The organism is Nonomuraea sp. NPDC049378, from assembly GCF_055586745.1.
On sequence record NZ_JBVJHP010000005.1, the window covers coordinates 371,424 to 427,920 of the forward strand.

Genomic DNA, 56,497 nt, shown 5'->3' on the forward strand with positions numbered 1-56,497 from the left:
GGCCGCGCTGGCGCGCGATCATCAGGCGCTGCGCCTCCCCCCCCCCCCCCTCCACCCCCACCCCCCCCCCCCCCCCCCCCTCCCCCCCCCCCCCCCCCCCCCCCCCACTCCCCCCCCCCCCCCCCCCCCCCCGCGCTGGCGGCGGCGCTGGCCGGATGCACGGGTGGCGGGCAGATGAGCCGGGAGAGCGGCGGCTCGAGCGGATCCCTCCAGTGGTGGGACCAGTTCCGCCCGTTGACGAAGATGTTGCAGGACGATCTGTTCGGCCCCTACATGAAGGAACATCCCGGGGTCACGATCGAGCGGCGCCAGATGGACGTGCCCGACCTGGGGCAGGCGCTGCAGGTCGGGCGGCGCAGCAACCAGATGCCGGACGTGCACTCGCTGGCCGGCCTGGGAACCTCCGCCGCGGCGCTGGTCAGCGAGAGCTGGTTCCAGCCGATCGGCAAGCTCGCCGACTTCAAGGGGAGCCCGGTCGGCGAGTTCCTCTATGACGGCATGCACCGCTTCGACGGCGGGATCTACTCCTTCCCCATGTTCTCCGGCCGCTGGCACGAGGCGGTGCCGTGGTACAACACCGCGCTGCTCAAACAGGCCGGGGTCGACCCCGAGGAGGAGCCGGCCACCTGGGACGACCTGCGCGACGTCGCCCGGCGCCTCACCAAGGGCACCGGCGACGGCGTGTACGGGATCGTCGTGCCGAGCAAGGAGACCGAATACCTGCAGTTCCTGGTGAACCGGCTGGCCATGACCGCCGGCGCCCCCGGCGGCATCGACTGGACGACGGGCGCGTACGCCTACGACGCCCAGCAGTACGCCGACGCCATCGAGTTCCTGATCGCCCTGCAGACCGACAAGGTCGTGCATCCCGCGTCCCCGTCGATGGGCGCCCGCGACGCCCGCGCCCGCTGGGCGGCCGGTCAGGCGGGCGTGTACCTGTGGGGCGCCTGGTTCATCGGCGGCCTGCGCGTGGACGAGCCGGAGGCCGTGGAGCGCGGGGTCGGGACCTGGCACATCCCCTGCCCCGAGAAGAGCAGGAACTTCGTCTACAGCCCTCCGCAGTCCGGCACCTTCTGGGTGTCGAGCCAGTCGAAGCGGGCCAAGGACGCCGCCGACCTCATGCTGCAGATGACGACCAAGGAGTTCCAGGCCAGGCTGGCCGCCGCCATGGACCAGCCGCCCGCCCTCGCCGACGTGGTGGAGGAGGCGGAGGTGCATCCGGCCTACCGGCAGTGCGTGGCCAACTTCCAGGACGACGTGCGGATCGCCCCGGCGCCCGAGGTCGCCACCCCCGGCGTCTGGCAGGTGCTCGCCGAGATGCGCGACGTCCATCCGAACCTCGGCGACATCGTCCAGTCGGTGCTGACCGGGTCGACCACCGACGTGGCCGGAGAGCTGCGCCGCTACACCGACGCGATGAGCGCCGAGCGCGAGCGTGCCATCAAGGTCGTCCGCGAGGAGAAGGGCGTCGAGGTCGACACGAAGGCCTGGGTGTTCGCCAACTGGGACAGGAAGGCGGACTACGACCAGCAGGCCTACGCCGAGCGCTGAGCCGAGCCCGCCCGCGAACAGGAGCACGATGACAACGACAATCCGGCGGCGCGAGCGTCCGGCCGTGCCGGTCGCGCGGGACCGCGGCGGGCGCGGCCTGCTGCGCCGCCTGCGGCAGGACTGGTGGATCTACCTCTTCCTGCTCCCGACCCTGCTCGGCTACGGCGCCTACACCGTCTACCCGCTGCTGGCCTCGTGGTGGTTCGCCCTCCTCGACTGGCCCGGGTTCGCGACCGCCGGCACCTTCGTCGGCGTCGAGAACTTCGAGCGGCTCATCGGGGACGACCTCTTCTGGAACGCGTTCTGGAACTCGATCGTGTTCCTGGTGTTCGCCGTACCCCTGCGGGTGGGGCTGGCGCTGGCGCTGGCGCTCGTGCTGAACCGGAAGAAGACGCCGTTCAAGGGCTTCTTCCGCACGCTGTTCTTCCTGCCGGTCGTCACCACGGGAGCCATCGTCGGCGTCGTGTTCACCCTGCTGCTCGACGCGAGCGGCCCGGTGAGCCTGGCACTGGTCTGGTCGGGGCTGATCGACTCGCCGGCGAACTTCGCGGCCAGCGCCGGCACCTCCCTCTACGCCGGGATCGCCGTGTGGGTGTGGAAGTGGCTGGGAATCACGCTGATCTACTGGCTGGCCGCGCTGCAGACGATCCCGCAGGGGGTGCACGAGGCCGCGATGATCGACGGCGCCGGCGCCTGGGCGGAGTTCCGCCACGTGACGATGCCACTGCTCGTGCCGTTCCTCGTGATCATCACCCTGATCGACACGGTGGCCGCGTTCAACGTCTTCGACCTGATGCAGACCCTCACCGGCGGGGGCCCGTCCTTCTCATCCGAGGTGATCGAGATCTTCATCTTCCGTACGGCCTTCCAGGCCACCGTTCCCCAGCTGGGTTACGCGTCGGCGGCGGCGGTGCTGTTCGGGCTGCTGACCGTGGGCTTCGCGATCGCCCAGGCCGTCGGCATGCGCTGGGCCAGGGGAAGGACCGGCGCGTCATGACGGCGACCGCGCGGGCCGGCCTGACCTGGCGCGCCCGCCTGCTCCGCCGTCCCAGCCCGGGTCAGGTGGTGACGGTCGTCCTGCTCCTCGTGCTCGGCGGCCTGTGGATCTACCCGTTCGCCTGGCTCGTCTCGGCGTCGCTGAAGTCGTCGCCCGAGATCTTCGGCCGCGGGCTCGCCCTGCTGCCCGAGGAGCCGGTCTGGGAGAACTACGCCCGGGCCTGGAACGAGGTGGGCTTCGCCACGTACTTCGTCAACACACTCGTCATCACCGCGGGCACCGTGCTGCTCGTCGTCGTGCGCAGCGCGCTGGCGGGCTACGTGCTCGGACGTTACGACTTCGTCGGCAAGAAGCTGCTCATCGGGGTGTTCCTGGTCACCTTCTTCCTCCCCGAGGGGTACACGATCATCCCGATCACCCAGCTGACCGACCAGCTCGGCCTGCTCAACACGCACGCCGGCGTGATCCTCGGGCTGGGCGCGGGCGGGCAGATCGCCTCGACCCTGCTCTACGCGGGGTTCTTCCGGCGGATGCCGAAGGAGCTGGAGGAGACCGCGCGCCTGGACGGCGCCGGACATTTCACGATCTTCTTCCGCGTGATGCTCCCGCTCGCCTGGCCGATCACCGCCACGGTGGTCATCCTCACGTTCCTGTTCGCCTGGAACGTCTACCTCCTGCCGCTGGTGTTCACGCTCAGCGAGCCCGGCCTGCGGACGCTGGCCGTGGGCATGACCGTCTTCGTCGGAGAACGGGGCACCGACTGGTCGGGGATGGCCGCCGCGGCGGTCATCTCGCTGATCCCGGTGATCGCCGTCTTCGTCGTGCTCCAGCGCAAGTTCGTCGACAGCATCGCGGGAGCGGTGAAGCAATGACCGGAACGGAGATCCCTGACATGCCCGTCCCCGCCCGTGAGGCGCTCGTGACGATCGACACCCGCCACCCGGAGGGCCGGATCGACGACGACGTCTACGGCCACTTCCTGGAGTCCGCCTTCTTCGGCAACATCGAGGGCGGCGTGTTCGACGAGGGGTCGCCGCTGTCCGTCGGCGACCCCGGCCTGCTCCAGGGCGTGCGCGCCGACGTGCTGGAGCTCTGCCGCGAGCTGGCCCCAGGCCCCATCCGCTGGCCGGGCGGCAACTTCACCTCCGCCTACCACTGGGAGGACGGCATCGGCCCGCGCGACGCCCGGCCCCGCCGGCTGGAGCTGGCCTGGGGCGGGCTGGAGTCCAACCGCTTCGGCACCGACGAGTTCCTGGCCTGGTGCGAGGCCGTGGGCGCGGAGCCGTACCTCGTGCATTCCTGCCGGGACGTCGACGAGGCGGTGCGCTGGGTCGAGTACACCAACGCCGCCCAGGAGACCGCGCTCACCCGCCGGCGCGCCCGCAACGGGCGAGCCGAGCCGTGGAAGGTGAAGTACTGGGGCGTGGGGAACGAGGTCTACGGCCCGTGGCAGATGGGCCATCGCCCGGCCGAGGAGTACGCCGCCGCGGCCCGCGAGCACGCCAGGTTCATGCGCCTGGTCGACCCGGACCTCCGCCTGATCGGCGTCGGCATCCCCTGGCAGCAGGAACAGTGGACGCGCCCCCTGATGCGCCAGGCGGGCCACCTGCTCGACTACCTGTCCCTCCACCTGTACGGCGCCAGCACCCACCTGTGGACCGGAGACGACTACGACGACGTCGTCGCCCAGTCCCTCTACTTCGAGCGGGAGATCCAGTCCTACTCCCAGCTGGTCACGGCGCTCGCCGCGGAGGCCGGCCTGGACCGCCCGCCCGCGCTCGCCCTCGACGAGTGGAACATGCGCCACCTGGAGCCCGCGGCCTGGCCGGACCCGCTCCCCGGCGACGACGGCGGAATCGCCCCGCGCGAGCTCCCCGGCGTGACGCCCGCTGATCGGCCGGGCCCCGTACGGGTGAACCGGTGGAGCCCGCGTACGGTCGGCGACCTCGTCTTCTACGCCGGAGTGTTCCACGCCATCCACCGCACCGTGGGCCTGCCGGCGCCCGTGAGCATGGCCAACCCGGTGAACCTGGTCAACGCCAACGGCGTGATCGTCGCCCGTCCCGGAGGGGCCCTGCGCTCGGCCATCTACCACGTCTGGCACCTCTACCGGCACCACACCGGCCCGACCGTGCTGCCGTCGCGGGTGGACGGCCCGGCGCGCTCGGCGTCGGTCCGGCTCGGCGACAACCGCGGCCCGGACGGGCGGCTGCTCACCGCGCCCATGACCGTCCCCTACGTCGACGTGTCGGCCACCCGCGCCGACGACGGCTCCGTGCGGGTCGCGGTCGTCAACCGGCACCGCGACGAGAGCGTGCGCCTGCGGATCGTCCTCGACGGCGCCGCCGGCGACACTCCCGCGAGCGCGCGGGTCCGCACCCTCGGGGCCGGCGACCTGCACGCGGTCAACACCCTCGGGGCGCCGGACACGGTCGCGGTGCGCGATCTCGGGCAGGTCGAGGCGAGCGACGGCACGTGGGCCGTGGGCCCGCACTCGGTGACCGTGCTCGCCTTCTGAGCTGTCCGAACGACGGGCTCGCTCTGGCAGGCTGGGGGCATGCGGTTCCGGGTGCGCGAGTTCGAGCTGGCCCTGATGCACCGGATGCGTGACCTCAACGCCGGCCGGGTGGAGGACGCGCTCGCCGCCATGGGCGCGTCCGGGGCCGAGGTGCGGGCCGCGCACACCCACTGGACCCGGCTGGCCCACGCGGCCCGGGCTCCCAAGGGAGCGGCGGTGTTCCGGATGGCGCTGGGGCCGCCCCACCACGCGGGCCCGCGCGTGTTCGGCAGCCTGACCTGCGACGTGCACCGGTGGGCCCTGCCGTCGTGGCCGGGCCTGGAGTTCGAGGTGCTGACGGGGCCAGGGGGCGAGGTCTGGAACCAGTGGTTCGTCCGGCCCCGCGGCGGCGTGCGGCTGGCCTTCGCCGACCTCACCCCCTGGACGTGCGTCGTCGCCGACGTGGGCACGAGTTTCCCGGGGGCCACCTCGCTCGAGGGGCAGGCGCCGCACCACTGGTCGGTCGAGTTCGCCCACGCGGGCACGGTGTACCGTGCCCGCTTCGTCTACGGCCTCTACCAGCGTCTCGACCGGCCGGACGGCTGAGCGCCGCAGGCGCCACCGCCCGGCCGGCCGAGGGGGCGGCGCGCTAGGCCGCGACGCCGGACTCCTTGGCGGCGCGGTCGATGGCCGCCAGCTCCTCGTGGGTGAAGCCGAGGTTGTCGACGGCGGCCACGTTCGCCTCCAGCTGCTCGGGGCTGGACGCGCCCACGAGTACCGAGGTGATGCGCGGGTCGCGCAGCGCCCACGCGAGCGCGAGCTGGGCCACCGTCTGGCCACGGGCCTCGGCCAGTTCGGACAGCGACCGCACGAACGCCAGCACCTCCGGCGTCACCCGGTCGGCCGTGAGGAAACGCCCCTCGGCGGCGCGCGAGTCGGCGGGGATGCCGTCGAGGTAACGGTCGGTCAGCAGGCCCTGCGCCAGCGGCGAGTAGACCACGCAGCCGACGCCCTGCTCCTCGAGCACTCCCAGCAACGAGTCCTCGATGCCCCGGTTGAGCAGGGAGTAGGACGGCTGGTGCACCAGGAGCGGGGTGCCGAGCTGGCGCAGCAGGCGGGCGGCCTGGGCGGTGCGCTCGGGGGAGAAGTTGGAGACGCCGACGTAGAGCACGCGCCCGGTGCGGACCATGTGGTCGAGCGTGGCCACCTGCTCTTCGAGCGGGGTGTCGGGGTCGTCGCGGTGCAGGTAGTAGATGTCGACGAAGTCGAGGCCGAGCCGCTCCAGCGACCTGTCGAGGGTGGCGAGCAGGTGCTTGCGGGAGTTGCCCTTGCCGTACGGGCCGTCCCACATGGGGTTGCTGCCCTTGGTCGTGACCACGACCTCGTCGCGCATCGACCGGGGGAAGATCCGGCCGAACGTGGACTCGGCGGCTCCCAGCGGCGGGCCGTACCGGTCGGCGATGTCGAAGTGGGTGATGCCGAGGTCGAGCGCCTTGTGCAGGATCGTGCGCTGGCTGTCGAGCGGCTTGCCTCCGCCGAAGTTGTGCCACAGGCCGAGCGACACGGCGGGGAGCAGGAGACCGCTGCGGCCGCACCTTCTGTACGGCTGGCGTTCGTAGTCCAAGGGTGTCCTTCCGGGGTAACGCGGACCAATGAAACGTTTTACGTAGCCAAGTTAAGCACCTCTTCCCCCTCGTCCGCCGCCACGCGTGCCGCGCCCGCGCGTGGCGTGGCTCGGCGGGCAGTTTCTTTACTGTTCTGTACAAAATACGGTAGCCTGCCCTTCATGGGCAGGCCACGCGAGTTCAGTGATGAGGCCGCCGTCGACGCCGCGATGGAGCTGTTCTGGGAGAAGGGGTACGAAGCGACCAGCACCCAGGACCTGTGCTCTCGCACGGGGCTCGGCCGCGGCAGCCTTTACAACGCCTTCGGCACCAAGCACCGGCTCTACGAGACGGCGATCCGCCGCTACGCCGACACCAAGGGCGAGGCCCAGCTCGCGATGCTGGCCGAGCCCGGCTCCGTGCGTGAGCGGCTGAGAGACCTGATGCTGGGCGTCATCGACGCCGACATGGCCGACCCCGGCCGGCGCGGCTGCCTGGCGCTCAACGCCGCCACCGAGTCGAGCGGGCGCACCGAGGCCGTCGCCGGGCTCGTGCGCCGCCAGTTCACCGACCTGGAGCAGGCGATCCTGCGGCTGGTGGAGGTCGGGCAGAGCACGGGCGAGCTGGCGTCCGACCGGCCGCCGCTCCAGGTGGCGCGCGCGTTCCAGAGCGCCTACTACGGCCTGCGGGTGCTCGCCAAGGTCACCGGCGACCGGCAGGCGCTGCTCGACGTCGTCGAGGGGGCCGTCGCCGCCCTGTGAACCCCGCGGGATCCGCCGCGGGGTTCGTGCTGCCGTCATTTTGTACAGATCGGTAAAGAATGGAGTCTTCGTGACCAGGATCAATGCCGGCGTGCCCGCGCTGATGCTCTGCGTCTTCGGCATCACGACCGGCGAGTTCGTCATCGCCGGAATCCTGCCCGACCTCGCCGAGGACCTGACCGTGTCGATCCCGGCCGCCGGGCTGCTGGTGACGGCGTACGCGATCGGGATGATCGTCGGCGGCCCGGTGCTGACGGCGCTCAGCGCCCGCTTCCCGCGCAAGCCGCTCATCCTGGCCCTGCTCGCGATCGCCATCGCGGGAAACCTGGCCTCCGCGCTCGCGCCCGCCTATCCCGTGCTCCTCGCCGCGCGGGTCGTGACCGCGCTGGTGACGTCCACGTTCTTCGCCAACGCGATCGTCATCGCCGCGTCCACCGCGCCGCCGGACAGGCAGGCGTCCACCGTGTCCACGCTCGTCTTCGGGATGAACCTGTCGATGATCCTCGGCGCGCCCATCGGCACCCTCATCGGCGAGGCGCACGGCTGGCGGGCCACGTTCCTGGCCATCGCCGCGTGTTGCGCGGCCGGATGGTTGCTGGTGGCGCGGCTGGTGCCGGACGTCCGCGCTGCCGCGCCGGCCACCTCCGCGGTGGCCGAGCTGCGCGTGTTCCGCAGGCGCGACGTTCTCCTCGCCATCGCCGTCACCGCCGTGGGCAACGCCGGGCTGCTCATGGTCTTCACCTTCTTCGCGCCCCTGGTCACCACCGTCACCGGGTTCGCCGCCGGCGCGGTCGCCGTCCTGCTGCTGGTGTACGGCGTGGGCGCGGCGGCCGGCAACATCGCCGGGGGCCGCCTGTCCGACATGTCGCCGATGCGGGCGCAGATCGGGCTGCTGGCCCTGCTCGCCGGGGCGCTCGTGCTCATGTGGGCGGTCAGCGGCAGCACGGCCGTCACGGCGGTGATGGTGTTCGTGGTCGGCGCGCTCGGCTTCTCCGTCATCCCCGGGATGCAGGCGCGGGTGCTGGCCACCGCCGCCGCCGCGCCCACGCTGGCCATGGCGGTGAACGCCTCCGCCTACCAGCTCGCCGCGGCCTTCGCCGCCTGGCTCGGCGGCCGGGTCATCGACGCCGGGCTCGGGCTGCGCTCGCTCTACCTCGTGGCGGCGGCCGTCACGGTAGCGGGCATCGCGGTGAGCGGTTACGCCTGGCTCCGCGACCGCGGGCGAGTCGTACGCACCGGTTAGTTAACCGGCTCCCGGCTGGACGATCATCAGCACGACCACGACCGCCCACAGCACGTTGTAACCGCCGGTGAGCATGCTCAGCGTGCGCAGCGCCGCCGGCCCGCCGGGCTCGGCAAGCGCGGCCCGCTGGCGGGGGACGATCAGCAGGGCCAGCAGGCAGCCCGCCGCGAGGGTCAGCACCATGGAGGCGACCAGCCACGTTTCGCTCATCCTGCCCTGGACGACGGCCAGCACGATGCCGGCCGCGGGCACCAGGACGGCGGCGATGCCGTAGCCGCGGCTGACGCGGTGGAGCGCTGCGGCCACGGCCCTGCTGCGCTCGCCGCCCTCCGCCGCTCCTGCGACCGGCGCGTACCGCGGGAACAGGCTCGCCGCGACGGCCGACCCTCCGACGAACAAGAAGCCGGCCAGCACGTGCACCGACAGCAGCAGACCCTCCACCGATCCTCCAGACGCCGAACGACCTTCAGGCGCCTTGAAGCTTAGCACGCAAGCTTCAAGGCGCCTGAAGGTGGTGGGTCAGCCCGCGCCCAGGAAAGCCGCCCGCACCGCGTCGCCGACCTGGCGCTGGATCGGATCGGCCGCCGGGCCGAACAGCAGGTCGTCCACCCGCGCCACCACCTCCCGCGCCGCGTCGAGCAGCCGCGCCCCCTCGGCCGTGACCTCGATGGTCGAGGCCGACCCGGCCCGGGCGGTGCGGTCGCGCACCAGCCCGGCGGCGGCCAGCGCCTTGACCGCCGCGTGCACGCTCTGCACCGTGGTGCCCGACATCCGGGCCAGCTCGCTGAACGACACCCCGGGCATCCCGGCGATGTGGCCCAGCAGCCCCAGCCGGCCGACCGTGAGATCCAGCGGCGCCAGGGCGGCGCCCAGCTCGCTCTCGATGCGGCGGGCCAGCGTGAGCAGGACGATGGAGGTGCTGGTCACGGGCGGTCCGGGACGGTCGTTCTCGGCGGTCATCCCTTCAGTTTCCCGCAGCGCGGCACGGCCGCGTACCCCGGATCACGCCTTGTCCCGCGGCCAGGTGAGCTCCGGCCGCGCGGGACTGCCCTCGGGCTTCATGGCCGGCAGCCGGGCGGGATGGTGGTATTCGACCCGCACCTTGTAGAAGTCGGCGTCCGCGCGCGGCCGGCCGTCCTTGTCGAGCGCGGGCGTCACCTCCACCTCGGAGTAGGCGGTCAGCAGCGAGCCCGGGTCGAGGTAGTAGACCGCGTGGAAGCCGGTGCCCATCCCGCCGGTGTAGGAGTACGGATGGGTCTGCGGGTCCAGGCCCGACTTCTTGAACGACCACATGAGCGACTTGGCCGCCGTAGTACAGGTCGTCGGCGCGCTTGACCGGCGTGTAGTCCACGGCGAGCCGGAGATACTGCTTGCCCTTGACCTCGGCCAGCCGCAGCTCGCCCGGCCTGACGAACCCCTTGTAACCGGTCTGGAGCTCCTTGACCCACGTGTCGGCCTGCGCCTGCGTCATGCCGCCCGTGGAGATGCCGTCGGAGATGTAGCGATAGGCGCTCTGCAACCGGCAGAGGGAGTCGCCCGGGTCGGGGCCGTCCCACCGCTTGAGCTTGTAGCTGTAGCCGTACCCCGCCCCGTCGCGGCAGACCGTGATCGGGTCGTCCGCCTCGGCCGACCCCCACGCCATGCGGAACTTCTTGGTCCGGTAGTCGAACCCGCTCTCCCACACGTAGCCGGGCTCGCCCTGCCGGTATTCGGACTCCTCGGTGTACGACTCCTGCGTGAGGTGCCGGACCGGTTGCGTGGCCATCTTCGTGAAACCGGCGTAGAACAGCGCCGTGGGATCGACCGAGCTCACGTCCTCGGCGGTCAGGCGGCCCTTCTTCAGCACGTCGAGGCTGTCCGGGTCGCCCGCCGCGGCCCCGCCCTCGCCGGAGCTCTGCCACAACAACCATCCGCCCCCCAGGCCGAGCACCACGACCACCGCGAGCACCGCCGCGAGGGCGATCAGCCCTCCGCGTTTCCGCGGCGGGCGCGGGGGAGGGGGCATGGGCCCGGGCGGACCGCCATGGTACGGCGGTGGCATGGGTCCCGGAGGGCCGCCGCCGTGCGGCGGTCCCATGGGCCCGGGCGGGTTGCCGCCGTGCGGCGGCCTTACGGGTGGCCCGCCGGGGTGCGGTGGCAGCCCGGCGCGGTGAGGTGGCGGCCCGGCATGCCGAAATCGATCCTGAGGTCCTCCCGGCCACTGCGCCATCTGGTCTTTCCCGTCACGTCGTCACTACTGGCCGAGAACGCTAGCAACACCCCCTGACGCTTCGAAAATGCTGGAAGTCTCGCCGACGGCTTTACCTGATCTTTCGGTGCCCGCTGGTTGAGTGACCACCGCGACGTTGATCGACCCCCTTGGAGGATCCATGAAAGCGAAGCTCGCGCTGGCCGCCCTGACCGCGCTCGTGTCCGTGACCGCTCCCGCAGCGCCCGCGAGCGCCGACCCCGCCGACCCCGCGCCCGGCGGGCCGCAGCGGCCCCACGAGGCGGACGTCGAGGGGCCCCGCAACATCGACTCCCTGGCGGTGACGGCGACCGCCGGTCCGGGCCGCGGTGTGACGCTCGCCTGGGACCGGCGCAGCCGTGCCGGCACCGGGCAGGTGCCCGCGGGCGCCAGGCGGTTCGTGTTCCTGTTCGACCGGTCGGTGCGCTTCAACCCTGACGCCTTCCCCACCTGCGACCGCGCCCTGATCGAGGAGAAGGGCGCGACCGCCTGCCCGGACGGCTCCCAGGTGGGCACCGGACTGGCCGAGTACGCCACCGGGGAGCCGCGCGAGGTGCTCGCCTTCAACACCCGGATCGGCCGCTCGCCCGGCGTGCTGGTCGTGCTGCCCTCCACGGGCGTGGTGCTGGAGCAGACCCTGGAGCGTGTGTCGCGCCCGTACCGGAAGGACTACCGGTGGGCGCTGGACGAGATCCTGCCGCCGAACGACACCCCACCCCAGGAGCGCGCCGGCACCACCAGGTTCCGGTTGTCGTTCGGCGCCACCCGCGAGCACCACGGCCGCACCGTCGGCTTCGTGGAGACCACGGCCAGGCCCGGGTCGGCGCTGACCTTCGGGTTGTGGAGCGAGTTCGTCACGGGCCAGGTGCTGGTGCCGGCCGCGAAGGCGCGGCTCGGCCGCTGAGCGGCGGGCTCACGTGCCGGCCGGGACGTCGCGGCCGTCCGGTGAGCGGCGGGCTCTCCTCCAGGGCGCGTCGTTCGCCGAGGCCGGGGAGCCGGTCGTACGGATGCCGGCTCACCCGGTGCCGTCACCGTGGTCGAGCAGGCGGCGCTGCTCCTCCTCGATCACCTGCCGGGCCAGCGCCTGCTCCGAGATGTCCACCGCGTCGGCCGCCGACTCGGCCAGGTCGCTGCGCCGGGCGTAGGCGTCGAAGAGCCGCGACTTGCGGTGCAGGATGTCCAGCATGCGCTGGTCGACCGAGTCGACCGTGAGCAGCCGGTGCACCTGCACCTTGCGGACCTGCCCCATCCGGTGGGCGCGGCCGATCGCCTGGGTTTCCATGCTCGGCTTGACCTGCGGCTCGCACAGGATCACGACGGAGGCGGCCTGCAGGTTGAGCCCCACCCCGCCCGCCTGCACCTGGCTGAGCAGCACCGCGTGGCCCTTGGCCGCGGAGAACTCGTCGACCACCTGCTGCCGGCGCGCGGCGCCGACGTCGCCCGACAGCGGCCCGTGCGCGCGGCCGTTCAGCTCCGCCCGCACGCGGGCGAGCACCGCGCGGAAGTAGGAGAACACGACCACCTTGAGCCCGTTGGCCTCGGCGTCCTCGACGAGTTCGAGCAGGCGCTTCAGCTTGGCCGAGGTGGAGGGCTCGGCGTAGGCGGCGCGGCGCATGGCCATGAAGTTGCCGTCGGACACGGCCTGCCGGTAGGCCGCGAAGTCGGCGCCGCTGAACTCCACCCACTCGTCCGCGTCGACCCGGTCGGGCAACTCGGCCAGCACGTCCTGCTGGTTGCGCCTCAGGTAGACGGGCGCGACCGCCTTCCTGAACGCCTGCGCGCCCGCCACCATGTCGCTGTTGCGCAGGCCTGCGGCCAGCTCGGGCCGCAGGTAGGAGACCAGCACGCGGAACTCCTCCACGCGGTTCTCCATCGGCGTGCCGGTCAGGAAGAGCACCCGGTCGACGCGCCGGCACCATGAGGCGACCGTCTGGGACCGCTTGGCCTGCGGGTTCTTCACGTAGTGGGCCTCGTCCACGACGAGCAGGCCGGGCACGGCCTCCGTGCCGAGCCGGTGGAGGCTGTCGAGGGTGACCACGGCGACGCCGCCCTGCCGCTCCCACTCCTGCTGGGCCGCGAGCCTGTCGGGCCCGTGCAGCGGGTGGGCGCGCAGGGTGCTGCGCGACTCGATCTCCCGCACCCAGTTGATCAGGACGCTCGTGGGGCACGCCACCAGGAAATGTGTCGCCCCCTCCGCCCTGAGGTGCGCCATCACGGCGATGGCCTCGATCGACTTGCCCAGGCCCATCTCGTCGCCGATGATCACGCGTTCCTGGGCGAGGGCGAAACGGGCGCCGAACGCCTGGTAGCCGCGGAGCGACACCCGGCGGCAGGTGTCGTCGAGCGGCTGCCCGCCGACCTTGGCCGCCAGGTCGTCGGGCAGCGAGGTCTCGCCCGCCGGCAGGGGCTCCCCGGCGAGGTCGGTCAGCAGCCCGAAGTATTCGGGGGAGCGGGACTCGAAGTCCGCCCACGCCTCCGGGTCGGACGCGGGCGGGCGCAGCAGATCGGTGGTGACCTGGGCGAGCAGCAACGGTGTCTCCGCCGAGGCGTCGAGCAGGCCGGAGATCTCGGCCAGCGCGTCGCGTGCCCGCTGCCGCCGCTTGGGCAGCGTGAACCACATGCGCAGGCGGCTGCGCGCCGGCCTGGCCGCGGCCAGCAAAGGCCCCAGCCGCCCGTCCAGGTCGCGGGCGGCCGCGACGGCCCGGGGCAGGTCGGGGCCCACCCGCACCAGGCGGTGCAGGGCGATCACGAGGTCGGTGACCGGCTGGTCGTGGTGCTCGACGTCGATGCGGACGCTCGCGGCGTCGGCCGCCGCCCGCTCGATCTGCCGGGCGGCCGCGTGGATGTGGCCCGCCGTCCGCGCGCCGATCCCCGGAAGCAGCTGCAGCCGGTACGCCGAGGCGTCCAGCACCTGCCGCACGGTGGTGTAACCGGCCTTCTCCAGGGTGGCGACGCGCAGCCGGCCGTCGGTGACGTCTTTCAGCCGGGAGATCGGGACCGACTCCAGCTGCGTCCTGGCCGCGTCGAGGCGCACCTTGTCGAGGGCGGCCGCGGCCTGCCGGTGCACGACGGCGTGCTCGCCCAGCAGCGCGCGTGCGGCGGCGAGGAGACGGTCCGCTTCACGGAGTTCCACCGAACCTAGGATGCCGTCGCCGAGGTTGCGACCGTGTAACGGCCCGCCCGGGCGAGTCCTGGCACGGGCGGCCGATGCGATGCGCCACTATTGCAACTCTCTTGCAATAGGAAGAACTTCGCTTTAAGGTCGCGAGCATGAAGCGAAGATCGGCACTGTTCGGGGTGTTTGTCCTGGCGTTGACCGCGTGTTCGGCGCCCTCGCAGCCGTCCGCGGCTCCGGCCGCACAGAACACCGCCGTGCTGGGCCTGAGCTCGGAGCCCGACTCGCTCAACCCGGTTCTCGGCTACGCCCCGGACGGGGGCTCGCTGATCTTCGACGGGCTCGTACGGCGCACGCCCGACCTCAAGCTGCGACCGGCTCTGGCCGAGTCGTTGCCGGAGGTGGACGGGGAGAAGGTCGAGTTCACCCTGCGCCAGGGTGTCACGTTCCACGACGGCAGGCCTCTGACCAGCGCGGATGTCGTCTACACCTACGAGCAGGTGCTGGCATCCGGCAACAACTCGCCGATCAGGGGCGACTACGCCGCCATCGACAAGGTCGACGCGCCCGACGCCCGCACGGTCGTCTTCCACCTCAAGTACCCTTACGCGCCCATCCTGCAGCGGGCCACGCTCGGCATCGTTCCTGATAAATCGGACTTGTCGGGCAAGCCGGTAGGGACCGGACCGTACACATTCGTGTCCTGGACCAAGGGCGACAAGATCGCGCTCAAGGCCAACGAGCGTTACTGGGGCGACGTGCCGGCCGTCAAGAACCTGGTGCTCGCGTACACCACCGACGACAACGCGCGGGCGACCAGGATGGCGGCAGGCGAGTACACCGCGACCGAGCTGCCGCCCAAGGCGGTCGACCGGTTCAGGGACCAGCCGGGGATGACCGTCCACGAGGCGCCCAGCGCCGACTACCGGGGAGTCATGTTCCCGATGGACCGGCCGGTGACCGGCGACCTGGCCATCCGGAAGGCACTCAGCCTGGCCGTGGACCGCTCCGCGATGGTCTCGGCGATCCTGGCGGGCGCGGGCGCTCCCGCGTTCGGGCCGATCGCGCCCGGGACCGGGTGGCACGATTCCTCTGTCACCGGCTCCGCGCAACCCGACCGGGCCAAGGCCGTGGCGACGCTGGAGGAGGCCGGCTGGAAGGCGGGCGCGGACGGCATCAGAACCAAGGACGGCACGGCCGCCAGGTTCACGCTGATGTACCCGGCCGGCGACTCGCTGCGCAAGGAACTCGCCCTCGCCGTCGCCTCGGACGCCAAACAGGTGGGCATCGACGTCCGGCTCGCCGGGCTCGACTGGGACGCCATCGACCAGCGCATGTCCAAGGACGCGCTGATCATGGGGTACGGCACCCCGTACGACCCCGACTACACCAACTACGAGCTGTTCCACTCCTCCTACGCCGGCCAGGGCTACTTCAACCCGGGCCGCTACCAGAACCCCGCCATGGACCGGCTGCTCGACACCGGCCGCCGCACGTCCGACCAGGCCGCCCGCAAGAAGGCCTACCAGGAGGTGCAGCGGCTCATCCGCGACGACGCCGTCTGGCTGTACCTCGTCCATCTGAAGCACACCTACGTCGTCCGGGGCGACTGGAGCGGGCTGCAGGTCGGGGTCGAGGCGCACGAGCACTCCACCGGCGGCATGCTCGGGACGGTCGTGAACTGGAAGCCCGGCTCATGACCTGGGTGCGGATCGTCGCCTGGCGGCTCGCCTTCACCGTGCCGCTGCTGCTGGCCGTGACGTTCGGGATGTTCGCGCTGGCCAAGGCGTCCCCGTTCGACCCCGTACGGCAGTATCTGGGCGAGCGGGCCATGATCACCAGTCCGGAGGTCATGGCCGGGATCAGGGCCAACTGGGGGCTCGACGAACCCCTCATGGAGCAGTACGCCACCTGGCTCGGCAACCTGCTCAGCGGCGACCTCGGAGAGTCGCGGTCGCTGCGCCTGCCGGTCGCGCAGGTCATCGGCGAGCGGCTGGGCTGGACGCTGCTCGTCGTCGGATGCGCGCTCGTGGTGATGCTCGTCGCCGGGCTGGCCGTGGGAACGCTGGCCGCCTGGCGGCGCGACTCGTGGCTCGACCGCCTCGTCACCGGCACCGCCTACACCAACGAGGCGGCCCCCGTCTTCTGGGTGGGGCTGCTGGCGATCTGGGTGTTCTCCGTGACACTGGGCTGGCTGCCCGCGGGCGGGCTCACCGACGCCGCCTCCGCCACGGTGACGCTGCCCGACCTGCTGCGCCACATGGTGCTGCCGGTGGCCGTGCTGGCGTTCTCGCAGTCGTCGTGGCTCCTGCTGTTCGTGCGGGAGTCGGTCATCGGCGTCCTGCGCGAGGACTTCATCACGGGTGCGCGGGCGCGCGGGTTGCGCGGGCGCACGGTGCTACTGCGGCACGCGCTGCGCTCGGCGCTGCTGCCGTTCATCACGATCACGGGGGCCAGAGTGCCGGAGCTGGTGACGGGGGCGATCCTGGTGGAGGCGGTGTTCTCCTGGCCGGGAGTGGCCGGCACCACCATCAAGGCGGCGCTGTCGGTCGACTTCCCCCTGCTGGCCGCGCTCACCCTGCTGGCCACACTCGCGGTCGTGGGCGGCAACCTGCTGGCGGACCTGGCCTACACGGTGGCCGACCCCCGCGTGCGCGTGCTCGGGATGGGCTGATGGAGATCGCACGCGAACGCCAGGACGCGTCCGGCAGGCCGGCGCGCCGGCTCCGGATCGCCCTGGGCACGCTGGCCGTGCTGGTCCTCGCCGTGGTGCTGGTGCCGCTGATCGTCCAGCTCGACCAGCAGCTCGTCGACCTGCGGGCCGCCTCGCTGCCGCCCTCGCCAGGCCACCCGTTCGGCACCGACGAGGTCGGCAGGGACGTGCTGATCCGCTCGATCTACGGGCTGCGCGTGTCGATCCTGGTCGGCCTGGTCGCCGCCGTGGCGAGCGTGCTGATCGGCGGCCTGGTCGGGCTGGCCGCCGGCGCGGCGGGGGGAGTGGCCGACCGGCTGCTCATGCGGGTCGTCGACGGCTTCAACGCGCTGCCTCACCTGCTGTTCGGCATCTTCATCGTGGCCCTGTTCGCGCCGAGCGCGGTCGCCGTGGTGGTGTCGGTGGCGGTCACCCACTGGACCACGGCCGCCAGGATCGTACGATCCGAGGTGCTGTCGCTGCGCGGGCGGCCCTTCGTGGACGCCGCCATCTCAGGAGGCTCGGGACGGCTGCGCGTCATCCGCCGCCACTTCGTGCCCAACCTGGTATCCCACCTGCTGCTCGCCACCGTGCTGATGATCCCGCACGCCATCTGGCACGAGACCGCGCTCAGCTTCCTCGGCCTGGGGCTGCCGCCCCACCTGGCCTCGCTCGGCAACATGATCAACGATGGGCAGCGCTCGCTGCTCGCAGGGGACTGGTGGCCGAGCCTGTTCCCCGGCCTGTTCATCCTGCTGCCCACGCTGGCGGTCTCGGCGCTCGCCCAGCACCTGCGCGACCGGACCAACCCGCGCTGGAGATCGGAGCTGGTGTTGTGAGGTTGCGTGTCGACGGGTTGTCGATCCGTTTCCGGCTGCCCGGCGCGGTCGTGCAGGCGGTCACCGACGCCCGCTTCGAGCTGCGCGAGGGCCGCTGCCTGGCACTGGTCGGCGAGTCCGGCTGCGGCAAGTCCGTGATGGCGCATGCCCTGCTCGGCCTGCTGCCGGGCAACGCCGACGTCACGGGGCATGCCTGGCTCGGCCCGCTCGACCTGGTCGCCGCCCCGGAGAAGGTGCTGGCCGGGCAGGTACGCGGACGCATGATCGGCCTCGTCCCCCAGAGCCCCGCCGCCCACCTCACGCCCGTGCGCACCGCCCGCGCCCAGCTCGCCGAGGCGTTGCGCGAGCTCGGCCGTACGGAGACAGCCGACGAGGTCGCCGCGCGGGCCGGGCTGCGCCCGCAGGACCTCGACCGCTACCCGCACCAGCTCTCCGGCGGCATGGCGCAGCGCGTCGCCAACGCGCTCGCCCTCGCCGGCGACCCGCCCCTGATCGTCGCCGACGAGCCCACCACCGGCCTCGACCGGCCCCTCGTGGACGCGACCATGACCGAGCTGCGCCGCCTGTGCGACGAGGGCCGCGCGGTGCTCGTCATCACCCACGACCTGCGCGCGGCCGAGCGGGTGGCCGACGACATCGCCGTCATGTACGCCGGCCGCATCGTGGAGCTGTCCGAGGCGGGCCCGTTCTTCGCCGGGCCGCGCCACCCCTACGCGCGCGGGCTACTGGACGCGCTGCCCTCGCGCGGGTTCGTCCCGATCCAGGGGCAGCCGCCCGAGCTCACCCGCCTGCCGGAGGGCTGCGCCTTCCGGCCGCGCTGCTCCCAGGCGACACCCGTGTGCGAAGAACGCCCCGTCATGAGCGGAAAAGGAGTGGCCTGCCACCATGCTTGAGGCCAACGGCGTCACCGTCCTGTTCGGCCGGCATCGCGTGCTCGACGGCGTGACGCTGTCCGTGGCTCCCGGCGAGGTCCTCGGCCTGGCCGGGCCCAGCGGCTGCGGCAAGTCCACCCTGGCCCGCGTGCTCGCCCTCCTGCTGCGCCCCTCCGCGGGCACGGTCACCGTCGACGGGCACGCCGTGACGCGGTGGCGATATCGGGCACCGCACCGCACCTCGATCGGACTGGTCTTCCAGCAGCCGCGCCTGGCCGTGGACCCGCTCTTCACGCTGCTCGACGTGATCACCGAGCCGCTGCGCGCCGCCCGCCGGCCCCTCGAACGAGCCCTCCTCCTGGCGGAGGAGCTGGGGCTCACGGCCGAGCTGTTCGGCCGCCGGCCGCACGAGGTGTCGGACGGGCAGCTCCAGCGCGCCTGCGTCGCCCGGGCGCTGGCGCTCGAACCGCGCTACCTCATCTGCGACGAGATGACCACCATGCTCGACGCCTCCACCCAGGCCCACCTCGTCGCCAGGATCGAGGAGTACCGGAAGCGCACGGGGGCCGGGGTGCTGGCCATCAGCCACGACACCGAACTGCTCGACCGCTGGGCGGGCGGCAACGTACACGACTGGTCGTCCCGGCCCCAGCCCACCCGGCCGGCCTGACGGCCGGGCCGGATCACGCCGAGCCCCGCCCGGCCGGTGCGCCGGACACACCTGATCGACCGCCCGCCCCAGCGGCGTCACCCTGCTCGCACCGCCCGCCGCGGACGCCTTCGCGCCCGTTCGGTGGGACGAACGGGCTCCGCGCCGGCTCAGCACCCACGAGCCGCCCGGAGGGCGCGGGTCACAGCTCGAGGGCGCGGTCGAGGAGGGATTGCAGGGTGACCGCACCGGCCAGCCGCCCGTCGTCCACGACGGCCACCAGCGGGCTGCGCGTACGCGCCATCAGCGCCGCCAGCTCCAGCACCGTCGCCGTCATGTCGGCCACCGGCAGCTCGCGCGGCTGCTCCGGCAGGCACTCCCGGACGGTGCGGCCGCCGAGCTGCCGCAGGAAGAGGTCGGCGTGGGCCTCGTCGACCACCCGGGCCAGCGCCGGGTCGTCCCGGCAGTAGGCGGGCACCGCCAGGCGCAGCACCTGCGTGCCGGGCAGGATGCTGACCGGCATCCCGGCGTCGTCGACCAGGATGAGCCCGGGCAGATCGCGCTCGGCCAGCAGCCTGGCCGCCTCCAGCGCCGGCGTGTCCATGGTGACGGTGGGGAACTCGACCGTGAGATCGCGTGCGCGCATCATGACCTCCGCAGCTGGAGCCTGGTCCTCATGGCAGCTCCGCGAAGCGTTCGACCTGTTCGGTACGGCCGGAGACGAGGACCACGTCCCCGTAGGACAGCTCGGTCTCCGCGGTCGCGTAGGTGAACTCCTCGCCCGGGGGCTTGACCGCCACGATGGTGACCCCGTACTTGCGGCGCAGGTTGGACTGGCCGAGCGGGATGCCGACATATTCCTTGGGCGGCGTGGTCTTGGCCAGCGCGAAGTCGTCGTCCACCTGCATGTAGTCGAGCATCCGGCCGCTGACCAGGTGGGCGACCCGCTCGCCCATGTCGTGCTCGGGGAAGACGACGTGGTGGGCGCCGATGCGGCTGAGGATGCGGCCGTGCTGGGTGCTGATGGCCTTGGCCCAGATGTCGTTGATCTCCAGTTCGACCAGCAGCGACGTGGTCAGGATGCTGGCCTCGATGTCGCTGCCCACGGCCACCACCGCCTGGTAGAAGTCGGACACTCCGAGCTGGCGCAGCGCTTCGATGTCGGTGGCGTCCGCGGTCGCGATCTGGGTGATCCGCCCGGCCAGGCTCTGCGTGATCTTGGGCCGGCTGTCGATGGCCAGCACCTCGGTGCCGCGCCGGGTGAGCTCCAGCGCCAGGGACGTACCGAATCGCCCCAGCCCGATGACGACGACGGGGTCGCCTTTGTACTCAGCCAACGATGACTCGCTCCTCGGGTAGCTCGTAGTGGCGGGCGCGCCTGTTGAGTGCCAGGGCCGAGCCCAGGGTGAGGGGGCCGATCCGGCCGATGAACATCAGCACCGTCAGGAGCAGGTGCCCGGCCGTGCCGACTTCCGGGGTGATGCCGGTGGACAGGCCCGCCGTGCCGAACGCCGAGATCACCTCGAACAGCACCTGGTCCAGCCTGTGGGGGGTGAGCGCGAGCAGCGCGTACGTCGACACGGTCACGAGCGCGACGCCCATCACCGTGATCGTGACCACCTGGCGCTGCGTGGTCTCGGGAAGCCGCCGGTGACCGATGTTCACCCTGCTCTCCCCGCGGAGCTCGGCCCAGACGATGAACGCGAGCATCCCGATCGTGGTCACCTTGATGCCGCCCGCGGTGCCGGCGCTGCCCCCGCCGATGAACATCAGCAAGTCGGTGGCCAGCCAGCTCGACGGGTACATCTGACCGATGTCGACGACGTTGAACCCGGCCGAGCGCGGCATCACCGACGTGAAGAAGGCGGCCAGCAGCTTCCCGCCGTCGTCGAGCGGGCCGAACGTCCGGGGGTTGCGCCATTCGGTGGCCAGGAAGACGAGAGTGCCGAACACCAGCAACGTCACGGTCACCGCGACGGTGATCCTGGTCAGCACCGTCCATCTGCTCGGATGCCGCCATGACCGGGCCAGCTCGAACACCACGGGGAAGCCCAGCCCGCCGACGATGGCCGCGGTCGCGATGGTCAGGCAGATCCACGGGTCGGCGACGAACCGGATGAAGTTGTCCGGCCAGAGCACGAACCCGGAGCTGTTGAAGGCGGAGATCGCGTGGAAGGCGCCCAGGTAGGCGGCGCGGCCTAAGGACTCGCCGTAGCCGATGACGAAGCGGCCGGTGAGCAGGACGGCGGCGACGGCCTCGCAGGCCAGGCTGAACAGGAAGATCTTGCGCACCAGCTTGCGCACGTCGCTCATGCTCAGCGTCTTGGTCTCCGTCTGGGCGGCGATCCGCGCCCGCAGTCCCAGCCGGCCCGAGATGAACAGGGTGAACAGGGTGGCCAGCGTCATGATCCCGAGGCCGCCCGCCTGGGACAGCCCGGCGATCACCACTTCGCCGAACGCCGACCAGTGTGACGCGGTGTCGACGACGGCCAGCCCGGTGACGCAGACGGCAGAGGCGGCGGTGAACAGCGCGACCACGGTGTCCGTGGCCTCGCCCTCTTCGGTGGCGATCGGCAGCGAGAGCAGGGCGGTGCCGACGGCCACGGCCAGGCCGAACGCGGCGACCACGAGCTGGGCGGGATGCCGGAATCTGGCTGGAAAGGGCGGTGTCGCGCCCATCATCGATCGCCGCCCCGCATGTCACGCATCGTGCACGCCCCTAGGGAAACCTCAGCAGGCAGTCGAAGCCGACTTCCCTGCTCACAGCGCACTACGGTAACAGCCTTCCAGGGCGCCGGCGCACCAGAGTCGTCCGCCCGTGAACACCCCCCGCGTCACTTGAGTGGATCATGGCCCCAGTTCATCAGCGAGTAACGCCACCTGGACGCCGTGACGTCGCCGGAAGGGCGCTGCGCGAGGTGGCGGTGGACGTAGCCGACGACCTTGTTCATGTGGTCGTAGTCGTCGTCCGTCCAGTCGCCCTTCTTCTTCCGGAGGAGGTCGACGATCCTCCTGCCGGACTCGTGGCCGACCGACTCGCCGCCGCCGTCCTTCTGCCCCACCGCCTGGGACTCGTCGGTGGCCAGCCAGCGTTCGAGCTCGCCGGCGGTCATGTTCACGGACTTGCCGAACTCGGCCGCGACCTGCCGGCGGTCCTCGCTCACGAGCCTTCCTTGCGCAGCGCCGACGGCTTGTGCACGGCCTTCTTGCCGCTCTTCTCGCTGCGCACCACGTACTGGGGCTCCTCGGGAGAGGCCGCGACCGTGCGGCCGGCCTCCTTCTGCCTCTTGGTGAGCTTCTTCTCCACCTTGCCCTTGGCGGTGGAGCCGTGGCTGCGCCAGGTGACCTCGTCACCCTCGGCCGGTTCTTTCTTCTTTCCCATGCGCTCCGGCTACCCGGCGCCCACGCGGGTAGCCCCGGCGCACCCGTTCTTTACCCGGACGCGGGTCACGCTGCCCGGCCGGAGCCGGTCCCGTAGGTTGAGGCCATGCCAGACGACGCTCCCCTTCCGATGACCGTCGCGGAGACGATCGCCGCGGAACGCGCGGGCCGGCCACTGAAGTTCCTCTTCTTCTGGGGCCACCGGCCGGCCCGCGACGGCGGCCCAGGCCCGGGCTGCCTCAGCCAGTGGTGGCCGGTCACGTTCCACGAGGACGGGCACACCTACGCCTCGGCCGAGCACTACATGATGGCGCACAAGGCGTGGTTGTTCGGTGACGGGGAAAGCGCGGCCAAGATCCTCGCCGCCGGCCACCCGGGTGAGGCGAAAGCCCTCGGGCGCACCGTGCGCGGCTTCGACGAGGCGACATGGGGCGCCCACCGCTACGGCATCGTGGTGCGGGGGAGCATCGCCAAGTTCGGGCAGCACGCGGAGCTGGCCGCGTTCCTGCGGGGGACGTCGAACCGGGTGCTGGTGGAGGCGAGCCCGCTCGACCGGGTGTGGGGCATCGGACTGGCGGCCACCGACGAGCGCGCCGCCTCGCCCGCGACGTGGCCGGGCCTCAACCTGCTCGGCTTCGCTCTCATGGCCGCCCGCGACGCGCTCCGCCAAGCCACCACGCCATGACCGCGATCACCTCGCGCCGGACGCTCCCGCCGCCGAGGCGCGATCACCCCGTCGCGCCCTGGTCGTGACGCCGCGGCCACACCGTCGCTTCACCGCCGATCAACCGGAGGGAAAGCGGAGATAGCCGGGCGGCACGTGGTCGGCCAGCCACACCCCGTTGGCGCTGCGAAGGAACACGTGCCCGTCCCTGTGCATCGCCCCGGCCGCCACCACGAGCACCACGGGAACGCCCCGGCGGCCGCCCACCCGCGTAGCCGTCTCCCGATCGGGCGACAGGTGCACGTGGTGCCGGCTCATCGGCCGCAGCCCCTCCTCCTTGATCGGCGCCACGAACCGCCGCACGGTGCCGTGATAGAGCGTCTCGGGAGGCGCGACGGCGGGCAGATCGAGGTCGACCGGCACCGAGTGCCCCTGGTTGGCCCGGATGCGGCCGTCCGCCATCGTGTAGCGCCGCTTGTCGTTGGCGGCGACGACCTGGCCCAGCTCCGCCTCCGTGAACGGGAACCCGTGCGCGGCGGCGGCCCGCAGCAGCTCGTCGACCGGCGTCCATCCCTGGGCGTCGAGCGCCAGCCCGATGCGCTGCGGGTCGTGCCGCAGGTGCCGGGCCAGGTATTTCGAGATCCGTGTCTGGCGACGCTCGTCCACCACCCCATCGTCCCGCGCCCGTCAACCGCTTTGCCCCAGCCATTCAACGGGGCCATTCAACGGGGCCATTCAACGGGCCGTGCGACGGGCCATGGCGGGCGACGTCAGCTCTCGAGGCTGAGAGCCAGGCGCCGGGCCAGGCCGGTGTTCCTGCGCCGGCCCACCCGGTGCACCGCCAGCTCCAGCGCCTCGCGCTGCCCCACCAGCACGACCCACGCCTTGGCCCTGGTGACCAGCGTGTAGAGCAGCTTGCGCCGCAACATGACGCCTCCGGCCTCGGCCACGATCGGCGCGACCACGAACGGGTATTCGCTGCCCTGCGAGCGGTGCACGCTGATGGCGTAGGCATGGGTCAGATCGTCGAGCTCGTCGAACCCGTAGCGCACGCTCTCGCCGTCGTCGGTGCGGATCTCGATCATCCGCTCCTCCGGGATCACCGCGGTGACGGTCGCCGTCTCGCCGTTGAAGACGCCTTTGTCGTAGTTGTTGCGGATCGGCATGACCCGGTCGCCCACCCTGAACACCGTCGCCCCCGACCAGTGCTCGGCCTTGCCGTCGGCGGCGGGGTTGAGCTGGTCCTGGATCAGCCGCCCGAGCGCGGCGGCGCCCGTCTCGCCCCGGCGCATGGGGCACAACACCTGGACCTGGCCGGGCTCGACCTGCTGCTTGCGCGGGATCGCCACCATCGCCAGGTGGGCGACCCGCCGGGCGACCTGCTCGGGATCGTCGAGCTCCTCGAACCAGAACCCGCCCCCCACCGCGGGCGACCGGCCGGCGCGGATGCGGTGGGCGGCGTCGATGATGCCGCTGCCGCCCGCCTGCCGGAAGACGTGGGTGAGCTGGACCCGCGGGATCTCCGTGACGCGCAGCAGGTCGGCCAGCACGTCGCCGGGACCGATGCTCGGGAGCTGGTCGCTGTCGCCGATCAGCAGCAGGTGGCTGCCGGACGGCACGGCCGCGGTCAGCCGGGTCGCCAGGTGGAGGTCGAGCATGGACGCCTCGTCCACCACGATGAGGTCGGCCCGGGCCGGCCGCTCGTCGAACAGCGTCTCGGGGTCGGGATCGGGCTGCTGGGCGAGCATCCGGTGCACGGTCATGGCCGGCAGCCCGGTGAGCTCGGACAACCGCTTGGCCGCCTTGCCCGTGGGCGCGGTGAGCGTCACTGTGCCGCCCGCGGCCCTGACGGTGGTCGCGATGGCCTTCACCGTGTGGCTCTTGCCGCACCCCGGGCCGCCGGTGAGGAGGGAGAGCGTGCTGGTCAGCGCCATGTTGACGGCGGCGCGCTGGTCGTCGTGGAGCTCAGGGTCCTCCCGGAAGGCGCGCAGCGGCAGCGTGGAGCGGGCGCGCGCCAGCCGGGTGAGCTGCTCGGTCAGCGCCACCTCGCGGGCGTGGACGTGCTTGGCGTAGGCGACCGCCTGCCCGGGCCGGTCGGGGGCGGTCTCCACGACCAGCCGGCGCTCGCCCACGAGCGCGTCGACCATCGGCCGCACCAGCTCCTCATCCTGCTCGATCAGCTCCGCCGTCTCTCTGACCAGGGCGGCGACGGGGACGAAACAGTGGCCGTCGCGGTTGCCCGCCGCCTCGACGCGGTCGAGCAGGGCCGCCTTGACCCGCTGCGGGCTGCGCTCGGGCACCCCCGACTGCAGCGCGATCCTGTCGGCGACCCGGAAGGCGATGCCCCTGACCCGCCCGATGAGCGCGTACGGGTCGGTGGCCAGGACCTCGTCGGCGTCGGGACCGAACACCTGGTAGATCTTCGCGGCCAGCAGCGGGCTGACCCCCAGGCCCTGCAACGTCACCATGAGCGCGGCGATCGCCTTCTGCTCCTGCCACGCCTGGACGATCTGCCCCTGCCGCTGCGGCCCGATGTTGACGACCTCGGTGAGCCGCTCCGGCTCGGCGTCGATCACCTTGAGCGTGGCCTCGCCGAAGTGGTCGACGATCGCGTACGCCAGCCGCGGCCCGATGCCCCTGATCAGCCCCGATCCGAGATAGATGCGGATGGCGCGGACCGAGGAGGGCGTCACCCGCTCGCACGCGCTCACCGCGAACCGCCTGCCGTGGCGCGGATGCCTGCTCCAGTCGCCGGACAACCGCAGCGTCTCGCCCGGCTGCACCCCGCCCAGCGCCCGCCCGGTGGCCACGAAGCCGGGCACGCCGTCGGCGCTCATGCGCGCCACGGTGTATGCGTCCTCGCGGACGTAGACGAGCTGCTCGACCGACGCCTCCACAGCAGGGATCCAATCACCCGCCACCGACAGTCGTCCAAACGCCGGGCGTCGCGGACAGCGTCGGCGCGGGCCCGCGGGCCCGGTGGCGCTCCGTCAGGGATCCGTGTCCGCGAGGACGTCCAGGCACTCGCGGGCGAGCTGCAGCTCCTCGCGCACCTGGACCACCAGGACGGGCACGGCGGCGCCGGGCGCGCTGACCGGCCCGTCGTCGTGGCGGTTGCCGCGTACGGGCGGCAGCACCCCGAGCAGGCCGAGACGGCCGCAGACGGCTTCGCGCACCTCGGGCTGGTCCCAGCCGATCTCCCCGGTGAACACGAGGGCGTCGATCCGCCGGAGCGAGGTGGCCGCGGCGGCGATCTCCCTGCTCACCCGGTGGGCGAGCACGCGCAGCGCCAGCCCGGCCGCGTCGTCACCGTCACGCTCGGCCTTGACCAGGTCGCGCGTGTCACCGGACAGGCCGTCGGACAGGCCGAGCAGCCCCGACCGCCGTTCCAGCCCTTCGCCGAGCTCCGCCACCGACAGGTGGCCCTCCGACAGCAGCCACACCAGCATCCCCGGGTCCACGCTGCCCGAGCGCTTGCTCATGGGCAGCCCGTCGAGAGGAGTGAACCCCATCGAGGTGTCCAGGCTGCGCCCGCCCGACACCGCGCACACGGAGCAGCCGCCGCCCAGGTGCGCCAGCACCAGGTCCAGCTCCTCGAGCGGTCGGCCGAGCAGGTCGGCCACCCGTCCCGCGGCCCAGGCGTACGACAGGCCGTGGAAGCCGTACCGGCGCAGGCCGTGCCGCCCGCGCCATTCGGACGGCAGCGGATAGACCGCCGCCGCGTCCGGCAGGCCGGCGTGGAAGGCGGTGTCGGGGCAGAGCACGTGTGGCACGGCCGGCAGCTGCTCGCGGGCCGCGTCCAGCAGGGCCAGCGCGGGCGGCAGGTGCAGCGGCGCCAGGCCCGTGACGCCGCGCAACGCGGCGACCGTCTCGTCGTCGGCGACCGCCGGGGCGCGGACGACGTCGCCGCCGTGCACCAGCCGGTGCGCCACGGCCCGGATGTCGCGGTCGAAGTGGCCGCCGAGGAACGCCGACAGCGCCTCCCGCGCGGCGCCCGGGTCGGCGGCGCGCTCGGCGTGCGCGCTGTCGAGCACGCTGCCGCCCTGGACGAGATCGAGGCGCAGGCTCGACGAGCCGGCGTTCACGGTCAGGATCGCCGCGGAGTCCGTCGTCTGTTCGTCCATGGCCCGCCCCATGACCGCCGCGCTACCCGGCAGTGGTCCCGCAAAACTGGGCAAATCAAGGCTCCGTCTGGATTTGGCGTCCTCAGGATTGCTCGGTGAGGGCGTCGGGTAGTCGTGCGCCATGGACATCACCCTGAAGGTGAACGGCACACCCCACGCGGTCGACGTCGACCCGCGGATGTCGCTGCTCGATCTGCTGCGCGAGCGGCTGGGGCTGATCGGCGCCAAGAAGGGCTGCGACCACGGGCAGTGCGGCGCGTGCACGGTCCTCATCGACGGGCGGCGGGCCAACGCGTGCCTCGCGCTGGCGGTCGCCGTGGACGGCTGCGAGGTCGTCACCGTCGAAGGACTGGCCGAGGGGGACGACCTGCATCCGCTGCAGGCGGCCTTCATGGAACACGACGCGTTCCAGTGCGGCTACTGCACGCCGGGCCAGCTCTGCTCGGCCGTGGCCATGCTGGGCGAGCCGGGGCCGAGCGCCGTCACCGGCGATGTCGCGCTCGATCCAGAGCTGACGCCCGAGGAGATCAGGGAACGGATGAGCGGCAACCTGTGCAGGTGCGGCGCCTACGTCAACATCGTCAAGGCGATCGCCGAGGCCGCCCCGTGAAGCGCTTCGAGTACGCCCGCCCCGGCAGCCCGTCCGACGCCGTGCGCCGGTTCCGGCCCGGCACCATGTACCTCGGCGGCGGCACCAACCTGGTCGACCTCATGCGGCTCGGCGTGGCCGAGCCCGACCAGCTGGTGGACGTCAGCCGGCTGCCTCTCGACGTGATCGAGCCGGTCGGCGACCGGCTCCGCGTGGGCGCGGCCGTGCGCAACACCGATCTCGCCGCCGACCCGCTCGTGCGCACCCGCTACCCGATGCTCGCGCGGGCGGTGCTGGCCGGGGCGTCCGGGCAGGTGCGCAACATGGCGACCGTGGCCGGCAACCTGCTGCAACGCACCCGCTGCGCCTACTTCCAGGACGTGAGCAGGCCGTGCAACAAGCGCCGGCCGGGCTCCGGCTGCCCGGCCATCGAAGGCGACCACGGCAACCTGGCCGTGCTCGGCGCCTCCGGCGCGTGCGTGGCCACCCACCCGTCGGACATGGCGGTCGCGCTGGCCGCGCTGGACGCCGAGGTGCACGTCACCGGACCGGGAGGCGACCGGATCATTCCCATGCCCGGGCTGCACCGCCTGCCGGGCGACGAGCCGGAACGCGACACGGTGCTGGAACCCGGCGACCTGATCACGGCCGTGGAGCTGCCCGCGCCGCCGCCGGGAGCCTCCGCGTACCGGAAGGTGCGCGAGCGGGCGTCGTTCGCGTTCGCGCTCGTGTCCATCGCCGCCTCGCTCGACGTCGGCTCCGACGGCGTCGTGAGCGACTGCCGCATCGCGCTCGGCAGCGTGGCCCACGTCCCGTGGCGTGCCACGCGCGCCGAGCGGCTGCTGATCGGCGGGCCCGCCACCGGCGCGGCGTTCCTGGAGGCCGCGGAGGCCGAGCTCGAGCAGGCCCGCCCGCTGCCGCGCAACGCCTACAAGCTGCCGCTGGCCAGAAACCTGATCGTCGCGACCCTCGAGGAGCTGGCACCGTGAACCGCGTCGAGGGCCGCGTCAAGGTCACCGGGCTGGCCACGTACGCGGCCGAATACCCGGTCGAAGCCGTCGCCTACGCCTACCCCGTGCAGTCGCTGGTCGCCAAGGGCCGCATCGTCCGCGTCCACGACGCCGGGGCCCGCGAGATGCCCGGCGTGCTGGCCGTGCTGTCCTGCGAGGACCCGCCCCCGCTGGCCGAGGACGCCGACGCCGAGCTGGCGCTCTTCCAGAGCCGCGACGTCGCCTACCGCGGCCAGATCGTCGCCGCCGTCGTCGCCGACACCTACGAGAACGCCCGAGCCGCCGCCGCGGCCGTGCGCGTCGAGTACGACCCGGACGACCACGACGTCGCCCTGCGCACCGATCATCCCGGCTTCTACCGGCCGGACGTCGTCAACCCCGACTACCCGTCCGACACCGTGAAGGGCGACGTCGAGGCGGGCCTCGCCGGCGCGGCCGCGAGCGTGGACGTGACCTACTCGACGCCTGTCCTGCACAACAACCCGATGGAGCCGCACGCCGCGGTGGCCGTGTGGGACCCCGAGGGCAGGCTGCTGGTCTACGACAGCACGCAGGGCGCCTCCCCCGACCGCGACACCATCGCGCAGACGTTCGGCCTGCCGCGGGAGGACGTGCGCGTGGTGTCCAGGCACGTCGGCGGCGGCTTCGGGGCGAAGGGCTCCACCAGGCCGCACGCCGTGCTCGCCGCCCTGGCGGCCAGGGCCGCGGGCCGCCCGGTCAAGATCGCGCTGACCCGGCAGCAGATGTTCGACGTCACCGGCTACCGCACGCCGACGATCCAGCGGCTGCGGCTCGGCGCGGACGCCGGCGGCCGGCTCACGGCGGTGGAGCACGTGGCGTACGAGCAGAGCTCGACGCTGGTGGAGTTCGCCGAGCAGACCGCGACCCCGGCCCGCGTCATGTACGCCACGCCCGCGCTGCGCACCGCGCACCGGCTGGTCCGGCTGGACGTGGCCACCCCGTCGTGGATGCGCGCGCCGGGGGAGTGCCCCGGCATGTACGCGCTCGAGTCCGCCATGGACGAGCTCGCCTGCGCCCTCGGCATGGACCCCGTCGAGCTGCGCGTCGTCAACGACGCCGACGCCGAGCCGGAGGGCGGGCTGCCGTTCAGCTCCCGCAACCTCGTCATGTGCCTGCGCGAGGGCGCCCGCCGCTTCGGCTGGCGGCACCGCGACCCCGAGCCCGGCGTCAGGCGCGAGGGGGAGTGGCTGGTCGGCACCGGCGTGGCCGCCTCCACCTATCCGTCCAGGCGCCGCCCGGCCAGCGCGTTCGTCTTCGTGCGCGACGGTGACTACGTCGTCCAGGTGGCCGCCGCCGACATCGGCACCGGCGCCCGTACCACGCTGGCCGGGATCGCCGCGGACACGCTCGGCGTCCCAACCGATCAGGTGCACGTCGAGCTCGGCGACAGCGACCTGCCGGAGGCGCCCGTCGCCGGCGGCTCCATGGGCACGGCCTCGTGGGGGTCGGCCGTCGTACGGGCCTGCGAGGAGCTCATGAACGGCGACGGCAAGGAGGGCCGGGCCGACACCACCGGCGAGGTCGGGAACGACGCGCAGCTGGCCAGGCACGCCTTCGGCGCGCAGTTCGCCGAGGTCAGGGTCAGCTCCGTGACCGGCGAGATCCGCGTGCCGCGCCTGCTCGGCGTCTTCGCCGCCGGGCGCATCGTGGAGCCCAAGCTGGCCAGGTCGCAGTTCGTCGGCGGGATGACCATGGGCCTCGGGATGGCGCTGATGGAGGAGACGCTCACCGACGAGGAGTTCGGCGGGTTCCTGCGCAGGGACCTGGCGCAGTATCACGTGCCCGCCTGCGCGGACGTGCCGCACGTCGAGGCGGTCTGGCTGGACGAGCAGGACGGCGAGCTCAACCCGATGGGCAGCAAGGGCATCGGCGAGATCGGCATCGTCGGCACGGCCGCGGCCATCGGCAACGCCGTGCACCACGCGACCGGCCATCGCGTGCGCGACCTGCCCATTACGCCGGTCAAGGTTCTGTCAAGGTTTTAGCCGCCGCGCCGGAGGAAGGAGAGGGGCCGCGCGTCACGGGTGGGAGGGTGCGGTGAAAGAGGAGTCGCACGGGGAGCGGGCGGATCGGAACTTCGTCGAGCTCCTGCAGGGAGCCCGAGTGGCGGTGACCGGGGTGCAGGTGCTGTTCGCGTTCCTGCTGACGGTGCCGTTCTCACCCGGGTTCACCCGGATCGACCGGGCCGACCAGTGGCTCTACTACGCGGCGCTGGTCAGCGCCGCCCTCGCGTCCATCTGGTACATCGCGCCGACCGCGCAGCACCGCGTGCTGTTCCGGCAGGGGCGCAAGGAGACGCTGGTACGCCGTTCCAACCGTTACGGCCTGGCCGGCGCGCTCGCCCTGGCCGTGTCCATGACCACGGCCACGATGTTCGTGATCGACCACCTGTTCGATGCCGTGCTGGCGGGGGCCACCGCGGGCGTGCTGGCCCTGCTGGCGTTGTGGACCTGGTTCGGCCAGCCGGCGCTGACCAGGTCGGATCAGTCGCCGGGCGGCGCCGTCGAGCCGTCGTCGGGCGGCGCCGACGACCCCCGGGCATAGGACGCCCTGGCCACCATGTAGGCCGCCACCGCCACGGTGATCACCTGGGAGATCCCGGCCAGCAGCAGCGGGCCGGCGGTCGCCCACGTGGGCCGGTGCAGCCACATGGCGAACAGCACCAGCAGCACGCCCAGCACCTGCGGTTTCGTGCCGGCGTGCATACGATCCAGCGTGGTGCGGAACCGTACGAGGCCGATGCCGGCCGCCAGCGCCAGCACCGACCCCAGCAGCAGGAAGGCCGCCGCCGCCACGTCGAGCGCGCTCACCGCGACCTCCCCGAGAAGAAGCGGGCCAGCGACACCGAGCCGACGAACCCCAGCAGCGACAGCACCAGCAGGATCGGCAGGTCCGAGTAGTCGTCCATGACCACCGCGAACGCCCCCGCGCCGCACATCGCCATGGCCGTCAGCACGTCCAGGGCCACGGCCCGGTCGAGCATCGAGGGCCCGCGCCACAGCCGGAAGAGCGTGGCGGCCGCCCCGCAGCCGAGCAGGCCGATCGCCACCAGGTACACCGCCTTCACCGCAGCTCCTCCCTGTCGGCCCGGGTGCCGAAGGCCTCCACGATGCGCCTCTCCAGCGCGGTGATGTCCGCCCGCACGGCCTCGGTGACCTCGCCCGGGAGCCCCAGCACGTGCACCGCCACCTCGTGTTCCTCGGGGTAGAGCTCCGCCACCAGGCTGCCGGGCACGGAGGTGATCGCGACCATGGTCAGGACGACCATGGACTCCGACGAGGTGCGCAGCCGCACGCGGACGACCTGCGTCGGCGGCGGGCCCGGGTGGACCACCCAGTACACGACCCGCAGGGTCGAGACCACCCCCTCCGCGGCGAACCAGAGCAGGAACCGCACCAGGCCGGCCGGGTTCACCCTGATGCCGGGGTCCACGGCGGGCAGCGGCAGCAGCCAGGTCACCACGACTCCGGCGGCCAGCCCGCCCAGCAGGTTGCCGGCGCTGACGTCCCCCCACAACGCCGTCCACACGAGCGTCAGCCAGGCGACCAGCGGCAGCGGCACCCGCCTGCCGAACACCCGCGGCGCCAGCACGTTCAGGTTCACCGTTGCCTCCCCAGGACCGCCGAGATGTACGGCTCGCGCGCCATCAGTTCGCTCGCCGCCCGCTCGGCCAGCGCCGACAGCGGCCCGGCGAGCACCGTGAACGACAGGCCGAGCGCCACCAGTGCCGTCACCGACGCGGTCAGGGCCGCCGGCAGCGACGTCGTGGTCACCGTCGGGTCCTCGCCGGTGTCCTCCTCGCTCTCCACCACCGTGCCCACCCGCTCGGCGCGCGAAGCGCTCCAGAACGCCCTGTTCCAGGCCTTGGCGAGGGCGTACAGCGTGAGCAGGCTCGTGACGAGGCTCGCGGCCACCAGCATGCCCGCCTGCCAGCCGCCGGCCGCCAGCCCGGCCTGCACCAGCAGCAGCTTGCCCAGGAAGCCCGACATGGGCGGGATGCCCGACAGGTTCATGGCCGGCACGAAGAACAGCACCGCGATCAGCGGCGTGGCCTTCATCAGGCCGCCGAGCCTGATCACCGACGTCGTGCCGAAACGCCGCTCGATCATCCCCGTCACCAGGAACAGGCTCGTCTGCACGGTGATGTGGTGCACCACGTAGAAGATCGCGCCGGACAGCCCGGCCCGCGTGGACAACCCCACGCCGAACACCATGTAGCCGATGTGGCTGACCAGCGTGAACGAGAGCATGCGCTTGAGGTCGGTCTGCGCGACCGCGCCCAGCACGCCCACCAGCATGGTGGCCAGCGCCAGCCACATCAGCAGCGTCGACACCGGGCCGCCGGGGAACAGCAGCGCCTCCAGCCTGATGATCGAGTAGACGCCGACCTTGGTGAGCAGGCCGGCGAACACGGCCGTGGCCGGAGTCGGCGCGGTCGGGTAGGAGTCGGGCAGCCACGCCGACATGGGGAAGATCGCCGCCTTGATCGCGAACGCCAGCAGCAGCGTCAGCTCCACCAGCAGCTTCACCTGCTCGGGCAGCGGCGGGAACCGCTCGGCGAGCTGCGCCAGCGCCAGCGTCCCCGTCGCCCCGTAGGTGATCGCCAGCGCCACCAGGAACAACATGGACGAGGCCAGGGCCATCAGCGTGTACGTCGCGCCGGCCCGGATCCTGGCCTCGGTGCCGCCGAACGTGAGCAGCACGTACGAGCCGCTCAGCAGCAGCTCGAACGCCACGAACAGGTTGAACAGGTCGCCGGACAGGAACGCGTCCGCCACCCCGGCAACCATCACGAGGAAGGCCGGATGGAAGATCGCCATGGGAGCGTCGTGCTCCTGCTCGTCGTAGGCGTTGGCGACCGAGTACACCATCACGCAGAACGTCACCGCCGACGAGATCACCAGCACCAGGGTCGAGAGCCGGTCGGCGACCAGGCAGATGCCGATCGGCGACGGCCACCCGCCCAGCTCGGTGACCAGCGGGCCGCGCGACTCGGCCGCCACCAGCAGCACCACGGACACGGCGAGCGACAGGCCGAGGGTGACGAGGCTGATGACCGACTGCAGCCGTCGCAGCCGGCCGCCGATGGCCAGTTTCACCCCGGCGGCCAGCAGCGGCAGCAGCACCGGCACGCAGATGAGGCTCTCCACGGGCAGGGACGGCACCACGCTCAGCCCCCTTCCGCGTCGAAGCGGCGGTCCATCAGTCGTCCCCCTCCAGGTCGGGGTCCTGCGCGAGGGCCTGGCGCTCGCGCTCCTCCCTGATGGCCGCCCGCATCTGCCTGCGCGCCTCGCGCTGCCGCACCCGCAACCTCCTGCGCAGTTCCTTCACCTCGGCCGCCTGGGCCGCCCGCCGGCGGACGTGCTCGTCACGCAACTCCTCGATGCGGGCGAGGTTGTCCTCCGCCCGCGCCTCCTCCCGCAGCCCGGCCTCCTCGAAGCGCCGGTGCAGATCCTCCTCCGACAGTCCCTGCTCCCGTCCCAGGCGCATCCACTCCTCGAGCTCCTCGTACACCCGGGCCAGGCGCTGCTCCAGGTCGGCCTCCTGCAGCCGCTCCCGTTCGGCCTGCTCGGCCTGCAGGTTCGCCAGCTCGGCCCGCTGGCGCACGACCAGCCGGCGGTAGTCGTCCACCCTGCGGCGCACCGCGTCGCCCAGCTCGCCCCGCCGAGAGCGCAGCCGTACGCGCCGGTCCTCGGTGTCGTCCTGCACCTCGTCGGACCCCGTCAGCTGCCACGTCCTGTGCACCATGGCCAGCAGGAACGCCGTCACGCCCATGGTGATCACGATGGCGGTGAGCACCATCGCCTGCGGCAGCGGATCGGCCATCCTGGCGGGCGGCGTGAACCCCAGGATGGGCGGCCCGCCGGCGCTGCTCCCCGCCGTGACGATCAGCAGGTTCACGCCGTTGCCGAGGACGATGACGCCGGCGAGCGCGCGTACCAGGCTCCGCTCCAGCAGCAGCGTCACGCCCGTCGTGATCATCACGAGGCAGGCCAGGAACGGCGCCAGGGAGACGGTCACGCGCCCTCCTCGGCGTCGATCTGCCGGTCCAGCTCGGCGCCCAGGCCGCGCAGCACGTCCTGCACCATGCCGATCACCGACAGGTATATGCCGAGGTCGAACAGCAGCCCGGTGGACAGGTGCACGTGCCCGACGAGCGGCACGCTCACGTCCGTGGCCAGCATGTCCAGCGCCGCCGAGCCGAACAGCAGCCCGATCAGCGCCGTGCCCGCCGACAGCGTCAGCCCGGCGCCCATCAGCACGCCCGCGTGCACCGGCACCGCCACGGCCAGCTCGTTCCGCCCGCCGGCCAGGTAGCGCACGGCGATCGCCAGCCCGGCCACGATGCCGCCGGCGAACCCGCCGCCGACCCCGCTGTGCCCGACGAACAGCAGGAACACCGAGAGCAGCAGCACCGTGTGGAACGTCAGCCTGGCCACCACGTCGAACGCCAGCACCCGCTGCCCGCGCGGAAGCGTGGAGGCCAGCCAGTGCGGCTCCGCCGGCGGATGCTCCGCCTCCACCGGCTCGATCCGGTACGACCTGCGCCGCAGGAACACCAGGCTCGTCAGGCCCAGGGTCAGCACGACGAGCACCGTGCTCTCGCCCAGGGTGTCCCAGGCGCGGATGTCGACGATCAGCGCGGTGACGACGTTGCGCGCGCCCGCCTCGCCGGCCGCCATCGCCATGTGCGCGCCGACCGGCACGACGTCGCGCGCGCTGCTCGCCAGCATGCCCGCGCCGGAGAGGACCACCCCCACGGCCAGCCCGAGCCCGATCCTGACCGGGAACGGCAGCCGCCCCCTGCCCGGGTCGATCGGCAGCCGCCGCAGCACCAGGGCGAAGACCACCAGGAGCAGCGTCTCGGCCAGGAACTGGGTGAGCGCCAGGTCGGGCGAGCCGTGCACGAGGAACAGCAGCGCGGTCCCGTACCCCAGCATGCCGACGACGACGGCCAGGAAGATGGAGGCGCGGGCGAGCAGCGCCAGCACGGCCGTCGCCGCGACCAGCGCGGTGATGACGGGCTGCTCCGTCCGCTGCCAGGCGACGACCGGCACGTCCAGGCGCGGCGCGCCTCCGTAGGCGAGGGAGAACACGCCGACGCCGACCGTGGCCAGCATGGTGAGCATCAGGTAGTCGGGCACCGAGCCGCGCTGCACGAAGCCGGTCAGCTGGATGGCGAAGCGGTCGAGCCCGCGCAGGATGATCCAGAAGACCTGGCTGGAGTCCAGCGCGGGCAGCACCGCCCTCGCCCTGGCCACCGGCTCCCTGGCCGCGAACAGCAGCACGCCGGCCGCCAGCGCCGCGGCCGACAGCAGCAGCGGCAGGCCGAACCCGCTCCACACCACCAGGTGGGTCTCGTGCCCGGGATCGCGGAAGGCCTCCGTGTAGGCCGACATCGCGCTCGCGTACCAGGAGGCCGCCGGCGCCAGCGCCAGCCCCAGCACCGACAGCAGCGCGGTGGGGACGAACATGGCCGCGGGCACGCGGTGCACCGGCCGCGCCGGCACGCCCGGCTTGGCGGCGAACGCCCCCCACAGGAAGCGCAGCGTGTACGCCGCCGTCAGCGCCGACCCGGCCACCACGCCCGCCAGCGCGAACGGCGCGTCCAGCAGCGCCTCCAGCGCCGCCTCCTTGGCGGCGAACCCGGCCAGCGGCGGCAGGCCCGCCATCGACGCCCCCGCGAGCACCGCCGCCGCGCACACCCAGGGCATCGCCCGGCCCACCCCGCTGAGCTCGCCCGTCTCGCGGCTGCCCGCCGCGTGGTCGACGATGCCCACCACGAGGAACAGGGCCGCCTTGAACAGCGCGTGCGCCACCAGCATGGCGACCCCGGCCAGCGCGGTCGCCCGCGTTCCCGCGCCGAAGAGCGCCACGAGGAAGCCCAGCTGGCTGACCGTGCCGTAGGCCAGCAGCCGCTTGAGATCCGTCTCGCGCAGCGCCCGCCAGCCACCGAGCACCATCGTGACCAGCCCGAGCGGCACGGCCACCGCCCGCCACAGCGCCACGTCGCCGAACGCCGGGCCGAGCCTGGCCACCAGGTACACGCCCGCCTTCACCATGGCCGCCGCGTGCAGGTACGCCGACACGGGCGTGGGCGCGGCCATCGCGGCGGGCAGCCACGTGCTGAACGGGAAGATCGCCGACTTGGCCAGCGCCCCCGTCAGCACCAGCACCAGCGCGACCGGCCCGGCCGCCGGGGGATCGGCCGCGATCGACGACACCCGGTACGTGCCCGCGGCCTGACCGATCAGCACGAACCCCGCCAGCATGCACAGCCCGCCGAACGTGGTGATCGTCAGCGCCTTCATCGCCGCCTGCCTGCTCGCCCGGCTCACCGGGTCGTAGCCGATCAGCAGGTACGAGAAGACGGTGGTCAGCTCCCAGAACACGTACAGCAGGAGCAGGTTGTCGGCCGTCACCAGCCCCAGCATCGACCCGGCGAAGGCCACCATCACGCCGCCGTAGCGGCCGAGCCCGTCGTCGTCCGCCGGCAGGTACGCGGCGCTGTAACCCAGCACCAGCACGCCGACGCCCGTCACCAGCGCCATCATCACCACGGCCAGCGGGTCGGCGCGGAAGTCCAGCTCCAGCTGCATCACCGGCGACCACGTGGTGGCCTCCCGCGCGGGCAGCCCCCGCACCGCGACCCAGAGCGTGTAGACGAAGGCGGCGGCCGGCGGCACGGCCAGCACGGTGAAGGAGGCGCGTCCCATGCGGGCGGCCAGCCAGGGGGCGCAGATCGCCGCCACCGCGTGGAGGACCAGCAGCAGCTCCATGGGCTCCTCGGGCGGGAAATTCCGGTTACGTCCGCCCAATCTCTCCCGCCGTGCCCCCGCCGCCGCGCAGGCACGGCCGGGGTTGACCCGAACCTCACCACTCCCACACCCGGGGGTGGGACGGCGCCGTCAACGCCGCGGCGCCTCCGAGCACCGGGACGCCGTACGCCTGCCGGCGACAGAAGCCGTCAGCGCGTTCAGCCGGCGTCGTCGACGCGCCGGCGCACCTCGTCGGCCAGCTGGCCGAGTGACCGGTCGAGCAGCTCGCGCACCTCGTCGGCATGGGCCCCCGAGCCGGGCTCGTCGAGCAGCGAGATGTGCACGGTCACCTCGCTCGTGCCGCTCGCCGCGTCGGAGACCTGCAGCCAGCCGGCGTAGCCGGGATGGTCGCGCCCGCCCCACTCCACGCGCAGCTGCTCGTCCGAGGCCCGGAACAACCCTTCGTGCGGGCCTGGGCCGGGCACCAGGTCGCCGCCCGCCTCCACGGTGCCGGGGCCGCTGCCGGTCACCGTCAGGCCCTGCGGCAGCCACCTGTCCATGATCTCCACGTCGGACGCGACGCCGTACACGATCATGCTGTCGGCCGGCATGCCGCGCGTCGCCTCGAACTCCGCCATGACACCCCCCGGCACACTCCCCGGTCAATGCTCCCGCCGTACCCGTGTGATGTGCGGGCAAACAGCCGCCGGTCCGCCGGGTCCTGCCGCTACCTTTGCTGTCGGCTCGAGTCGTGCGGGTGTGTCGCGGGGAGGGGAGCGGGGCGATGGCGGAGTTGCCACGGGTGCCGCCGGAGATGTTCCGGTTCACCACCACCGAGCGGGCCGACCTGCACACCGCCGTCCTCTGCGCCTTCGGTGAGGCCGCCGAACGGCTCGAGACGGCGCTGACCTCGGAAGAGGTGCACGAGCGGCTGCGATCGGTCGGATGGTACGCCCCGGTCGCCGACCACGACCTGTCCGGCACGCTCAAGCAGCTGGCCGGCTGGGGGCTGCTCGACGTGATCTTCAACCACGCCGGCGGTTTCGCCACCGCCGAGGAGTACGAGCGCAGGAACCTGCACTATGCGCTGACCAGGCGCGGGGAGGCGGCGCTCGCCGGGCTGCGGCACGCGATGGCGACGCTGGGCTCGGCAGGCGCGTTGCAGACCGCGGTGCTCGACGCCATCGCCGAGCGGCTGGGGGAGCTGGACATCCTGCTGCGCGACCCCGATCCGGGGCACAACCGGCGCATCTTCACCGGCCTGCGGGAGCTGGAGGGGCATCTCGACGGGCTGCGCGCCGGCACCAGGCGGTTCAACGGCGACCTGCAGCGGCTGCTGCGCCTCGAAGGCGCCGATCTCGCCACGTTCCACGAGGTCAAGTCCGCCATGGTGACCTATCTGCAGGAGTTCGCCACCCACCTGGAGCAGCGTGGCGATGCCGTCGCCGCCGCCCTGGAGAAGGTCGAGGAGCACGGAGTCGGCGTGCTGCACGCACGGGCGCTCGACGGCGCCGACCTGCCGAGGACGCCCGGCGCCGACCACGCCACCCCGTGGCTGGCGGAGCGGGCGGCCAGGTGGGACGGGCTGCGGTCGTGGTTCGCCCACCACGACGGCGCCGCCGACAGCAGCGCCGACCGCGGGGCCGACCGCAGCGCCGACTGCGGGGCCGGGGAGCGGGTCGTGCCGCGGGTGCGGCAGCTGCACGACGTGGCCAGGCAGGCGATCGTGGCGCTGTTGCAGGTGCTCGACCGGATCACCGACTCCCGCCGCCGCTCCTCCAGCGCCGCCGCCGACTTCCGCACGCTGGCCCGCTGGTTCGCCACCGCGCCCGCCGAGCACGACGCGCACCGGCTGTGGGACGCGGCGTTCGGGCTCGGCTCCGCCCGGCACGCGCACCTCGGGCACCCCGACGCCGAGCTGATCCCCTCGGGGGTCCCCTGGGCGGAGGCCGAGCCCGTGGAGGTGTCGGCGCTGCTGCGCTCGCGCGGCCGCACCGAGCGGATGGGCCGCACGGGCAGGGTCCGCGACGTGGCCGAGCTGCGGGCCGGGCGCCGGTCGCGGGCCGAGAAGGAGCGCGCCGAGCTGGAGGCCGCATGGGCGGCGCTGGCCACCACAGGCTCGATGCGGCTGTCGCAGCTGGGGGAGCTGGACCACGAGGCGTTCGGGCGGCTGCTCGACCTGCTCGGCCGGGCCCTCGCCGAACGCCCCGACGCGACCGGCCTCCGGCGGGCCGTCACCTCCGACGGGCGCGTCGAGATCGTGCTCAGGACGCCCGGCGACGGAGCCGTCGCGGTGCTGCGCACCTCCGAAGGGTGGTTCCGCGGTCCCGACTACCTCATCGACGTACGCGCGCCCGGCGACACCCGCGCCGCCGCGCCCGCCGGTGAGCACCGGGTGGGCGCATGAGCACCCTCGCCAACCAGCTCGTCAGGGCCGAGAAGGAGGAGATCGCGCGGGCGATCAGGACCCTCCTCGGCCGGCCGCTGGTGTCCCGGCAGAGCGACCCCGCCGCCTTCGACCTGATCAGGAAACGCCGCCAGCCGCTCATCCAGTGGTTCGACTACTTCTGCGGCTGGCGGCTGGTCGTGGAGCCGCGCCAGGGCTACGCCCGCCTGGTCAAGGTCAGGACCGAGCCGAGCGCCACCCGGCCCGCCCGCCGCCGCCGCGCCACCAGGGCGCCCTTCGACCGCCGCCGCTACACCCTGTTCTGCCTGTGCGCGGCCGAGCTGCTCACCTCGCCGGTCACCACGATCGGCATGCTCGCCCAGCGGGTCGTGCAGGCGGCCGCCGTCGAGGTGGACGTGCCCGTGTTCGACCCGGTCAAGGCGGCCGAGCGGGCCGCCCTCGTCGACGCCCTCAAGCTGCTCGAACACCTCGGCGCGATCGCCGTCATGGACGGCGCGACCGACTCCTACCTGGACGACGAGGACGCCAAGGTGCTCTACCGGGTCGACACCACCCGCGTGATCAGGTTGCTCGCCGCGCCTGTGCCGCCGTCGAGGATCGCTGCCGGGGAGACGCGCCCCGGCACGCTCGCCGAGCTCACTGCGGCGCTCGTCGCCGAGTCCCGCTACGGCGCCGACGAGCCGACCGAGACCCAGCGCACCCTCAGGGCCCGCCACTCGCTCATCCGCCGGCTGCTCGACGAGCCCGTCGTCTACCGCGCCGACCTGACCTCCGCCGAGTCCGGCTACGCCGCCTCGCTCACCGGCCGCCGGATCCTGCGCCGCGCCGCCGAGGAGGCCGGCTTCGTGCTCGAAGAGCGCGCCGAGGGCTTCCTGCTCATCGACCCCGACGGCACCGCCACCGACACCCGGTTCCCCGACGACGGCAGCCACGCCAAGGTGGCCGCCCTGCTGCTGCTCGACCTGCTCGTCTCGGCCGGGCCCATCACCGCCCGGCGGCTCCACGCCGAGGCGGGCGGGCTGCTGCGCCGCTTCCCGCAGTGGGCGAAGGCGTACCAGTCCGACGGCGGCGGGGTGCGGCTGGCCGCCGACGCCCTTGAGGTGCTCACGATGTTCGGGCTGGCCCGCCGCACGGGTGACCGGGTGGCCGCGCTGCCCGCCGCGGCCCGCTACCGGGTCGACCGCGGCACGGCCGTCCAGGAGGATGCATGACAGTCACCGAGCTCACGCCCTCGCGCACCGCGCAGGCCGGGGAGGACCGCTGGGTTCCCGTACGCGCGGGGATCCTCAACGTGTGGCGCTACCACGACGAGGTCTTCGAGTTCCACCGGGGGCGGCTGCTGCTGCGCGGGCCCAACGGCAGCGGCAAGTCCAAGGTCCTCGAGCTGCTGCTGCCGTACCTGCTCGACGCCAGCCTCAAGCCGAGCAGGCTGTCGACGTTCGGCGGCACAGAACGCACCATGCACTGGAACCTCATGGGCGACGGCGCCGCCGGCGCCACCCGGGTCGGCTACGTGTGGATCGAGTTCCGGCACTCCGGCGGACGCTGGTTCACCTGCGGCGCCCGGCTGCAGGCCACCGTCCACACCAAGAACGTCACCGCCGCCTACTTCACGACCGAGTCCCGCGTCGGCGCCCCCGACGGCATCCGGCTCAGCGGCGAGAGCGGCCAGCCGCTGACCAAGGCCCAGCTCGCCGAGGAGCTCGGCGCCTCGGGCACGGTGCACGAGTCCGCCGACGCCTACCGCGCCGTCGTGCGCCGCACCCTCTACCGAGGGCTCAACGAGCAGCGCTACGACTCGTTGCTCACCGCGCTGCGCCAGCTCCGCACCCCCAAGCTGTCCGAACGCCTCGACCCCGGACTGCTGTCGGAGCTGCTGTCCAGCGCGCTGCCGCCGCTCGGCGAGGGCGAGATCCACGAGATCGCGGAGGGCTTCGAGCGGCTCGACCGGCAGCGCGAGGAGCTGCGGCTGCTCGACCGCGACGTGGAGGAGGCCGGCCGGCTGGCCGCCAGGCAGCGCGGGTACGCCCAGCGCGTCCTGCGGGCCGCCGCCGCGGCCGTGACGTCCGCCGGCCGGACACTGGACGCGCTGGCGGCCGAGGTCCGGGCCAAGCGGGAGGCGCTCGAGGAGGCCGAGGGCGAGCTGGACGCCGCCACCGTGCGGCTGGCGGAGGAGGAGTCGCAGGAGCTGGCGCTGGCCGCCCAGATCGAGGGGCTCAAGGAGAGCGAGGCGTACCAGGCCGGTGGCGAGCTGCACCGGCTGCGTACGGAGGCGCAGGCCGCGCACGAGACGGCGGCCCGGCTGCGTGACCAGGCCGGTGCGGCGGCCCGCGCCTCCTCCGCCAAGGAGGAGCTGGCCGCCCTGGCCCGGGACGGCGCCCGCACGGCCGCCGCGCTGGCCGGCCGCGCCAGGGGCGAGGCCCGCAGGGCGGCCGAACGCGCCGGCCTGCTCGGCGTCCACGAGGAGAGCGCACGCGCCGCCGCCCACGACGCCCGCGCGGAGCTCGAGGAGGGGCCTGACGGCGAGGCGGCCGGCGCTCCGCCGGGCGGGCCGGACGGCGAGGAGGACGTGCGCAGGGCGCGGGAGCTGCTGCGCGCCGCCGTGTCCAGCAGGGCCGCCCAGATCAGGGAGGTCAGGGCGGGTGCCGCGGAACACCACGAGGCGATCGATCGCCGCTCCACCGCCGAGCAGGAACGCGACGGCGCCAGGGATGACCTCGCCGCCGCGAGGGCCGCCCACGAGCAGGCCGAGCGCCTGCGCGACGAGCGGGCCCGTGACCTGGCCACGGCCCTGGCCGAGTGGGCCGGCGGCTGCACCCAGCTCAAGCTCGACCCCGGCGAGGCGGCCGACCTGGCCGACCGGTTCGAGCAGGCGGACGAGCTGGTCGGCGCCGCCCGCACCGCGGCGGCCGTCCGCCACGCCGCCCGCGAGCAGCACCTGACGGGACTGCGCGACCGGCTGGTCGCCGAGCGCGCCGATCTGACCAAGGAGCGCGAGCGCCTCAACGACCAGACCGTCCTGTCGCCCTCCGCCCCGCCCACCCGTACCGCGAGCCGGCAGGGCCGCCCCGGCGCGCCGCTGTGGCGGGCCGTGGCGTTCAGGTCGGGGCTCGACCCGGTCGCCCAGGCGGGCGTGGAGGCCGCGCTCGAAGCGGCCGGGCTGCTCGACCTGTGGCTGCTGCCCGACGGCGGGTTCGACGCGGGCGAGCACGACGCCTTCGCCGTGGCCTCGCTGGCCAGGCCCGCGCCCGGCTACAGCCTCGCCCACGTGCTGTTCACGGAGGCGGACTCGCCGGTGCCCGCCGACACCGTGCTGTCCGGCATCGCGTTCGCGCCCAGCGCGATCGGCGTCGACCATCCGGCGGTCATCGGCGCCGACGGCACCTGGCGGCTCGGCCTCGCGGCGGGCCGCTGGGTCAAGCCCGAGCCCTCCTACATCGGCGCCACCGCCCGCGAGCGGGCCAGGCGCCGCCGCGTCGCCGAGCTGGACGACCGGCTCGGCGAGCTCGCGGGCACGATCGCCGAGTGCGACCACCTGCTCGCCGTAGTCGAGGGCGACCGCGACACGCTCGCCGCCGAGTTGCGGCGCAGGCCCGACAGGACACCGTACGCCGAGGCGGTCCAGGAGCTCGACGGCGCGGTACGAGGCGTCGCGTTGCTCGAGGACCGGCTCCACGCCTGCGAGCAGCGCCTGCACGAGCGCGAGCGGGACGTCGCCGCGTCGCTGCGGCGGCTCACCGAGCTGGCCGCGAGCCACGCGCTGCCCACGGGCGCGCCCGCGCTCGGCAACCTGGAGGAGGCCCTGCGCGCCGCGGAGATCACCGGCACCGTCTGGCACGACCGGCGCGCCGCCGCCCGCACCGCCAGGGAGCGCGCCGGGCACGCGCGCGAGACCGCCCGCGAGTACCAGGCCCTGGCCGTGGCGGCCGTCGAACGCGCCGAGCAGGCCGCGGCCACCGCCGTCGTCCTGGCGGAGAAGCTGACCGCCGTCGAGTCCGCCGTCGGCGCCGAGCACCATCAGATGCTCGACCAACTCCAGGAGACCCAGGCCGCCTACCAGGCCTGCCGCCGGCTCATCAAGTCGGTCAACGAGAGCCTGGCCAGGCTCAACGCCAGGCTCGGCCGGCTCAGGGGAGAGCTCGGCACGGCGGAGGAGAAGCACGCCGAGGCGGGGCGGACGCGCGACGAGGCGTGCGAACGGTTCCGGCGGCTGGCGGCCGGGCACCTGCCGGCGGACGCGCGAGTGACGGCCGAGCCGCCCGCGGGCGCCGGGGCCAGGGCGGTGCTGGAGTCGGCCAGGGCCGTCGCCGAGCAGCTGGCGGCCGTGCCGTACGAGCAGAAGCACGTCAGGGAGGCCGAGACACGGCTGCAGGACGCCTTCCACCACGCCAGGGAGGTCCTCGCCGGCCGGGCCGGCCTGGAGCTGGCGCCCGACGACGACGTGCAGATGCTGACCGCGACCGTCGGCGGGGTGCGGGCGGGTGCCGCGGCTCTCAGCGCGGCCCTGCGCAAGGAGCGCGACGGGCGGCGCTCCGACATCACCGAGGCGGAGCGCGACCTGTTCGACCGGACGCTGGCCGGCGACACGCGCCGGCACCTGGCCGACCGCATCAGGCAGGCGGGTGCGCTGGTCGAGGGCATGAACCAGCGACTCGAACGGGTCCGCACCGCCTCGCGGGTGGCCGTGCGGCTGGTGTGGCAGGTCGATCCCGCCCAGTCACCCGGCACCCGCGCCGCCCGCGACCTGCTGCTGCGCGATCCCGCCGGGTTGAGCGAGGCCGACAAGGAGGCCCTCTACGTCTTCTTCAGGGACCGCGTGGAGGAGGCGCGGGCCGACAACTCGTCGGCGAGCTGGGAGGACCAGCTCATGAAGGTGCTCGACTACACCTCCTGGCACCGTTTCGTGGTCAGGCTCGAGCGGGGCGACGGGCAGGGCTGGCAGGATCTGACCAGGAAACTGCACGGGGCGCTGTCCGGCGGGGAGAAGGCCATCGCCCTGCACCTGCCGCTGTTCGCCGCCGTGGCCGCGCACTACCAGACCGATCCGGGGTGCCCGCGCTTCATCCTGCTCGACGAGGTGTTCGTGGGGGTCGACAGGACCAACCGGGGACAGGTGTTCGACCTGCTGGTCGACCTGGGGCTGGACCTGGTGCTCACGTCCGACCACGAGTGGTGCGAATATCGGGAACTGGACGGGATCGCGATCCACCAGCTCATCACGGGAGACGGCGACGACGCGGTGACCACGGCCCGGTTCGTCTGGAACGGCTACCGTACGCTGCCCGCCGAATGACCGTCCTCGCACCAGCGAGGTCCGGGCCGGACACGGATTCGCAACAATGTGTGCCGTCACGGATTCCCATCCGTGCGGAAACAGCTTACCGTAGTGTGGGAGCGCTCCCAAAACCGAGAGATGTGATGCGCATGCCCCTCCGCCACGGGTCCCCGCCCGCGATGCCGATCCGGACGGCGGAGCACCTGCTGCCCTCGGTGGCGGCCGGCGTCGGAGAGGCGCGCGCCCTGGTCCGCGCGGACCTGGCCGCATGGGGCCACGACGACCTGATCGACGACTGCCTCGTCATCGTCAGCGAACTCGTCACCAACGCCGTCCTGTACGGCGGGTCGGCGTACGCGCTCCGGCTGGAGGACCGCGGCGGCCGCGTCTACGGTGAGGTGTTCGACCCCGGCGACGGCGTGCCGCGCCCGCGCTCGCCGGGGCCCGACGCGCCGTCAGGCCGGGGCCTGCGGATCGTCGCGGCGATCGCCGACGACTGGGGGGTGCGGGCGGCCGACGGCGGCAAGATCGTGTGGTTCTCGGTCACTGACCCGCGCCGGCGCGCCTGACCTCTCTTCAGGTGCCGCCGTCAGCGGCGGAACATCTTCGCGCCGGACCTCGCGGCCATTGACGCGCTCCCGGCTGTCGCGGGGAGCCCGCCCTCCCATCCAGGTGGGTGCCCGGGCATAGCGCTTCCGGCACCCGGTTGCCGGCTTCGCCGGCGCATCTTCGAGAAAAGCGGGACGAGGTTCGCTAGAACTTCGAGCATTTGAACTGCGCCGTCGAAAGATCCTCGGGATCGGTGCCCTTGTTGGAATGCCAGTAGACTTTGAAGTACGTATTGCACTTATGTGGCCACGTGAATTTGGTGAGCTCTCCCACCTTGACATACCTCGGCTTGGAGTATTTGTACGTGTAATTCGACTTTCCCGTGCGGATGCCGAAGATTCCCGCACCGTCCTGTCCGGACGGCGGATAGTATTTGGCCTTCAGCCGGTCGCCGTCGCGCGTGCCACACAAGGTTCCCACGACGTTCGTGGTGCACCACCACTTGAGCGACGCTTCCGCCTGCGCAGGCAGAGCGATCAGCGGCAGCGCCACGATACCTGCCGCAAGGGCGGCCGCGAGCCTTACGTGAACCATCAGGTGCTCCTCGCTCTCTCCGTGTCCGTAGGAGGCTACGCAGGTGCGGCGGTCGAGGTCATCGGCTCGTGATGCACAGTTCTTAGCGTGCAATCGACACTTTCCGGCGCTCGCGGGTGCGGCACTCCGGGTGCGGTCGGTCGAGCCGGTGGGCGAGATCGCATGGCACCGTACGCGGGGGCTCAGATCCAGCCGCGCCGGGTCGCCTCCATCGCCACCTGGAAGCGGGTTCGCGCGCCCAGCCGCCGCATCAGCTTCGTGATGTGCCGCTGCACCGTGCGCTCGCTCCATCCCAGCGCCCGGCTGGCCGCGCGGTCCGTCGCGCCCGACGCCAGGAGCGTGAGCAGCCGTTCCTCGTCGCCGGACAGCTCCCCGTCCCCCGCCGTCATCCGGACGGGCACGCTGCGCTCCCACAGCGCCTCGAACAACGCCCCCAGAGCGTCCAGCAACGGTGACGGGTGGATCAGGTACGACGCCGTGACCGCGTCGTCGCCGGCCCGCAGCAGCGGGATGATGGCGAGCCGGTCGTCGGAGATGGCCAGCTTCATCGGCAGGCCGGCGGCGATCCTGGCCTGTTCCCCGTGCCGCATTCCGGCCGTCACGTCCTCCAGCCAGCCGGGGAGATCCAGCACGCTGGTGTCGTAGATGACGCGATACTTCACGCCACGTCGCAGCAGGTTGAGCTCGATCGGGTTCGACTCCCTGTGCTGCTGCCGAGCGGCGTACGGCGGCCGGTCGAACCCGCGCACCTGCGCCCGCGTGTCCTGCTGCATCTGCACCCACCGGTGGTTGACCTCGTCGCGACCCGAGATCACCTCGATCAGCTCGCCGGGGTGGGCGAAGCGGGTACCGGCACGGTAGACGTCCACCAGCGACCTGATGTGCGCGCGCACGCCGTCCAGCTCGCGTTCGCGCTCGCGCAGGATGGCCTCCAGGCTGCTGTCGGGCGAGACCGCGACGTAGCGGGTGGGCCGGCCGTCCGAGCGGGTGGCGAGCCCGAGCCCCACCAGCGACTGCAGAACGCGCCGCGCGGCCGTGGCGGGCAGATGGCAGTCTCCGACGATCTCGGTCACCGTCGCCTGCGTCCGGCGGACCAGGGCGTCGTACACCTCCTCGTCCTGAGGGCTGAGTCCGATGGCCTCGAGCACGCCGCTCCTCCTCCGGTTGACTGTCGGAATTACGTCATATGACGGAAACTCGCCGCAAATCGATCTTGTCAGGAAATATCGCTACATGTCAGCGTTCCAGGTGCACCATCGGCCCCCGTGGCCACAGCACCGAAGGAGCGTCATGCCGCCATCCCCCCGCCGATCCGCCAGACGACGCCTGCTCACCGCCTTGTTACCGGCCGTCCTGCTCGGCACCCTGGCGGCGGGCCCGGCCGCGGCGGAGATCCGTACCGCGGAGCCGGAGGCCGTGCCGAAGATCGACCAGAAGCTGACCGCGCAGCTGAAGAGCGACGGTGCCCGCGTCGAAGCGGCCGTCGTCCTGCGTGCCCCGCACACCCCCGCGGCGGCGCCGGCGTCCCGCGCCCAGGCGCGGGACACGCTGGCGAGGAGCGCCGAGGCCACCCAGGATCCCGTGGTCCGGCTGGTCACCTCACGCGGCGACCAGGTCGTCAACACCTTCTGGCTGAAGAACATGGTCCTCGTACGGGCCACGCAAGGCACCCTGAACGCCCTGGCGGAGCTCGAGACGGTCGAGCGCATCATCCCCAACTTCACGCTGTCCGCACCCGAGCCCGAGCAGGGCGCCACCCCCAAGGCGGCCGGCGCCACCACATGGGGCATCGCCAAGATCGGCGCCGACCGGGCGAGCGACGAGCGCGGGCTCTCCGGCAAGGGCGTGCGCGTCGCCGTGCTCGACACCGGCATCGACATCACCCACCCCGACCTCCAGGGCAAGCTCGCCACCACCGACCCCTCGGACCCGAAGCACCCGGGCGGCTGGATCGAGTTCGGCCCCGACGGCACGCCGGTGGCCTCGCAGCCGCACGACAGCAGCTTCCACGGCACGCACGTGGCGGGCACGATCGCGGGCGGGAACGCCTCGGGCACCCGGATCGGCGTCGCGCCCGGCGTCACGCTGATGGGCGCCCTGGTCATCCCCGGCGGCCAGGGCACCTTCGCGCAGGTGATCGCCGGCATGCAGTGGGCGGTCGCGCCGTTCACGGCCGACGGCGCCAAGGCAGGCGAGCCGGCCGACATCGTCAGCATGTCGCTGGGCGGCCAGGGCTATGCCGACGAGATGATCCAGCCGGCCAGGAACATCGCCTACGCCGGCGCGTTCCCCTCATTCGCCATCGGCAACGACTGCTCGCCGGGCCAGTCGAGCAGCCCGGGCAACGTCTACGAGTCCGTGGCCGTGGGCGCGACCGACGTCAACGACGACGTGCCCGACTTCTCCTGCGGCGGCGTGGTCAGGAAGACCGACTGGTTCGCCGCGCCTCCGGAGTGGCCGGACTCGTACGTCGTGCCCGACCTGTCCGCGCCGGGCGTCGACGTGCTGTCGTCCATGCCCGGCGGAGAATACAGGGCGCTCAACGGCACCTCGATGGCCACCCCGCACGTGTCCGGCACCGTCGCCCTGATGATGGAGGCGCGTCCCAGCCTGACCGCGGACGCCGCGCTGGAGATCCTGACCGGCACGTCCGTCTCCGACGACCGTTACGGCCCGCGCCCGAACCCCCGCGTCGGCGCCGGCCGGATCGACGCCTACGCCGCCGTGGCGGAGGCCGCGCTCGAAAGCGGCGTGCGCGGCGTCGTCACCGACGAGCGCACCCGCGCGCCGCTGGCCGGGGTGAAGGTGGCCAGGGCGGACGGACGCAACGTCCAGACCGGCGAGGACGGGAGCTTCGAGCTGCGGCTGCCCGAGGGCAGGCACGAGCTGACGCTGTCCAGGTTCGGCTACGAGACCAGCACCGAGACCGTACGCGTCCCGGCCGGCCGGCTCACCGGCGAGCGTTTCGAGCTGGAGCGGACGCGCTGGGGGACGCTCTCCGGCCGGGTGGTGTACGGGCCGACCGGCTCGACGGTGCCCGGCGCCACGGTGACGGTGCTCGGCGTGCCCGACGACCTGTCGGCGACGACCGACAGGAACGGCCGCTACACCCTCAAGGACGTCCCCTTCGGCGACGGCTACCGCGTCTCGGCGAACGCCGCCGGCATCTCGCGGTCGGAGCCCGTGGAGGCGAGCGTCGGCAGGGGCAGGAACACCGCCGACCTGACCCTCCCGCGGCGGCCCGGCACAGAGCGCGTGTCGCTCGGCCCCGACGGCCGCCAGGGCAACCACGAGGCGTGGTGGCCGGAGGTGAGCGGCGACGGGACCGTCGTGGTGTTCGCCAGCTTCGCCTCCAACCTCGTCACCGACGAGGACACCAACGGCGAGCTGGACATCTTCGCCACCGACCTGCGGACCCGGACGACCGAGCGGGTCTCGGTGCCGACCGGCGGCGGCCTGGGCGACTCGTTCTCGCTCTCGCCGACGGTCAACCGCGACGGGAGGTACGTCGGCTTCAACAGCGGGGCGGCCAACCTGGTGCCCGGCGACACGAACGGCCAGACCGACACCTTCGTGCACGACCGGCAGGAGGGGACGACGGAGCGGATCTCCGTGTCGTCCGACGGCGTCCAGGGTGACGGGATCTCCGGCGCGCCCGCGTTCTCGGCGGACGGCCGGCTCGCGGTCTTCGTCAGCGACGCGACCAACCTCGTGCCCGGCGACACCAACGGCCGCGCCGACGTGTTCCTGCGCGACCTGCAGGCGGGCACCACCGAGCGGATCTCCGTCGCCCAGGACGGCTCACAGGCGGCCGACCAGTCCCGCGAGCCGTCCATCAGCGCCGACGGCCGGTTCGTGGCGTTCCAGAGCGACGCGGACGGCCTCGTGCCGGGCGATGGCAACGGCAGGACGGACGCCTTCGTCCTCGACCGCGTGACCGGCGCGCTCAAGCTGGTCGTGGCCCCGCACCCGGAGACCGACACCAGGTCCCCGGTGCTCAGCGCCGGCGGCAACGCGCTGGCCTTCACCAACGGTGTCGGACTCGGCCAGATCTACGTCCAGGACCTGGCGACCGGCACGTCCCGGCTGGTGTCGGCCAACAAGGACGGGGGCGAGGCCTCCAACATGTCGTTCGCGCCGTCACTGAGCGCCGACGGGCGCCTGGTCGCCTTCTACAGCCTCGCCGACGACATCGTCGAAGGTGACACGAACAGGTCGAACGACGTGTTCGTGCGTGACGTCGAGGCGGGCACCAGCAGGAAGGTCTCCGTGGCGCCCAGGGGAGCCGAGGGCGACGGCGGGTCCGACCTGCCGTCGATCAGCGACGACGGCAGGTTCGTGACCTTCGAGAGCTCCGCGGCCAACCTCGTCGAGGGCGACACCAACCACCGCTCCGACGTGTTCGTGCACGACCTGGCCCCCGGCCCCGAGCCGCTGTTCGCGCTGAGCGACCTGGAGATCACCCCGGAGAACTCCCGGTCCGGGCGCGTACGGGTGCGGGCCCGGGTGAAGAACGTGGGCGAGCGGGCCGGCGAGTACGCGGCCGTGCTGCACGTGAACGGCCAGGAGGACCAGCGGCGGACCGTCTCGCTGCGGCCCGACCGGAGCGAACGGGTCTCGTTCGACGTGCGGCGCGGCGAGCACGGCACGTACACCGTCGAGCTCGGGCCGCTGTCGGGGCGGTTCACGGTCAGGCGCTGAGACCGGCGAGCCGCTCCTGCCCGCGCGGGGGAGGAGCGGCTCGCCCCTCCGGACGTCCCCGCGCCCTCCCGGGACCGGCCGGTCAACCAGGGGCCGACCGGTCAAGGGGCTGGAGCGAGCTCGCCGGAGCCCCGGACGATCAGGCGGGTGGGCACCACCTGCCTGCGGGCCTTGGAGCGGTCGCCGTCCAGGCGCGACAACACCAGCTCCGCCGCCGCGGCCCCCATCCCGGCCGGATCCTGGGCCACCACCGTCAGCGGCGGGTCGAGGACCTCGGCCAGCGGCAGGTCGTCGAACCCGACGAGCGCGACGTCGGTGCGCCGCGCCCGGGCCAGCGCCACCACCGCGCCCATCGAGGCGAGGTTGTTGGCCGCGAACAACGCCGTCGGCGGGTCGCCCAGCGTCAGCAACCGCAGGGTGGCCTGGGCCGCGGCATCCTGGTCGTGCCCGGTCTCCACCAGGGAGCGGTCGAACGGCAGCCCCGCCCGCTCGAGCGCGTCGCGGTAGCCCTGGAAACGTTCGCGGCGGGTGTAGAGGGAGGCGGGCAGGTCGCCCACGAAGCCGATGCGGCGGTGGCCGTACGCGATCAGATGGGCGACGCCGGCCCGCGAGCCCTCCCGGTTGGCGCTGACCACGCTGTCGGCGGTCAGGCCCACCGCCGGGCGGTCGAGGAAGACGATGGGCAGCCCGGCCAGCCGCTCGCCGCGCAGCCGGCGGTGCTCGCTGGTGGCCGAGGGGACGATCATGAGGGCACTCACCCTGCGGGCCAGGAACGTCGCGATCAGCGACTGCTCCAGGGCGGCCGTCTCGCTCGACGAGCCGACGATGAGCGTCAGCCCGCGGGCCCGGACGGCGCTCTCGACGCCGCCCGCGACCGTGCCGAAGAAGGGGTTGCCCATCTCGGGAATGACCAGGCCGATCGCGGCGTCACGCGCGCCCACCCGCATGTTGCGGGCCATCAGGTTGGGCTGGTAGCCCAGCTTCCTGACGGCCGCCATGACGCGCTCACGCGTCTCGACGGCGACCGGGCCGTCGTCGTTGAGCACCCGCGAGACGGTCTTGGCGGTGACGCCGACCTCGCGCGCCACATCTGTCATCGTCGGACGCCGCATCCCGCCCATGCTAGTGGCCCGTCTCAGCGGCAGGCGGAGTACGGGGACGCATCACGACAGCCCGATCGCCTCCGCCGCGTCCTTGTCGGTCACCACGGACCTGCCCTCCGACATCTGGATGGCGCCCGTCATGATGGCGACCACCTCGGCCATGCTGTGGTCGCCCGGAACGATCTCGGCGACCCTGCGGCCCAGGCGCTGGATGTGGACGCGGTCGGCGATCTCGAACACGTGCGGCATGTTGTGGCTGATCAGCACCACCGGCGTGCCGCGGTCTCGTACCTGCCTGATCAGGTCGAGCACCTGGCCGGACTCCTTGACCCCGAGCGCCGCCGTGGGCTCGTCCATCACCACGACGTTCGTGGCCCAGGCCACCGCCCTCGCCACGGCCACGCCCTGCCGCTGCCCGCCCGACAGCGACTCGACCGGCTGGGTGAGCGAGCGCAGCCCGATCTTGAGCTCGGCCATGTGCCTGGCCGACTCCTCGCGCATACGCTTCTTGTCGAGCATCCGGAAGACGCGGCCGAGGATGCCCGGTTTCCGCAGTTCCCTGCCCAGGAACATGTTCGTCGCGATGTCCAGGGAGGCCGCGACCGCGAGGTCCTGGTAGACGGTCTCGATGCCGTGCCTGCGGGCGTCGAGCGGGTCGCGGAAGCGCACCGGCTTCCCGTCGAGCCGGATCTCGCCGGAATCCGGCTGCAGCGCGCCCGTCAGCGCCTTGATCAGGCTCGTCTTGCCGGCGCCGTTGTCGCCGATGACCGCGAGCACCTCGCCGGGCATCAGGTCGAAGTCGGCGCCGTCGAGCGCGGTCAGGTGGCCGTACTTCTTGACCAGGCCGCGCGCCTGGAGCACGGGTGTGGTCATCGGGTCCTCCTGCGGGAGAGCTGGTCGACGGCGACGGCGAGGATCACCAGGATGCCCGTGATGAGCGTCTGATAGATCGACGGTACGCCCATCAGCTGCAGGCCGTTCCTGAACACCCCGACGATGAGGGCCCCGACCAGGGTGCCCAGCACCATGCCCCGGCCGCCGAACAGGCTGGTGCCGCCGAGCACGACCGCCGTGATGCTGTCGAGGTTGTCGGTCTGGCCGGCCTGCGGGTCGCCCACGCCGGTACGCGAGACGAGCAGCAGGGCCGCGATGCCGTACACGAAACCGGCCAGCGTGTAGACGCCCACGGTCAGCCGCCGCGTCCTGATGCCGGTCAGCCGGGCCACCTCGGGGTTGTTGCCCAGCGCGTACACGTGCCGGCCCCACGCGGTCGAGCCCAGCAGGTACGCGAACAGCAGGAACAGCAGGATCGTCAGCAGCGAGCCGTAGGTCACGTTCGTCTGGCCGACCTGGAACGTCTGCCCGAGGAACGTCAGCAGCGGCGGCAGGTCCGTGACGGTCTGCTCGCCGGAGTAGATGTGGGTGAGCGCGAACGCCACGTTCAGCATGCCGAGCGTCACGATGAACGGCGGCAGCGAGATCCGCGTCACCAGCAGCCCGTTGACCAGCCCGAACCCGGCGCAGACCACGAGCCCGGCGGCGACCGCGAGCAGCGCGGGCAGGCCGCTGTCCACCGCCAGCTTCGTCATCACGATGCCGCCGAACGCCATGATCGCGCCGTTGGCCAGGTCGATGCCCGCGGTGAGGATGATCAGGGTCTGCCCGATGGCCAGCGTGCCGACCACCATGACCTGCTGGATGATCAGCGAGAAGTTCGTCCCGGAGAAGAACTGGTCGGTGTTCAGGCCGAAGTACAGGCAGGCCAGCAGGAGCGCGGCGAGCGGGCCCGCGACGGGGGTGCTGATCAGGCGGCGCGGCAGCGACGCTTCCATCACGGCCACGATCAGCCCCAGCAGTTCGCCAGGCCGAAGGCGGTGTCCTCGGCCTCGACGCCGTCGGCCGCCTTGTCGGTGATCAGGGTGACGCCGGTGTCGGTGTAGCCGGAGGGCTTCTGCCCGCCCTTCGCGTACGAGGCCACCGCCTTGACGCCGTCCTCGGCCATCTTGAGCGGGTACTGCTGGCTGGTCGCGGCGATCTGCCCGGACTGCACGGCCTTGACGCCGGTGCAGCCGCCGTCCACCGAGACGATCAGCACCTCCTTCTCGCGGCCCTTGGCCTTCAACGCCGTGTACGCGCCCAGCGCGGCGGGCTCGTTGATGGTGTAGACGAGGTTGATGTCGGGGGCCTTCTGCAGGCAGTTCTCCATCGCGGTCTGGCCCTTGGCCTGGTCGCCCCTGGTGTCCTGGGAGCAGACGACCGACGGGTCGCCCTCCTGGATGCCGAACCCCTTCAGGAAGCCGTCGTGCCGCAGCTTGCCGACCGTGATGCCGGGGGCGAGGTCAAGAGTGGCGATCTTGGCGGGTTCGCCGGCCATCGCGGCCTTGGCGTACTGGCCGATCAGCTCGCCCGCCTTGAGGTTGTCGGTGGCGAACAGCGCGTCGGTGGCCTCCTGCGGCTCCGTGGGGGTGTCGAGGGCGATGACGAGCACGCCCGCGTCGCGCGCCTTCTTGATCGCCGGAACGATGGCCTTGGTGTCGCTCGGGGTGATGAGGATGCCCTTCACGCCGGCGGCGACCATGTTCTCGATGGCGGTGATCTGGGCGGCGTTGTCGCCGTCGAACTTCCCCGCCGCGCTCATGAGCTCCATGCCGCCGGCCTGGGCCGCCTTCTGCGCGCCCTCCTTCATCTTGACGAAGAACGGGTTGGTCTCGGTCTTGGTGATCAGTCCTACCTTGGGGGCGGCGGAGTCGCTTCCCCCGCCGCTGCCGCCGCAGCCGGTGACGAGAAGCGCGGTGACGAGGAGGCCGGCCGATAGCTTTGCATTCATGGCGCTGTCCTATCAGGGGGGATCCGATGTCATCGTTGACATATGTCAACGTTGACATCTTCCGTGCTGCGATGATGGACTCCGATCCTGGAAACGTCAATGCCCTGCTGCCGTAACGAATCGGCAACATGCCAGAGAGGCAGGTCCGATGATCGCCGTCCTGGGCGAGTGTGTCGCCGACAGCTTCGCCACGCGCCACCCGGCCGCGCCCGGCGGGCCCGCCCCTACCTTGACCGCCGACCCTTCACGACCCGCCGGAGACCCGCCCGCCCCGGCCGGCGGCGCCTCGCGACCCGGCGGGCGGTCGGGCGGGCGGTCGGGCTGGGCCGGCCGGCCGGCCGGTGGTGGGCCGTCAAGGGAGAGCGGCCGGCCGGCCGGTGGTGAGGTGCTCCCGGGCGAGGAGGCGGAAGGGCTGGCGCTGCGGGTGCTCCCGGGTGGAGGGCCGGCGAACACGGCGGTGGCGCTGGCCAGGCTCGGCACTCCGACCCGCTTCCTGGGCCGCCTCTCGCGTGACGTGTTCGGCGAGATGTTCCGCGACCGCTTCACCGCCTCCGGCGTGGACCTGTCGGCGTGCGTCGAAGCCGAGGAGCCGAGCACGCTCTCCGTCGCCGCCCTCGACCCGCACGGGCGGGCGGCCTTCACGTTCTACACCGACGGCGCGGCGGACTGGCAGTGGCGGCCGCACGACCTGGACGCGCGCCGCGCGGGCCCCTTCAGGTGCCTGCACACGGGCTCGATGGCGCTGGTCGGGAAGCCGGGACGGGACGCGGTCGAGGAGTTCGCGAGCTCCGCCGCCGAGCATGCGACGATCTCGATCGACCCGAACGCGCGTCCCAGCTTCGCCACCAGAGACGACTATCAGGTCACCCGCTGGTGCGGGTGGACCGACATCCTCAAGCTCAGCGACGACGACCTGGACTTCCTGCTGCCCGGCACGTCGATGGAGCGCGCCTGCGACACCTGGCACGCCGCCGGCGCCCGCCTGATCGTCGTCACCAGGGGCGCGGCGGGCGCGCTGGTGTCCGTGGACGGCGAGCGGGCCGGCGTGCGGGCGCCGGAGGTGGACGTGGTGGACACGGTCGGCGCCGGCGACGCCTTCACCGCCGGCCTGCTGCACGCCCTGGACGCCCAGGGCCACCTGGGCGGGCGCCTCGACGATCTGGACCTCGCGACGGCGGTGGCGGCGGCCGGCTTCGCCACCCGGGTGGCGGCCCTGACGTGCTCAGTGGCAGGCGCCAATCCACCCTGGTCCCACCACCTCACCACCGCCGCCCCGCGATGACGTCGAAGCGGCCGACCCGGCTGGGCCCTGGGACGTCCGCTTCGGCATGATCCGGCCACCTCCGGCCTGGGTCATGTGGCGCGCAGGCCGGCGAAGAGGTCTTCCTCGCGGGCGGGGGCGTCGACCTTGCACAGCTTGCGCTCGAAGGCCTCCTGGGAGAACGC

General features: G+C 72.7%; 51 protein-coding genes (1 of these 51 running past the window's edge). 24 read left to right on the forward strand and 27 right to left on the reverse strand.

Annotation, left to right across the window (positions count from 1 at the left end):
- The first annotated feature begins 174 nt into the window (after positions 1-174).
- Genes ACZ6SA_RS13815 through ACZ6SA_RS13835 form a run of 5 tightly spaced genes read left to right on the forward strand, consistent with a single transcriptional unit; the run spans position 175 to position 5,651 of the window.
- Positions 175-1,551 carry an ABC transporter substrate-binding protein gene (locus tag ACZ6SA_RS13815; protein WP_465828134.1) on the forward strand — a complete coding sequence of 459 codons (1,377 nt, stop codon included), beginning with the start codon at positions 175-177 and terminating at the stop codon, positions 1,549-1,551.
- Positions 1,552-1,579: 28 nt separating this feature from the next.
- Positions 1,580-2,548: a carbohydrate ABC transporter permease gene (locus tag ACZ6SA_RS13820; RefSeq protein WP_465828136.1), complete on the forward strand. Its 969-nt coding sequence runs from the start codon at positions 1,580-1,582 to the stop codon at positions 2,546-2,548.
- Entirely contained in the window at positions 2,545-3,420 is an 876-nt protein-coding gene (locus ACZ6SA_RS13825; protein ID WP_347647419.1) for a carbohydrate ABC transporter permease, read from the forward strand. Before ACZ6SA_RS13820 ends, ACZ6SA_RS13825 begins: the two co-directional genes overlap by 4 nt.
- Positions 3,417-5,066 carry an alpha-L-arabinofuranosidase C-terminal domain-containing protein gene (locus tag ACZ6SA_RS13830; protein ID WP_465828137.1) on the forward strand — a complete coding sequence of 550 codons (1,650 nt, stop codon included), beginning with the start codon at positions 3,417-3,419 and terminating at the stop codon, positions 5,064-5,066. Before ACZ6SA_RS13825 ends, ACZ6SA_RS13830 begins: the two co-directional genes overlap by 4 nt.
- Before the next feature lie 39 nt (positions 5,067-5,105).
- Positions 5,106-5,651 carry a hypothetical protein gene (locus ACZ6SA_RS13835; protein WP_347647421.1) on the forward strand — a complete coding sequence of 182 codons (546 nt, stop codon included), beginning with the start codon at positions 5,106-5,108 and terminating at the stop codon, positions 5,649-5,651.
- 43 nt (positions 5,652-5,694) lie between these two features.
- On the opposite strand, the gene ACZ6SA_RS13840 is transcribed toward ACZ6SA_RS13835, so the two are convergent.
- Positions 5,695-6,669: an aldo/keto reductase gene (locus ACZ6SA_RS13840; RefSeq protein WP_347647422.1), complete on the reverse strand. Its 975-nt coding sequence runs from the start codon at positions 6,667-6,669 to the stop codon at positions 5,695-5,697.
- Positions 6,670-6,831: 162 nt separating this feature from the next.
- Here ACZ6SA_RS13840 and ACZ6SA_RS13845 point away from each other — a divergent pair, with 162 nt between their 5' ends.
- Both ACZ6SA_RS13845 and ACZ6SA_RS13850 read left to right on the forward strand, forming a co-directional pair.
- Complete coding sequence (locus ACZ6SA_RS13845) at positions 6,832-7,410, forward strand: TetR/AcrR family transcriptional regulator (protein ID WP_465828140.1); 579 nt, start codon at positions 6,832-6,834, stop codon at positions 7,408-7,410.
- 70 nt (positions 7,411-7,480) lie between these two features.
- The gene (locus ACZ6SA_RS13850) at positions 7,481-8,653 is read left to right on the forward strand and encodes an MFS transporter (protein WP_465828141.1); all 1,173 of its coding nucleotides are present in this window, start codon (positions 7,481-7,483) and stop codon (positions 8,651-8,653) included.
- Here the strand turns inward: ACZ6SA_RS13850 and ACZ6SA_RS13855 are convergent, their stop codons facing one another.
- The 3 genes from ACZ6SA_RS13855 to ACZ6SA_RS13865 all read right to left on the reverse strand — a co-directional run bounded on the left by ACZ6SA_RS13855 (position 8,654) and on the right by ACZ6SA_RS13865 (position 10,658).
- The gene (locus ACZ6SA_RS13855; RefSeq protein ID WP_347647425.1) at positions 8,654-9,094 is read right to left on the reverse strand and encodes a hypothetical protein; all 441 of its coding nucleotides are present in this window, start codon (positions 9,092-9,094) and stop codon (positions 8,654-8,656) included.
- Positions 9,095-9,172: 78 nt separating this feature from the next.
- A complete protein-coding gene (locus ACZ6SA_RS13860) occupies positions 9,173-9,613 on the reverse strand; it encodes a MarR family winged helix-turn-helix transcriptional regulator (RefSeq protein ID WP_347647426.1) in 441 nt (146 codons plus the stop codon).
- Between the two features lie 4 nt (positions 9,614-9,617).
- Positions 9,618-10,658, reverse strand: a complete 1,041-nt coding sequence (locus tag ACZ6SA_RS13865) for a hypothetical protein (protein WP_465828142.1) — start codon at positions 10,656-10,658, stop codon at positions 9,618-9,620.
- A 364-nt stretch (positions 10,659-11,022) separates the two neighbouring features.
- Between ACZ6SA_RS13865 and ACZ6SA_RS13870 the strand changes: the two genes are divergently transcribed.
- Complete coding sequence (locus ACZ6SA_RS13870) at positions 11,023-11,784, forward strand: hypothetical protein (RefSeq protein WP_465828144.1); 762 nt, start codon at positions 11,023-11,025, stop codon at positions 11,782-11,784.
- Positions 11,785-11,895: 111 nt separating this feature from the next.
- Here ACZ6SA_RS13870 and ACZ6SA_RS13875 read toward each other — a convergent pair whose 3' ends face one another.
- Positions 11,896-14,013 (reverse strand): DEAD/DEAH box helicase, encoded by a 2,118-nt coding sequence (locus ACZ6SA_RS13875; protein WP_443154978.1) that lies wholly within the window; start codon positions 14,011-14,013, stop codon positions 11,896-11,898.
- 137 nt (positions 14,014-14,150) lie between these two features.
- Here ACZ6SA_RS13875 and ACZ6SA_RS13880 point away from each other — a divergent pair, with 137 nt between their 5' ends.
- From ACZ6SA_RS13880 to ACZ6SA_RS13900, 5 genes are read left to right on the forward strand one after another with little or no spacing between them, the layout of a single operon-like run.
- Positions 14,151-15,695: an ABC transporter substrate-binding protein gene (locus ACZ6SA_RS13880; RefSeq protein WP_465828145.1), complete on the forward strand. Its 1,545-nt coding sequence runs from the start codon at positions 14,151-14,153 to the stop codon at positions 15,693-15,695.
- A complete protein-coding gene (locus ACZ6SA_RS13885) occupies positions 15,692-16,669 on the forward strand; it encodes an ABC transporter permease (RefSeq protein ID WP_465828147.1) in 978 nt (325 codons plus the stop codon). Before ACZ6SA_RS13880 ends, ACZ6SA_RS13885 begins: the two co-directional genes overlap by 4 nt.
- Positions 16,669-17,526, forward strand: a complete 858-nt coding sequence (locus ACZ6SA_RS13890; RefSeq protein WP_465828148.1) for an ABC transporter permease — start codon at positions 16,669-16,671, stop codon at positions 17,524-17,526. The genes ACZ6SA_RS13885 and ACZ6SA_RS13890 overlap by 1 nt, the downstream gene beginning before the upstream one ends.
- A complete protein-coding gene (locus ACZ6SA_RS13895; RefSeq protein ID WP_347647433.1) occupies positions 17,523-18,419 on the forward strand; it encodes an ABC transporter ATP-binding protein in 897 nt (298 codons plus the stop codon). Before ACZ6SA_RS13890 ends, ACZ6SA_RS13895 begins: the two co-directional genes overlap by 4 nt.
- Positions 18,412-19,068 carry an ABC transporter ATP-binding protein gene (locus ACZ6SA_RS13900; RefSeq protein WP_465828150.1) on the forward strand — a complete coding sequence of 219 codons (657 nt, stop codon included), beginning with the start codon at positions 18,412-18,414 and terminating at the stop codon, positions 19,066-19,068. Before ACZ6SA_RS13895 ends, ACZ6SA_RS13900 begins: the two co-directional genes overlap by 8 nt.
- A gap of 181 nt (positions 19,069-19,249) precedes the next feature.
- Here ACZ6SA_RS13900 and ACZ6SA_RS13905 read toward each other — a convergent pair whose 3' ends face one another.
- The 5 genes from ACZ6SA_RS13905 to ACZ6SA_RS13925 form a co-directional block, all read right to left on the reverse strand.
- The gene (locus ACZ6SA_RS13905) at positions 19,250-19,693 is read right to left on the reverse strand and encodes a CBS domain-containing protein (protein WP_465828151.1); all 444 of its coding nucleotides are present in this window, start codon (positions 19,691-19,693) and stop codon (positions 19,250-19,252) included.
- Positions 19,694-19,721: 28 nt separating this feature from the next.
- On the reverse strand, positions 19,722-20,384 hold the full coding sequence (locus tag ACZ6SA_RS13910) for a potassium channel family protein (RefSeq protein WP_347647436.1): 663 nt from the start codon (positions 20,382-20,384) through the stop codon (positions 19,722-19,724).
- Positions 20,377-21,729 (reverse strand): TrkH family potassium uptake protein, encoded by a 1,353-nt coding sequence (locus tag ACZ6SA_RS13915; RefSeq protein WP_465828152.1) that lies wholly within the window; start codon positions 21,727-21,729, stop codon positions 20,377-20,379. Before ACZ6SA_RS13915 ends, ACZ6SA_RS13910 begins: the two co-directional genes overlap by 8 nt.
- A 152-nt stretch (positions 21,730-21,881) precedes the next feature.
- Positions 21,882-22,211: a DUF3140 domain-containing protein gene (locus ACZ6SA_RS13920; RefSeq protein ID WP_465828154.1), complete on the reverse strand. Its 330-nt coding sequence runs from the start codon at positions 22,209-22,211 to the stop codon at positions 21,882-21,884.
- On the reverse strand, positions 22,208-22,429 hold the full coding sequence (locus tag ACZ6SA_RS13925; RefSeq protein WP_132599853.1) for a hypervirulence associated TUDOR domain-containing protein: 222 nt from the start codon (positions 22,427-22,429) through the stop codon (positions 22,208-22,210). The genes ACZ6SA_RS13920 and ACZ6SA_RS13925 overlap by 4 nt, the downstream gene beginning before the upstream one ends.
- Before the next feature lie 105 nt (positions 22,430-22,534).
- On the opposite strand from ACZ6SA_RS13925, the gene ACZ6SA_RS13930 reads away from it, so the two are divergent.
- Positions 22,535-23,113, forward strand: coding sequence for an NADAR family protein (locus tag ACZ6SA_RS13930; protein WP_465828155.1), 579 nt, complete (start codon positions 22,535-22,537; stop codon positions 23,111-23,113).
- A 99-nt stretch (positions 23,114-23,212) separates the two neighbouring features.
- Here the strand turns inward: ACZ6SA_RS13930 and ACZ6SA_RS13935 are convergent, their stop codons facing one another.
- The 3 genes from ACZ6SA_RS13935 to ACZ6SA_RS13945 all read right to left on the reverse strand — a co-directional run bounded on the left by ACZ6SA_RS13935 (position 23,213) and on the right by ACZ6SA_RS13945 (position 27,216).
- A complete protein-coding gene (locus tag ACZ6SA_RS13935) occupies positions 23,213-23,758 on the reverse strand; it encodes an RNA 2'-phosphotransferase (protein WP_465828156.1) in 546 nt (181 codons plus the stop codon).
- Positions 23,759-23,862: 104 nt separating this feature from the next.
- Positions 23,863-25,989 carry an SF1B family DNA helicase RecD2 gene (gene recD2, locus ACZ6SA_RS13940; protein ID WP_443154973.1) on the reverse strand — a complete coding sequence of 709 codons (2,127 nt, stop codon included), beginning with the start codon at positions 25,987-25,989 and terminating at the stop codon, positions 23,863-23,865.
- Positions 25,990-26,082: 93 nt separating this feature from the next.
- Positions 26,083-27,216, reverse strand: coding sequence for an acetate/propionate family kinase (locus tag ACZ6SA_RS13945; protein ID WP_465828158.1), 1,134 nt, complete (start codon positions 27,214-27,216; stop codon positions 26,083-26,085).
- Positions 27,217-27,337: 121 nt separating this feature from the next.
- On the opposite strand from ACZ6SA_RS13945, the gene ACZ6SA_RS13950 reads away from it, so the two are divergent.
- Genes ACZ6SA_RS13950 through ACZ6SA_RS13965 form a run of 4 tightly spaced genes read left to right on the forward strand, consistent with a single transcriptional unit; the run spans position 27,338 to position 31,380 of the window.
- Positions 27,338-27,826, forward strand: coding sequence for a (2Fe-2S)-binding protein (locus tag ACZ6SA_RS13950; RefSeq protein ID WP_347647442.1), 489 nt, complete (start codon positions 27,338-27,340; stop codon positions 27,824-27,826).
- Positions 27,823-28,794, forward strand: a complete 972-nt coding sequence (locus ACZ6SA_RS13955) for an FAD binding domain-containing protein (RefSeq protein ID WP_347647443.1) — start codon at positions 27,823-27,825, stop codon at positions 28,792-28,794. Before ACZ6SA_RS13950 ends, ACZ6SA_RS13955 begins: the two co-directional genes overlap by 4 nt.
- The gene (locus ACZ6SA_RS13960; RefSeq protein WP_347647444.1) at positions 28,791-30,821 is read left to right on the forward strand and encodes a xanthine dehydrogenase family protein molybdopterin-binding subunit; all 2,031 of its coding nucleotides are present in this window, start codon (positions 28,791-28,793) and stop codon (positions 30,819-30,821) included. Before ACZ6SA_RS13955 ends, ACZ6SA_RS13960 begins: the two co-directional genes overlap by 4 nt.
- A gap of 52 nt (positions 30,822-30,873) precedes the next feature.
- The gene (locus tag ACZ6SA_RS13965) at positions 30,874-31,380 is read left to right on the forward strand and encodes a DUF6328 family protein (RefSeq protein WP_347647445.1); all 507 of its coding nucleotides are present in this window, start codon (positions 30,874-30,876) and stop codon (positions 31,378-31,380) included.
- On the opposite strand, the gene ACZ6SA_RS13970 is transcribed toward ACZ6SA_RS13965, so the two are convergent.
- The 7 genes from ACZ6SA_RS13970 to ACZ6SA_RS14000 all read right to left on the reverse strand — a co-directional run bounded on the left by ACZ6SA_RS13970 (position 31,320) and on the right by ACZ6SA_RS14000 (position 38,233).
- A complete protein-coding gene (locus ACZ6SA_RS13970) occupies positions 31,320-31,646 on the reverse strand; it encodes a cation:proton antiporter (protein WP_347647446.1) in 327 nt (108 codons plus the stop codon). The genes ACZ6SA_RS13965 and ACZ6SA_RS13970 overlap by 61 nt on opposite strands.
- A complete protein-coding gene (locus ACZ6SA_RS13975; RefSeq protein WP_347619116.1) occupies positions 31,643-31,903 on the reverse strand; it encodes an MrpF/PhaF family protein in 261 nt (86 codons plus the stop codon). The genes ACZ6SA_RS13970 and ACZ6SA_RS13975 overlap by 4 nt, the downstream gene beginning before the upstream one ends.
- A complete protein-coding gene (locus tag ACZ6SA_RS13980) occupies positions 31,900-32,439 on the reverse strand; it encodes a Na+/H+ antiporter subunit E (RefSeq protein ID WP_347647447.1) in 540 nt (179 codons plus the stop codon). Before ACZ6SA_RS13980 ends, ACZ6SA_RS13975 begins: the two co-directional genes overlap by 4 nt.
- Positions 32,436-34,004 (reverse strand): Na+/H+ antiporter subunit D, encoded by a 1,569-nt coding sequence (locus ACZ6SA_RS13985; protein ID WP_465828160.1) that lies wholly within the window; start codon positions 34,002-34,004, stop codon positions 32,436-32,438. The genes ACZ6SA_RS13980 and ACZ6SA_RS13985 overlap by 4 nt, the downstream gene beginning before the upstream one ends.
- A 34-nt stretch (positions 34,005-34,038) precedes the next feature.
- The gene (locus tag ACZ6SA_RS13990) at positions 34,039-34,857 is read right to left on the reverse strand and encodes a Na(+)/H(+) antiporter subunit C (protein WP_347647449.1); all 819 of its coding nucleotides are present in this window, start codon (positions 34,855-34,857) and stop codon (positions 34,039-34,041) included.
- On the reverse strand, positions 34,854-37,616 hold the full coding sequence (locus ACZ6SA_RS13995; RefSeq protein WP_443154965.1) for a Na+/H+ antiporter subunit A: 2,763 nt from the start codon (positions 37,614-37,616) through the stop codon (positions 34,854-34,856). Before ACZ6SA_RS13995 ends, ACZ6SA_RS13990 begins: the two co-directional genes overlap by 4 nt.
- Before the next feature lie 197 nt (positions 37,617-37,813).
- Positions 37,814-38,233: an SRPBCC family protein gene (locus tag ACZ6SA_RS14000; RefSeq protein ID WP_465828161.1), complete on the reverse strand. Its 420-nt coding sequence runs from the start codon at positions 38,231-38,233 to the stop codon at positions 37,814-37,816.
- Between the two features lie 146 nt (positions 38,234-38,379).
- On the opposite strand from ACZ6SA_RS14000, the gene ACZ6SA_RS14005 reads away from it, so the two are divergent.
- From ACZ6SA_RS14005 to ACZ6SA_RS14020, 4 genes are all read left to right on the forward strand, one after another.
- On the forward strand, positions 38,380-40,002 hold the full coding sequence (locus ACZ6SA_RS14005; RefSeq protein ID WP_465828163.1) for a TIGR02677 family protein: 1,623 nt from the start codon (positions 38,380-38,382) through the stop codon (positions 40,000-40,002).
- Positions 39,999-41,213: a TIGR02678 family protein gene (locus tag ACZ6SA_RS14010; RefSeq protein WP_347647453.1), complete on the forward strand. Its 1,215-nt coding sequence runs from the start codon at positions 39,999-40,001 to the stop codon at positions 41,211-41,213. The genes ACZ6SA_RS14005 and ACZ6SA_RS14010 overlap by 4 nt, the downstream gene beginning before the upstream one ends.
- Positions 41,210-45,295 carry a TIGR02680 family protein gene (locus ACZ6SA_RS14015; protein ID WP_465828164.1) on the forward strand — a complete coding sequence of 1,362 codons (4,086 nt, stop codon included), beginning with the start codon at positions 41,210-41,212 and terminating at the stop codon, positions 45,293-45,295. The genes ACZ6SA_RS14010 and ACZ6SA_RS14015 overlap by 4 nt, the downstream gene beginning before the upstream one ends.
- Positions 45,296-45,426: 131 nt before the next feature.
- Positions 45,427-45,846 carry an ATP-binding protein gene (locus tag ACZ6SA_RS14020; RefSeq protein ID WP_465828166.1) on the forward strand — a complete coding sequence of 140 codons (420 nt, stop codon included), beginning with the start codon at positions 45,427-45,429 and terminating at the stop codon, positions 45,844-45,846.
- Between the two features lie 184 nt (positions 45,847-46,030).
- On the opposite strand, the gene ACZ6SA_RS14025 is transcribed toward ACZ6SA_RS14020, so the two are convergent.
- Both ACZ6SA_RS14025 and ACZ6SA_RS14030 read right to left on the reverse strand, forming a co-directional pair.
- A complete protein-coding gene (locus tag ACZ6SA_RS14025) occupies positions 46,031-46,420 on the reverse strand; it encodes a hypothetical protein (protein ID WP_347647456.1) in 390 nt (129 codons plus the stop codon).
- A gap of 182 nt (positions 46,421-46,602) precedes the next feature.
- Positions 46,603-47,568 (reverse strand): helix-turn-helix transcriptional regulator, encoded by a 966-nt coding sequence (locus ACZ6SA_RS14030; protein WP_347647457.1) that lies wholly within the window; start codon positions 47,566-47,568, stop codon positions 46,603-46,605.
- Positions 47,569-47,710: 142 nt separating this feature from the next.
- Here ACZ6SA_RS14030 and ACZ6SA_RS14035 point away from each other — a divergent pair, with 142 nt between their 5' ends.
- A complete protein-coding gene (locus tag ACZ6SA_RS14035) occupies positions 47,711-51,121 on the forward strand; it encodes a S8 family serine peptidase (protein WP_465828168.1) in 3,411 nt (1,136 codons plus the stop codon).
- Between the two features lie 101 nt (positions 51,122-51,222).
- On the opposite strand, the gene ACZ6SA_RS14040 is transcribed toward ACZ6SA_RS14035, so the two are convergent.
- The 4 genes from ACZ6SA_RS14040 to ACZ6SA_RS14055 are packed head-to-tail and all read right to left on the reverse strand — an operon-like array spanning position 51,223 to position 55,051.
- Entirely contained in the window at positions 51,223-52,233 is a 1,011-nt protein-coding gene (locus ACZ6SA_RS14040) for a LacI family DNA-binding transcriptional regulator (RefSeq protein ID WP_347647459.1), read from the reverse strand.
- A 51-nt stretch (positions 52,234-52,284) separates the two neighbouring features.
- Positions 52,285-53,097, reverse strand: coding sequence for an ATP-binding cassette domain-containing protein (locus ACZ6SA_RS14045; RefSeq protein ID WP_465828170.1), 813 nt, complete (start codon positions 53,095-53,097; stop codon positions 52,285-52,287).
- Positions 53,094-54,056, reverse strand: a complete 963-nt coding sequence (locus ACZ6SA_RS14050; protein ID WP_347647461.1) for an ABC transporter permease — start codon at positions 54,054-54,056, stop codon at positions 53,094-53,096. Before ACZ6SA_RS14050 ends, ACZ6SA_RS14045 begins: the two co-directional genes overlap by 4 nt.
- 11 nt (positions 54,057-54,067) lie before the next feature.
- A complete protein-coding gene (locus ACZ6SA_RS14055; RefSeq protein WP_347647462.1) occupies positions 54,068-55,051 on the reverse strand; it encodes a sugar ABC transporter substrate-binding protein in 984 nt (327 codons plus the stop codon).
- A 148-nt stretch (positions 55,052-55,199) separates the two neighbouring features.
- Here ACZ6SA_RS14055 and ACZ6SA_RS14060 point away from each other — a divergent pair, with 148 nt between their 5' ends.
- Complete coding sequence (locus tag ACZ6SA_RS14060; protein WP_465828172.1) at positions 55,200-56,333, forward strand: carbohydrate kinase family protein; 1,134 nt, start codon at positions 55,200-55,202, stop codon at positions 56,331-56,333.
- Positions 56,334-56,404: 71 nt separating this feature from the next.
- Here ACZ6SA_RS14060 and ACZ6SA_RS14065 read toward each other — a convergent pair whose 3' ends face one another.
- Positions 56,405-56,497, reverse strand: the final stretch of a protein-coding gene (locus ACZ6SA_RS14065) for a PIG-L family deacetylase (protein ID WP_465828173.1). The gene runs 732 nt beyond the window's last position; 93 of the gene's 825 nt are visible here — the last part of the coding sequence; the start codon falls outside the window, past its right edge — the gene reads right to left on this strand; it ends in the stop codon at positions 56,405-56,407.

Coding starts and splice junctions, on each gene's coding strand:
- ACZ6SA_RS13815 (WP_465828134.1), top strand. CDS start 175: ATGAGCCGGGAGAGCGGCGGCTCGAGCGGATCCCTCCAGTGGTGGGAC.
- ACZ6SA_RS13820 (WP_465828136.1), top strand. CDS start 1,580: ATGACAACGACAATCCGGCGGCGCGAGCGTCCGGCCGTGCCGGTCGCG.
- ACZ6SA_RS13825 (WP_347647419.1), top strand. CDS start 2,545: ATGACGGCGACCGCGCGGGCCGGCCTGACCTGGCGCGCCCGCCTGCTC.
- ACZ6SA_RS13830 (WP_465828137.1), top strand. CDS start 3,417: ATGACCGGAACGGAGATCCCTGACATGCCCGTCCCCGCCCGTGAGGCG.
- ACZ6SA_RS13835 (WP_347647421.1), top strand. CDS start 5,106: ATGCGGTTCCGGGTGCGCGAGTTCGAGCTGGCCCTGATGCACCGGATG.
- ACZ6SA_RS13845 (WP_465828140.1), top strand. CDS start 6,832: ATGGGCAGGCCACGCGAGTTCAGTGATGAGGCCGCCGTCGACGCCGCG.
- ACZ6SA_RS13860 (WP_347647426.1), bottom strand. CDS start 9,613: ATGACCGCCGAGAACGACCGTCCCGGACCGCCCGTGACCAGCACCTCC.
- ACZ6SA_RS13865 (WP_465828142.1), bottom strand. CDS start 10,658: ATGCCCCCTCCCCCGCGCCCGCCGCGGAAACGCGGAGGGCTGATCGCC.
- ACZ6SA_RS13870 (WP_465828144.1), top strand. CDS start 11,023: ATGAAAGCGAAGCTCGCGCTGGCCGCCCTGACCGCGCTCGTGTCCGTG.
- ACZ6SA_RS13880 (WP_465828145.1), top strand. CDS start 14,151: ATGAAGCGAAGATCGGCACTGTTCGGGGTGTTTGTCCTGGCGTTGACC.
- ACZ6SA_RS13885 (WP_465828147.1), top strand. CDS start 15,692: ATGACCTGGGTGCGGATCGTCGCCTGGCGGCTCGCCTTCACCGTGCCG.
- ACZ6SA_RS13890 (WP_465828148.1), top strand. CDS start 16,669: ATGGAGATCGCACGCGAACGCCAGGACGCGTCCGGCAGGCCGGCGCGC.
- ACZ6SA_RS13900 (WP_465828150.1), top strand. CDS start 18,412: ATGCTTGAGGCCAACGGCGTCACCGTCCTGTTCGGCCGGCATCGCGTG.
- ACZ6SA_RS13905 (WP_465828151.1), bottom strand. CDS start 19,693: ATGCGCGCACGCGATCTCACGGTCGAGTTCCCCACCGTCACCATGGAC.
- ACZ6SA_RS13915 (WP_465828152.1), bottom strand. CDS start 21,729: ATGATGGGCGCGACACCGCCCTTTCCAGCCAGATTCCGGCATCCCGCC.
- ACZ6SA_RS13925 (WP_132599853.1), bottom strand. CDS start 22,429: ATGGGAAAGAAGAAAGAACCGGCCGAGGGTGACGAGGTCACCTGGCGC.
- ACZ6SA_RS13930 (WP_465828155.1), top strand. CDS start 22,535: ATGCCAGACGACGCTCCCCTTCCGATGACCGTCGCGGAGACGATCGCC.
- ACZ6SA_RS13945 (WP_465828158.1), bottom strand. CDS start 27,216: ATGGACGAACAGACGACGGACTCCGCGGCGATCCTGACCGTGAACGCC.
- ACZ6SA_RS13950 (WP_347647442.1), top strand. CDS start 27,338: ATGGACATCACCCTGAAGGTGAACGGCACACCCCACGCGGTCGACGTC.
- ACZ6SA_RS13995 (WP_443154965.1), bottom strand. CDS start 37,616: ATGGAGCTGCTGCTGGTCCTCCACGCGGTGGCGGCGATCTGCGCCCCC.
- ACZ6SA_RS14000 (WP_465828161.1), bottom strand. CDS start 38,233: ATGGCGGAGTTCGAGGCGACGCGCGGCATGCCGGCCGACAGCATGATC.
- ACZ6SA_RS14005 (WP_465828163.1), top strand. CDS start 38,380: ATGGCGGAGTTGCCACGGGTGCCGCCGGAGATGTTCCGGTTCACCACC.
- ACZ6SA_RS14010 (WP_347647453.1), top strand. CDS start 39,999: ATGAGCACCCTCGCCAACCAGCTCGTCAGGGCCGAGAAGGAGGAGATC.
- ACZ6SA_RS14015 (WP_465828164.1), top strand. CDS start 41,210: ATGACAGTCACCGAGCTCACGCCCTCGCGCACCGCGCAGGCCGGGGAG.
- ACZ6SA_RS14020 (WP_465828166.1), top strand. CDS start 45,427: ATGCCCCTCCGCCACGGGTCCCCGCCCGCGATGCCGATCCGGACGGCG.
- ACZ6SA_RS14025 (WP_347647456.1), bottom strand. CDS start 46,420: ATGGTTCACGTAAGGCTCGCGGCCGCCCTTGCGGCAGGTATCGTGGCG.
- ACZ6SA_RS14035 (WP_465828168.1), top strand. CDS start 47,711: ATGCCGCCATCCCCCCGCCGATCCGCCAGACGACGCCTGCTCACCGCC.
- ACZ6SA_RS14040 (WP_347647459.1), bottom strand. CDS start 52,233: ATGCGGCGTCCGACGATGACAGATGTGGCGCGCGAGGTCGGCGTCACC.
- ACZ6SA_RS14045 (WP_465828170.1), bottom strand. CDS start 53,097: ATGACCACACCCGTGCTCCAGGCGCGCGGCCTGGTCAAGAAGTACGGC.
- ACZ6SA_RS14050 (WP_347647461.1), bottom strand. CDS start 54,056: ATGGAAGCGTCGCTGCCGCGCCGCCTGATCAGCACCCCCGTCGCGGGC.
- ACZ6SA_RS14055 (WP_347647462.1), bottom strand. CDS start 55,051: ATGAATGCAAAGCTATCGGCCGGCCTCCTCGTCACCGCGCTTCTCGTC.
- ACZ6SA_RS14060 (WP_465828172.1), top strand. CDS start 55,200: ATGATCGCCGTCCTGGGCGAGTGTGTCGCCGACAGCTTCGCCACGCGC.